Source organism: Ruegeria sp. ABV3_008 (assembly GCF_056161185.1).
In genome coordinates this window covers 282786-340103 of sequence record NZ_JBSWYP010000003.1, presented here as the reverse complement: position 1 = coordinate 340103, position 57318 = coordinate 282786, and the positions used below count along the sequence as shown (strand labels likewise).

Here is a 57318-nt window from a genome sequence, read left to right as displayed (position 1 = left end):
ACAAATCGTCCGTCGGCGTTCTGCAAAGCAGCAGCAATCGCCTCCGACCCTTGCTTAACGGTGTCAATTGACACCAACCCGACCAGTTCTTTGGTTTGATGCTGCAACCATCGCCTGATGTTGGCATCCGTCATCGGAGTAAGTGGGTGGTTTTCCATCCCGGACTCGTTCAACGGCTTGCCGAACACAAAAAGATGTCCGTGATAAACTGTGCGACCCGTGGTCGGAAAGGCCGGGCAGAAAATCACTTTTTGCGCGCCCAGTTCGTTGGCCAGCGCTTCCGCAACGGGACCGATATTTCCCTCCGTCGCGGAATCAAAGGTCGAGCAATATTTGAAGATGAACTGCTGGCATCCTTGTTCTCTAAGCCACCGCAGGGCCCGCAGACTGTCCGCAACAGCTTCTTCGACAGGTGCGGTGCGGCTTTTGAGCGAGACGACACCCGCTTCGATCTCCTCGTCGGCTGGGGTATTCGGGATACCCGGGAACTGAGCCGTTCGTAATCCACCTTCCGGCTCAACACCCTTTGCCAAGGTGTTCGCAATATCACTCGCACCTGTAAAATCGTCCGCTATGACGCCGATCTTCATAACTTGATGTCCCTGGTTGGCCCAGGATCCAGCCTATGAATATGCGGTGCTGCTCCGACTGGAAAGATCTCACGCACAAGTGGATCATGGCCGGGCACGATAAGTCGAGGATGCGAGGCCAATCTCTCTAGCGTCTCAAAACCAACCATCATGTCTTGCAGGTCGACGACGATGGGAAAGGCTTTGCGTGCCATGAAATTCTCGTAGTAATGCGAGGCATCAGAGGCGAGTACCATCCACCCGGCTCCCGTTCTTACGCGAACGCATTGCAATCCGCGCGAGTGTCCACCGATGCAGTGCACCGTGACCCCATCTGCAATCTCGGCTTCCCCATCGTAGAACACGACTTTGCCGGAATAGAGACGCTTTACCACCTCGCAGACATGGCCAGCCGTGAAAGGCGCACGCAGGTGGTCATGGCACATGCAGGGACCTGTGGCGAAGGCCATTTCCGCCGACTGCATGTGCAACTTTGCGTTAGGAAACATGTGCAGCCCGCCCGCGTGGTCATAGTGAAGATGGGTCACGATGACCTCGGTCACCGCTTCCGGCGAAATGCCTAGGGGCCGCAAGGCCTCGCGAGGGTCCATCGCGATGGGACGACCACGCGCGGCAGCCTCATCGGAGTCGTAGCCAGTATCGACCAGAATGACTTTGTTGCCGCGTTTGAGCACCCAAACAAAATAATCCATCGCATGAGGCGCGTCGTGATTATCATCAATGATGAAACTATCAGCGCGCGTCCGGGCATTTCGATCCGCGTATTTCACGGCGTGGATTTCCCAACCGTTCATCGGATGACCTCGGGATACTGGTGAACTACTTTGGTGGCGACCATATTAGCCACTGCCGTATCGAAGGACTGAAAATGCGCGCTTTCTAGGTGGTCAGAGAACGCCACGCTGTCATCATAAACCTCATAGAGAAAAACTGTCTCGGGATCGTCGCCGAGGCAAACATCAAACTGCTGGCATCCGGGTTCTTCACGCAAAGACGTTGAAGCGTTTTCTACCATCAGCGCCAAAAAGGTGTCTCTTGAACCGGGCTTGAGAGTGAAGGTGACAGTGACCACAAACATCAGACAGAAAGTCCTTTCAGACGTGAGAAAGCGCGCTTTGCGACGGGCAGTTGGCTGAGGATCAGACCAGTGTTGAGCACCAGCAGAATGGCCGCACCGGGCCGTGAAAAGAAGACCGAAAGATCCCCATCCGACAGGAACAATGACCGGCGGAAGGTTTCATCAAACAGGCCGCCTAGGATAACCCCGATAACCAACGGCGCGATTGGGTACTTCATGAGGCTCATGAAGTAGGCAACGGCACCGACACCGAGCATCAGGTAAAGATCATTGATGCCTCCACCAACGCTGAATGACCCAATTGTTGTTAGAACCATCACGACGGGCAAGAAGATGGTCTGCGGGATGGCGAGTATCTTGATAAAGACCCGAGCCGTGAAAAGCCCCATCAGGAACATGGTCAGGGATGCCAGCACCAGGATCGCAACCACGCGCAGAATGATCTCGGGATCAATCGTCGGGCCTGGGATCACGTTGTTGATCTTGAAGGCCCCCATCAAAGCGGCGGCGGGTGGTGAACCGGGAATGCCCAACACCAAAAGCGGTATCAGCGCGCCGCCAATACAAGCGTTGTTTGCAGTCTCAGAGCACAACAGACCTTCCAAGGAACCTTTGCCGTACTTGTCGCCTTCGGCGGACACGGTCTTGCCCACACCGTAGCTGACCCAACCAGCTACGTCTTCGCCTACTCCGGGAAGTGCCCCTACCCCTGTCCCGATCACGCCTGACCGGCCAATGGTGGGCAGGTAGCGTCGAATAGACCGAATGTTCGGCAGGATACGACCTTTCAGGGCCAGAACCTTCCCGACCTCAACGTGTCTCAAACCTTCGATGATTTGGGGAATAGCAAATGCCCCCATCAAAACTGGCACAACCTGAAATCCGCTCATCAGGTAAGACCAGCCGAAGGTATAGCGCGGCTCAGACAACAGGGGGTCGAGGCCCACCATGGACATCGCAAGCCCGATCAGACCGGCGATCCATCCCTTAATCACCAGGTCTTCGCTCATCAAAGTGCCAGAAAGCAGAATGCCGAAAAGGGCCAATAGTGCTTTCTCCGGGCTTGCGATGTTCTTTGAAACCAAAAGCAGCGCCCAGACAAAAATCAAAAGCGTGATGGTCCCGATAACTGTGCCAATGAAACTAGCTGTCGTGGTCAGCCCGAGTGCTTCGCCCCCTCGACCTGCTCTGGCTAGAGGGTAGCCATCCATGGCCGTGGCCGCGCTGGCTGCCGTGCCCGGTATATTCAATAGAATTGAGGGGTAAGAGCCGCCGTAAATCGCGCCAACATAGGCGCCGAGCAACGCGATGAGCGAATAGTCCAGCGGGATTTTGTTGCCGAAGAAACCTGTCAGGATCGTCACCGCCAGGGTTGCCGTAAGGCCGGGCAATGCACCGAACGTGATGCCCAGGAATACGGATGCGATCAAATACAGATAGGTCAGCGGGTCCACTGCCAGGCCCACGAAGGCGGTCCCAAACCCAGCCAGTTGCGAAAGGATAAAGTCCATCCGGTCAGTCTTTCCAAAGCGGACGAAGCGTCACGTAGTAGTGGTATTCGATTTGCTTGAAGATCAGCCCGCCGCGCGCGGGCACGTTCTGCCGGAAAACAAAGGCCATCGCGCAAACAAGGATGAGCGGGGCGAGTATTGCCACCAAGGGAACGTACCGCAAAACGGGCTCAGAGGCCGCTTTGGTCAACACTACAAATGTGAGCGAGACCCATAGGGCCAGCGTAAACCAATCATCACCGTGTGCGTTCCAGTCCGCCTGCGCGGGAAAAACAGCAAACGCAAATAATCCTGCAGAGACAACCGCGATACAGGCAACCAAAGCACGCCTAGCATGGCCGCCATAGTAGCCGTAAGTCAAAGCTGTAATCAGCAACCCAGAACACAGAATGAAGTCCACTCTGGGAACGAGCCCGACGACATATGCAAGAAGGATCAAGCCTATTGTTGAAGCTCGATAGGCTTCCGACTTGTCCCACCCGATCCCCACCGCACTGAGCGCGTTTTCTGCCCCACCAGAGCGGATCGAAATAGCCAGCAAAACGAAGGACAACGCAAGCAACCCTCCGAAGATGAACAGCGGTACAATTGCAGCCGAGTTGTACCAATCCGAACCACTTACACCTGCGCGGTTTTCACCCCAAAGGGGGATGTCCAACGTCTTCCAAAGAAAGAAGACGGACGCCGTTATAAGAACAATTGCGGCCCAAAAGTCACGAGTCCGCATGACCAGTGTTTCGTCAGGTTTGTCCATTGCCTGCCTCCTTAGGGAAAGGGCGCGATCCAGCGCGCCCTTTCAAAAGTGATCGGATTAGGGCTTCTCAATACCCAGCGAGGCCGGATCGACGGTCGCGGCGCCTAGATCTTGCAAGGTGTAGGCAAAGGTAGCTTCGAGGTTCGCAAACAGTTCTTGAGCCTCTTCGCCGTGCTGACCACCGACGTCGTAGTTGTTTGCCGCAGCCCATTCGGCGACGGTGTCGGAAGCAATAGCTTGCTCGAACGCATCGCCTAAGGCAGCCTTAACGTCATCCCCGGCCGAGCTGTGAACCGCAAACCCGATCGCCTGTTTGAGCGGCAAATACTGGTCGAGACCGTCATAGATGCCAAAGGCAGACGGCACGGTTGCCCCTGCGATCTGCGCGTCCTCGGGCGTCAACATAGCAAGCGGTTTAAGCTGACCGCCTTCGATCAACGGTGCCTGTTCAGCCAGTGAAGTCACAACCAACGCAACTTCACCCGCTATCGCTGCCTCCTGCCCGGGCGCGGAGCCTTTGTATGGCACAAACTTGAATTCTGCACCGGACCCTTTTTCGATCGCCAGAAGGTTCAAGTGGTGGATCGAACCTGCGCCGGAAGCCGCGGCGGGAATAGTGCCCGGAGCAGCTTTCGCGGCGTCGACCAGTTCTTCCAGAGTATTGTAAGGGCTGTCCGCCGGAACCGAGATCAGATCAGGTGATCCGCCAACAATGAATGGATACCAAAAGTCAAATTTCTTATCCCAACCACCCTGCACAGCAGCGGTGACATTCGATTCAGACAGACCAACCAGTGTGTAGCCATCGTCTGGTTGGTTCATGACGTAGACCATACCGTTGGAGCCTGCGACCCCACCTGTTTGATTGATCACATTGATCGAGACCGGAAGGTGTTTTTCCATCTCGGCCATGATCATACGGTTGATCGTGTCCGTACCGCCACCGGCCCCCCAGACCACAGCTGTGGTGATATCACGATAGGGGTAATCCTGCGCAGCAGCTGCGCCTGCAATACTGGTCGCCATCACAGCTGCGGCCGCCAACCGCCCTAGCATTAGTTTCATTTCCAAGTCCTCCCAAACAACTTCGCGTTTATTATTGCATTTATTTGCGTATACATTAAAGAATGCGTTGTCAACGGACTGTAGTGAAAGCTGCGATCGCGCTATGAATGCGAAACAGGAAGGAAGCGGGGCAAAATGAAAAAGACTTACGATATTGCAGTGTTCCACGGGGACGGGATTGGCCCAGAAATTATGGGCCCCACGCTTGAAATCCTGCGCCAGCTCTCGCTCAGCAATCCTGCCTACGACCTGGCGTTTACAGACGCGCCGGCAGGCGCAGGCCACTACGCCAAAACTGGAGAATCGTTTCCGGCTGGATCACTCGAGACTGCGCGCAATGCTGACGCGATTCTGCTGTCGGCAATGGGTTTGCCCGATGTTCGATACCCGGACGGAACCGAGATTTCACCGCAGATCGATCTGCGAAAGCAACTGGGACTTTTCGCTGGTGTACGACCGGTAAAGGTAAGCAGCGGACAAATGAGCCCATTGGCTCTGCCGCCCGGCAAAGAGATCGACTTTGTCTTGATACGCGAAAGCACAGAAGGGCTGTTCTTCACCCAAGGCGCTGGCGAAGTCACCGAACATGAAGCACGTGAGACCTTGCTGATCACGCGAGAAGTGTCCGAAAAGCTATTCCGGTTTGCGTTTGACATAGCCAAAAACCGGAAAATATCTGGGCGCGGGCCAGGACGGGTTACATGTGTCGACAAGGCCAATGTATTCCGCGCCTTTGCGTTTTTCAGATCAATGTTTGATGCGGAAGCCGCCCACCATCCCGAATTGCAGGCAGACCATGCCTATGTTGATGCTACCGCTCTGTGGATGGTTCAAAAACCTTGGGAATTTGATGTTTTGGTCACTGAGAACATGTTCGGAGACATCCTCTCTGACCTTGGTGCCGGGCTAATGGGTGGTCTTGGGCTGGCTCCCTCAGCGGATATCGGATTGAACCACGCTGTTTTTCAACCCTGCCATGGCTCCGCTCCGGACATTGCAGGACAGGGTGTTGCCAACCCTTTTGCGATGATCCTGTCCGCAGCAATGATGCTTGAATGGTTGGGGCTGACCCATGACAACCCAGCCCTATCCAAAGACGGCGAACGATTGCGTGAAGCTGTGGAAAAGGCGACTGCGAATGGACAGAACCTGACGCGTGACCTCGGTGGAACGGCCGGAACTCAAGATGCAGCCGCATCGGTATTGGAAGCATTGCGGGCATGAATACTCGACAAACCATCAGGGTCGCTTGTGTGGGCGCGGGATATTTCAGCAGGTTCCACTACGAAAGCTGGTCCCGAATGCCCGGAGCGGTTCCGATTGCATCCTGCAACCGTGATATCAACAAGGCGAAAGAAACAGGACTGGCCGCTTACGATGATCTGTCAAAAATGCTGGAGGCGGAAAAACCAGATCTTGTGGACATCATCCTTCCACCAGTGGCGCAGGCCGATGCCATCCGAACGGCACTGCGCACTGGCATCAAGTGGCTGATCTGCCAAAAACCTTTCTGCATGTCTTTGGATGAAGCGGAGAAGATCGTCATCGAGGCTGAAGCGGTAGGCGCAACTATTGTCGTGCATGAGAATTTTCGCTTTCAGCCCTGGTATCGTGCGATCAAGGTGGCAATGACCGAGGGTCGAATTGGCACACCTCTTCAAGCGACTTTCAGGCTTCGGCCAGGCGACGGACAGGGACCACGAGCCTACCTTGACCGGCAGCCGTACTTTCAGGAAATGCCGCGTTTCCTGGTGCATGAAACAGCGGTTCACTGGGTAGACACATTCCGATTTTTGTTCGATGCGCCCAGCGCAGTTTATGCGGACTTGCGCCAAGTTAACCCAGTTATCGCAGGCGAGGATGCAGGTTTCATCCTGTTTGATCACCCCAACGGTTTGAAAGCCCTGTTCGATGGCAACAGGTGCCTTGACCACAGTGCAGAAAACCTGCGTCAAACCATGGGTGAGGCTCTCATCGAAGGAACCGAAGGATCACTGGTTCTTTACGGCGACGGTTCAGTTGAACTCCGCGCTTTTGGAAAACAGGAGCGACAGCAGATTTTACCTCCGAGCGATCATGATGGGTTTGGAGGAGACTGCGTACACGCCTTGCAAAGTCACGTCGTTTCAGGCCTTGTAGAGGGCACGCCGCTGGAAAACACGGCCCGAGACTATTTGGACGTGATCCGCATCGAAGAGAACATCTATCTCTCGGCTGCGGAGGGACGAAAGATCAACCTGGAGACGCCGTGAAGGGTCAGGACGCAAAAACTCTTTCCAATACCCAACGCGCTGTTAGGGATTTGCGACAGATGATCCTGTCTGGCGAACTAGCAGCCGGAACTGACCATCTGGAATCGGAACTCGCCGAGACCCTTGGCATGTCCCGCACCCCGATTCGGGAAGCTGCGCTGATGTTGGAGAGTAAGGGCTTGCTTGAAATGCGGCCCCGTAGGGGCGTGCGGATACTGCCTGTTTCATCAGATGATATGCGTGAAATCTACGACATCCTGACGGAACTCGAGAGTCTCGCAGCACAGCGCGCTGCCGAAGCGGGTTATTCAGAAGATGAACTGGCGGTCCTTGCTGGATCAATTGCCAAGATGGACCAAGCCATCGAAGCTGAAGACCTTGAAGCCTGGGCCGAGGCTGACGAGTTGTTTCATCAGGAGCTCGTTCGGTTGGGCGGCAACAAACGGGTCGAAGCGATTGTCGCCATGATGAGCGACCAGGTGCGCCGCGCACGCGCAACGACGTTGTTCATCAGGCCCCTGCCCGTCAAATCCAACGAAGATCACCGGGTTGTTTTTCAAGCGATTAGTGAAGGTCGACCGGATGTTGCCCGTGAACGTCATCGAGAACACAGGCTGCAAGCACAGGCTATGCTTTGCGGGATACTCGAAAAGCATCGACTCAACAGCCTCTGATCTTCTCGTATCCGGTCGTTAATCAACTAAAACAACTGCTTTTTTGGCGACATAAAAGGCGCTCCGAGTACTTGTCGATAGCGGCAGTCCGCGGTTGCGTCCGACTGTTCTGCTTTCCTTTTTTCAAATCACTTAACCAATCACTGCATCGATTGGGGTTGAATTAGTACGATTTCGTATTATTTGGTTCGATATCGTACTATTGGAGACTCAAGATGCCAAATCGAAGACGTTTTCTTAAGATTCTAGGCGGAGGCACAATTCTGGCGGCAATGGGCGCGGTTGGGTTCCTCGCTACACGCACGCCGCATGACGCGCTGGCTCCGTGGACGCCAAAACCGTATGACGACCCACGCAAAGCCGCCTTGTCCTACGCAATTCTCGCCCCCAATCCACACAACTTGCAACCTTGGCTGGTCGAGTTGGTTGGGCAAGACACGGTACGTATCCACCGTGATCCTGATCGCGAACTTCCGGAAACCGATCCTTACCACCGCCAGCTCTATATTGGCCTCGGCGCATTTGTTGAGACACTGATCCTGGCGGCAGGTGCACATGGATTTGATGCCGAGGTCGAACTACTGCCAAATGGAGATGACGGACCTATCGCAGAAGCAGTGTTTGTTCATGGCGGAGCGCCCGATCCACTCTCAGATCAAATCCTCAACCGACATTCCAACAAGGAACCGTACACTGAACAGCGCCTCTCAGCCGATCAAGTGTTTGCGCTTAGCGACTATGCAACTTTGATTACTGATGAGGATCTGGTGGTCCGAGTTCGAAACCTCACGAAACGCGCTTTCGAAATCGAAATGCGAACACCCCAGACCCTAAAAGAATCCGTCGACCTCATGCGGATCGGGAAAGCAGAAATCAACGCCAATCCGGACGGGATTGAATTGCGCGATCCCATGCTGGAAACGCTGCGACTTACCGGCCTTTTAGACAATGAGACCCTTATGAATGTTGACCACCCAGGCACTCAGTCTCACATGCGAGGCTACTTCGCTATGCTAGACGCGACGCCGCAATACGCAGTCCTCACGACAGCTACAAATACGCGAAGCGATCAACTCGAAGCCGGACGTCAATTGATGCGTTTCTACCTGAAAACAACTGAAATGGGCTTAGGCGTTCATCCAATCAGTCAAGCCCTTCAGGAATATCCTGAGATGGCTGATGAATACGCTCTTGCGCATGAGCTTCTTGCGTCACCGGGCCACACGGTGCAAATGTTGCTGCGTTTGGGGTATGGACCCGAGCCAATTGCCACACCCCGCTGGCCTCTGGAGACACGAATTCTGAATGAAGCCTGAAGATGAGACCAACGAAGTCTACCGGTTCTTCACCGAGGTCGGGATCATCAACCAGCTGATCTCGACCAAGCTTGAAGCGTTCTTACCTGGCAGAATGACCGCTACCCAATTTGGCATATTGGGCCACCTGGTCCGGCGCCCCGAAGGGGAAACGCCACTACAGCTATCGAACGCGTTTCAAGTACCCAAGACGTCGATGACACACATGCTCTCCAGTCTTGAAAATCACACTCTGATTACCCTTGAAACCAACCCCAATGACAAGCGTTCGAAAATAGCCCGGTCCACGCCGCAAGGTGCGGAGTTTCTGAAAGCTTGTACGAAGCGGATGTCGGAATCCCTGGCTCCAGTTTTGTCCGAACTCGGGTCAGGTCCGTTTCAAAATTCGCTGCCGAATCTAACGCTCATACGCGAAGCTTTGGACAGCGAACGGGACTAGGCAAAAACCGGTTTTAGCCAGAATACAAAGCCAAATTCTCAGAACATCATACAGTCTCCGCCCGGGGGAAGCGGCGGTGATCCTTCAAGCAAGGTGGGCGTGTAATCAAATGTCACAATCGTCGCGCCGCCGTCGAATGCTACAAACAGTTGGTTAGATCCCGGCCTAATGGCGATGCCTTCCGGGTCAGTTCCGAATTCCAAAAGGCTTTGCTGGGCGAGCAATTGGCCATCTGCCGTGAACTCATACAGGCTGTTTGACCCTTCCCAGTCATCAACAATCAACATGTGACCGGTGCGTGGATCAATCGCGATGCCCTGCGCCTCGCTTAAGGGGGGAGAGAGCTTCATTGTATCCAACCTCGCCGCCAACGCACCCTCTGAAGTGAACCAGGACAACCTTTCCGGGTCATCTTCTACGGTCACGATCTGCCCCTTGGCGTTGATCGCGATCCCCTCGGTGTCTGCGAATCCGCCTTCCAGAGTGAAAGGCGCTCCGAGTGGCTCTCCATCTTTGGTGACACGTTGAAGACTGCCGAGACCATCGCCCAACAACAAGTGATCCCCTTCGATAGCAATTGCTTTGATACGGAAGAGATCGCTGGATATGCGGCGCAACTCATCGCCTTGCAATGTAACGAGAATGGCCTCGGGCCCCTCGTTCGCAATCCACAACCCACAAAACGTCGGATCGTAGTCAAGACTTGCGGGTTGATTGAGCTCATACCGCCCTGTTTCGCGAAGCTGCAATGCCGTGGCCGGGGTCGACACAGCAAAAAACAACAAGGCGGTGGTCCTCACAAACACTCAGGATGCTCCTAACTGAGTTAGAAAGGTGGGGCGGTGTCGTGACGGGTCAATACAAAGAACGATTGGTCTCCTTCCAACAGTGTCCACCACATTGCCTGGTCAAAAAGATGCAGAACACCAAGAATCGGCGCAAGGTTGCGTGAGTTTGAAATATCCATCGACGCAAACCAAGTCGAAGAACTGGAGTAGTTTCTTGCATCGCAGCGGGAGCGGAGGTCCCCTACCACGCAATAACTATAGACGAGTCTGTCGCGTCACCACTCTCGGTGCCAAGTGCTACTTGGCTTTGGTGCTACCAATTTCAGAATTCGATCTGATTTAACCAAATTCACAGACAATTTGGTGTCGAACCCCGAAACGCTTAAGCTTCGGCGATCAATGTGCCCCAACTGGAAAAGCCACCGTCTGTCTCGCAGATGATCGTCTCCATCCCGGTTACCGCATCGTTCCCAAAATAGCAGTCCGCAAACGCACCGGTGCCAACAAATGATAGGGTCAGGGCAACAAGGCCCAAAGCTGCAATCCTCTTCATGATACTCACTCCTTTAGATGAGCTTCATTTGGGAGTTGTCTTTTGCTGAATGTATTTTGCTTTGATTAAGTTTTTTTAACTGAAGACTGTCTGTGGAGTCGTCTCTTCGGAACGCAGCACGCTCTGAATGTTCGCTCAGAAAAGACAGGTTCAGCATCTAAAATGAAGAAACAGCGCATCCGCGTTCAGGCATCGGCACAACTCGATCTCAACCGGTGTCAAGTAGGCCTATCTGAATATCACAGCCCTTTCTTAAGAGGCCTTCAGTAGAAACCAATCTCACTGACATCTACGCGGGCCTCGTGATCGCGCCCGAAGGCTACAACTCCAATTGAAGTGATTTTATCAGCAACGGGAATAGCGCGTAATATGGTGCCAGAAGCCTTGAAACCTGACAGAGGCAAATAGACTTCGGCCCAGTCTTTAGAAGTTGCGAACGCGGCCTGATAGTATTGCCACGGAAGCACCGTGCCGCGTGTTCTGAGGTGAACGAAATATTGCTCACCGTTCCCCCGTACCAATAATCTGACGCCTGATACACCCTCATCTGGCCGATCAGACAACTTGCGCCGGAACTGGATGAAGCCGCCGTTGTTTTCCGTACTGACCGTTCCGGTCAGCCGCGCGAATGCAACATCACCTTCCGAACGAAACTGCACTTGTCCTGAGGAAACTCCTCCCATGACGGTGTCGGCAACGTAGTCCCAACGCGTCTCCGGAGACTTGGAAAAGTCTTCAGTCAGTTTTTCATCAGCCTGAGCCATTGTGCATCCAATGATAACAAGACCTGAAACAAGCCCAATGAAGTTGGCACGCATATCGATCCTTCTCAATTCAGTGCCGCAATGGAGAGGTTCAGCGCCGTGGCAAATGCGACCCACGCGAAATACGGCAGGAAGGCCAGTGCCGAAACCCGATCTGAATTCCAGACCCGAGCGATGAACATGACGATGACAGCCAACAACGCGACAATGACCGCAAGGGCAAACCACGGCAGTTGCAGGACGAAAAAGGTTGGGGACCACAAAAAGTTCAGACCCATCTGCGCCCACCACAGCTTCATGGCCGTCGAGCTTCGGTCTGTCTCGAACTGACGCCAACCCGCCATGGCGATCAAGACATAAAGCGCCGTCCAAACCGGTCCAAAAATCCAATTTGGTGGGTTGAAAGCCGGTTTAGAAAGCTGAGCATACCATTCGCCAGGTGCAGTCAGTGTCCCGATAAGGATGCCGCCTCCCACCATGAGCACAAGGAATGCTATGCGGATCAACCAGTTCGACATTGTGGGAGAGCTTTCAGCAGTCCTTGGTCGCCACGTTCACAAGTGCTTCGGAAGAGAAGGTCGCAGTACTGGTCTCATCCGCATCGGTAAATGACACCGTGGCGCCTTCGATCTCCGACCCCGCTACGGTGATTTCGCGTTGCCCGATTGTGTCATCTACATCAATGGTAAAGGCCAGTTTGTCCCCGGCTGCGAGGGAGGCGATCTCAAGTTCAATTGTATCTTGCCCATCCACGACCGCTGGGATTTGCCGCAGAGCGTCCGCACCCTCAACGAATTCGATAGGTTGGAAGACCTCTACACCCGCGCCTTTGTCGGTAACGTCGAAAATCAGGCGTCCCGCAGATTTCGACAAGTCGATTTTGAGGGTCGAGGCTTCTACTTCGCAAGCTCCGACATTTGTCAAAACAAAACGGTCCTTGGGTGCGCCTTCTATAAAGCGAATTTGTACACCAGCTTGAAGCGAAGTAGCTGAAAATAACCCAAGGGCCGCCGTAAGAATACTCTTCGAGAACATATTTATCTCCTAACTAAACGGTTCTTGATAGATACGCCTCGGCGGGTTTCCTGGATCAGACTTATACCCTTTGACTATCGTGGTTTAGCTGACAAGGGCTTTCGAAGTTCCATGCTCCGCAGTCAGAACAGCGAAGTCAAAACATGCCACTGTCATTCTCGCTGTTTGCTGGAACTTCCTGAAGAACGTCCCAGTGTTCGACAACCTTGCCATCTGCATCCAGGCGAAAAATATCGATCCCGGCGTACTCGAGACCATCGGGCCAGATTTGATGGCAATGCAGAACAACGTGATCGTTTTCAGCAAAGGCTCGTTTGATATCCACACGCTTTCCCGGGTATTCGGCGGCCATGCGCTCAAAATAGTCAACAAAGGCTTGCTTACCGTCACCAACATGTGGGTTGTGCTGCGTATAGGTTTCCCCAACAAAGGTTGCGATAGCCTCGGCAGGTCGACACGTGTTGAACATCATTTCGTAAAAAGCGATGACGTTTTTCTTGTTTGTTTCGAGGTCCGGCATGCTGATCTCCAAATCGACGTTTGTACCGCCCAAAATGTTGGTCCACGTAGTTCTTGGAAGCAACCCAATAAGGATCTCAATCATTAATCGGCAAGAGGTTACGCGCTTGATTTTGCGTTCCAACTATTTCGAGGGCTAGCCACTTACTCGTTTTCTTTGAAGTCTATATGAATATGATTTCCATCAGGATCGGCCACATGGATTTGGACCATTCGGGCGCCCGGGACGTCAGTTTTGCGGTACTTGATCTGACTCGAGTTCAGTTTTTCTTCGAACGCGCTCAACCCCGTGGCTGAGAGCGCAAAATGCTCGAGCTTGAGCTTCACTTCGGAACCGACATTTGGCGTTCCTTCGTGCCCCACAAGGTGAACCACGGCGTCATCACCCGCATACAACCAAGCTCCGGGAAACGGAAAATCAGGGCGGGCCCCAGGTTTCAAACCCAGGACCTCTTCATACCAAGTAACCATCTCAGGCAACCTGTTCGTCACGATATTCACATGATCCAGCCGCTCAATTCTCATCTAAAAACCCTCAAGCACAAGCTTCCCTTTGGCCTTGCCGCTTTCGAGGATAGCATGGGCTTTCATTAAGTTTGTAGCATTGATCCTACCGAGCGTATCAGTCGCTGTGGATCTGATCTTTCCATCATCTATCAACCCGGCGACCTGATTCAGGATTTCGCTTTGACGACTCATATCTCCAGTCCCAAAAAGCGACCGAGTGTACATGAACTCCCAATGCAATGAGATCGATTTGTGTTTGAGCGGCGCGATGTCGAAGGTCTCAGGATCATCGATCAACCCAAAGCGACCTTGGGGTGTCATCACTTGTCCAGCTTGGGACGCATAGAGCTGGGAATGGTTTGTCGAATAGATGAAATCCACGCTGTCGATACCAAGAGCCTCGAGTTGTGAGCCAAAAGGTTCTGAGTGGTTGATGACATGGTGCGCGCCTAGCTCTCGAACCCAGTCTTGTGTCTCGGGTCGGGACGCAGTGGCAATCACCGTCAAGTCAGTGAGAGCCCGTGCCAATTGAATGGTGATTGACCCGACACCGCCTGCGCCACCAATCACCAGCAACGTATTGGTCCCTCCGGAAACGGCATCTTGGACGCGCATGCGGTCGAACAGCATCTCAAAGGCAGTAATCGTCGTGAGCGGCATCGCCGCAGCCGCTTTCGCCGGTATGGACTTTGGCGCGGCTCCGACAATACGTTCATCCACCAGATGAAACTCGGCATTGGTTCCCGGTCGGTTGATCGCCCCGGCATACCAAATTGTATCGCCCGGACTGAAAGTCTCCACCGTTTCACCAACGGCTTCGACGATCCCTACTGCGTCCCACCCCAGAATAACAGGTGCTGGACCAACAGGAGCACGGTTTTGCCGAATTTTCGTATCGACCGGGTTCACTGACACGGCCTGCACCTTCACTAACAAGTCGCGCCCTTTGGGCGTCGGTTTGTCGGCCTCGAAGTCGATTAAGGCGTCCGCCCGATCAATCGACCCTGTCTCACGGTATCCCACGGCTTTCATAACGTGCTCCTATGTCCGGTTCTGTATCAACCGATGACTGTCATTTCATTCAACGTGAATTCTGCAACGGCGCCCTCTGTTGCTTCCAGATAAGCCGCAAGGTGCTGAGCACCCATGTGGGTTTGCCAAAGCTCTCGGCTTTCCCAATTTTCGTAGAACACGAAATGAGCCGGGTTGTCGTTGTCCTGGTGCAGGTCGTAGTTAATACAACCCTCTTCGGCACGGGTTATGTCGACGAGCTTGATCAGCTCACCCTTTACGAGGTCGATCTTGTCGGGGTTGGCTTTGATGTTGGCGAGGATTGTCAGCTTGGCCATTGGATTAGGTCCCTTGTTTTCCTGAGCGATGCGCCAGATTTACGCCGCAGTACTTTCGGGATAAACAGGTCAGGATCGAACATATAATCCGGAATTTCCGTTTAATGCTTTTAGATAATCTTCGTTTGTTTCTGACCATAGCTGAGAAAGGCAGTCTTGTGGCCGCGGCGCGCGAGACAGGGATGTCGAGCACGACAGTGTCCGAGCGGCTCGCGGCTCTGGAGGCACATTACGGTGTGGTTTTGTTCAACCGCACCACCCGTTCTATTAGCCTGACCGAAGAAGGACGAGTACTAGCCGATGGAGCAAGAAGCGTCCTCAGTGAGGTTGCGGAGCTGGATACACTTGTTCGGCACGGTGCTGAAACTCTGTCTGGTCCAATTCGCATAAGCGCGCCGATTGACTTGGGACGGAGCATTGTTTCCGAGGTTATCGCCGAATTCACCGAAGAGAACCCTGCTGTCTCAATCGAACTGTCCCTCTCAGACGGCTATGTCGATCTTGTCGGCCAGGGTTTCGACCTCGCCGTTCGCTTCGGCAACATCACAGACAGCTCGCTCAGGTTGCGAAATCTAGGAAGCTACCAACGTTTCGTATGTGCATCCCCAAGTTACCTGGCCTCATTCGGAACGCCTGAAAAACCAGAAGATCTACTAAACCACAACTGCTTGGTTATGAGGTTTGGCGACATGATAGACAACGTTTGGGCGTTTGGGTCAGGACCAAATGCCCAGCGAGTATCGGTAAAGGGAAATCGAATAGTCAATGATGGTTCACTGATCCGCGATTGGGCGATCGCAGGCCATGGGGTCGTCTTGAAGTCAGAGCTGGATGTCGGCGACGATGTTCGATCTGGCAGACTTGTTTCTGTCTTGCGCGACTTCCTCCCACCGCCGAAACCTTTGCAAATGATGTTTCCGCCGAGCCGAGCCCAACCACGTCGCATAACGGCCTTGGCCGAGCATTTGCGTCGCAAATTTGGTGTGAGTTGAGGCCATAGGGGAAGACACTAAACTGATAGCCGCTATGTTTGCTCAATGAATTTCAAAATCGCCTGTGCCAGCTCTGTACCAGCATCTTCTTGAATGAAATGCCCCGCTCTAGACAAAACAGTATGATTTTGACCAACTGCGCCGGGGATCGACTTTTGGAACAGTTTGTCTACACCTGCCATGACCCTGTCATCTTCTCCAAAAACAGTCAGAAACGGAGTGTTCAGGGTCTTGAGGGTTTCCCATGCGGCTCGGTTGGCTTCAGAAGCTGGATTATCAGGCGAGTCGGGCACCAACACGGGAAACTCGCGAGCGCCTGCCAGATAGCGCGCATCCGGGAACGGTGCGTTATAGGCTGCAACCTCTTCATCTGAAATCTTGGATGTCGTGCCACCGAATACGATGCGTCCCGAATTAAATTCAGGCACGGATTGCGAGTATTCCCGCCATGAAAGAAATGCATCGCCCAATGGGACGTCACCGGTGGGCAGAGCCGTGTTCGCCACAACCACACGAGAAAAACGCTCGGGCATACTCGCAACCAGCCGCAAGCCAATAAGTCCGCCCCAGTCCTGACACACCAATGTGATGCCCGTCAGGTCAACTTTCCGCAACCACTCGGACATCCAGTCTACATGACGTTGGTAAGTGTAATCGGATCGCTCAGTGGGCTTGTCCGACCGGCCAAACCCAATCAAATCAGGAGCCAGAACTCGATGGCCCGCATCTTTGAATAACGGAATCATGTGCCGATACAGGAAGCACCAGGTTGGCTCTCCGTGCATCAACAACACTGGCGGTGCCTGCGCCGGTCCCTCGTCCAAATAGTGCAGACGGAGAAGACCGCCCTCGGTATCATCCACATCAAGATAGTTCGGGCCAAAGTCGAAATCTGGCAATCCGTCAAACTGGTGGTCCGGTGTACGAAGGAACTTCATCGTGAACTCTCCAAAATTGCCGACGGTCTTGGTCCGACAACAGTGATGGATAAAACTAAAACGGTCCAGTTCCAGCGTATACCGACTTCAGGTTTGGTTGACTTCGACGCATTGCTTCGGTCCCTCGCGGCGGAGGTTCTTTTTTGCAGACGTCTTGAATCTAACGTTCCGACAAAAAAAATTTGGTCTCAAAAACCCTATATTGTGAGTTCATCTGTACGGATCGCCGAGAGGCGGCTCAGAAGAAAATCGCAAGTCCAGTAATTGAGACAACCAAGAAAAGCAGAGTCATGATACCGCCCGAGCGAACAAAGTCGACCACCCGGTAGCCTGCTGGGCCCATGATCAACGCGTTCACCTGGTGTGTTGGGATCAAAAATGAGTTGGACGTTGAAATTGCCACGGTGAGAGCAAATACAGCCGGGTTTCCACCCGCCGATACAGCAATAGAAACTGCTAGCGGCACCAGCAGAACAGTTGCACCTACGTTCGACATGACCAGCGTGAACGCCGTCGCCAAAACGGCTATTCCTGCTTGCAAAGACCAGATCGGCCACCCCTTCAAAAGGGCCAACACATGCGCTGCAATCCAATCCGCAGTGCCGGTGTTCTGAACCGCCTGCCCCAACGGGATCAGTGAAGCGAGTAGAAAAACTGTGCTCCAACTTATCGACTCGTAAGCCTCATCAATCGACAGCACCCGGCTCAAAACCATGCCAACAGCGCCAACTAACAGGCACAATGATAAACGAAGGTCAGAAAACAGAATTAAGCTCAACGCTATTAGGAAGAAGGCGAGCGCCCATCCGACCTTGTGTGGCCGCAACTCTTCCTGGGGAAAGTCCGAGGTGACAACGACGAAATCCCTGTCTGACTTCACTCGTGTCAGACGGTCCCACTGTACATGCACCACACACGTATCACCGGCCTGCAAAGGAACTTGCCCGATATGCGTGGCTGAATGATCCTCGGTCTCAACGTGGCTGAGTGTTTCTTCGCCACGCTGAATGGCCAACAAAGACAAACCATGCGTTTGGCGGAGACGTAAATCAATCGGAGTCTGGCCGATCACTGAAGAACCGGGAGGAATAACAACCTCGGCCACCCCCGATTGGGTCGCGGCGAAATCATCTGCAAAGACATCTAGTTGGGGTAGGATCTCTAATCCGTAAGGCTCAGCAAACTGGTGCTCAACCACCCGACGCAGGCCAAGCACGGCAAGCCGCGCCGGGGCTTCGATCTTGGTATCAGCCATCGGCGCGATGACCTTGTGGCCGCGATACGATGTGCCGAGAATGTACATATTATGGGCGACCATCAGATCCGCAAGTGTTTGCCCGATGATGATCGAGCCTTCAGGGACACGTATCTCAAACATATCGGCCCTAAGCCCGTATGTGTTTTCGACGTAAGCCTGCATGGACCGCGCCGAGCTTGCATCTTCTCCACGCTCCCGCTGCGCTGGGAGGACCCAGCGACCAAAGAGCACAAAGTAAAGCACCCCTGTCAGCACCAGCATCACACCGATAGGCGTGACTGAAAACAACCCAAATGTCTCCATTTGTTGGTCAGCTGGAAGGGATGAGTTTGCCGAAACAATCAGGTCATTCAGCAGGATAAGGGGCGACGACCCAACCAATGTGATCGTACCACCCAGAATCGCGCAAAACCCCATGGGCATTAGCAACCTACTCATCGGGATTTCCGTACGTGCCGAGATGCGGCTCACAACAGGCAGAAAAAGCGCAGCAGCTCCGACGTTCTGCATGAAGGAGCTGATGACACCAACCGTTGTTGATATAATTGGGATGATCCGGGCTTCTGTCGTGCCACCGTTCTTAAGGATCAAGGCCGCAACCTTTGACATAAGTCCGGTCTTATCAAGCCCAGCCCCTATTATCATAACTGCGATGATTGACATCACAGCGTTCGAGGAAAAGCCTTCAAATAGCCTGGAGACATCGGCAAGATTACCTAGCCCCGGTAGATAGCTCAGCGCGCCAAGCAGCACCATCACAAGAATTGCTGCGACGTCGATCCGTATAATCTCGGTAACAAAAAGTAAGACAGTAAAAGCCAGTAGACTCAGTACGGCTATCATTTCGTACGTCAGTGCTGGTAATTCCATATCGTACTCCCAACCTAACGTTACCTGATTAGCAGCAAATGCGAAGGACCAACTCTGCGCCGGAAGTAAGGCCAAAATCCATCAGGCCGGTTCAAGAAGCTCGTTTTTTTGGACATGGTATCTGCTGAAACATGGAATTCGCCAACTCAAAGAGACCCTGATGATAAACTCAAAAGCGTCTCTTAGTCACCGCAATCGGAGGGAAGCAGTCCATTCGCAGACTTGTGATGAATCCACGCGTCCATAATAGATATTGCCTTACTCGAGAAATGAGCGCGTCCAAACCGGCGCGCTCATTCTATTTGCTATTGCCTGTCACCAAGGATTTAAGAGTGAGGCCTCACTCTGCGGCAACCGCTTCCTCTCCCAGTTTCGGGTAGTCGGTGTATCCTTTTTCATTCCCGCCGTAGAGGGTGGATTCATCCAACTCATTCAGCGCGGCGTCTTTCTCCAGCCGACTGACAAGATCCGGGTTGGAAATGAACGGTCGGCCAAAGGCCACCAGGTCGACGGCTCCGATCTCAACCGCTTCAATCGCCATTTCGCGGTCATAAGCGTTGTTGCCCATTTTCGCACCGTCGAACAAATCATAGAGCGCCTTTAGATCGCCACCTTCAGGAATATCGCGCGGGCCGCCGGTCTGTCCTTCTACGAGATGGAGATAGGCCAACCCATAACTATTCAACAATTTGATCGCATACGAGAACGTCGCCTGTGGGTCACTGTCGGAAATGTTGTTGGCGTTCGAGAAGGGGCTGAGGCGGACACCGACATGGTTGGCGCCCCATACATCGACAACAGCGTCCATGACCTCTTTCAGGAACCGTGCTCTGTTCTCGACAGGACCACCATATTCGTCTTCACGCTTGTTGGAATCGTCCCGCAGAAACTGATCAATAAGATATCCGTTGGCTGCATGGACTTCGACACCGTCAAAACCAGCCTCCTTGGCGTTTTCCGCAGCTCTCCGATAGTCGTCAACAATGCCAGCAATTTCTCCGATGGCCAGAGCACGCGGCTCAGATGTTTCAACAAATTGCTCACCATCAAAGGTCTTGGCCTTAGCGCCAATCGCGGATGGCGCAACAGGGGCACCGCCATCCTGCTGCAAGCTGTTGTGCGAAATTCGGCCCACATGCCAAAGCTGGATCACAATCTTTCCACCCTCAGCATGGACGGCTTCAGTCACTTTTTTCCAGCCGTCGATCTGTGCTTCGGAATAAATGCCGGGCGTCCATGCGTAGCCTTTGCCTTGGGGCGAAATTTGCGAAGCTTCCGTGATGATCAGACCAGCACCCGCCCGTTGCGCGTAGTACTTGGCCTGCAATTCATGGACGCTGTCATCCTCGGCTCTTGCCCGGTTGCGGGTCAATGGCGCCATGACAACGCGGTTATTCAGTTCAATTGCGCCAGCTTTGATGCCGGAGAACAGTTTTTCGTCAGCCATTGCTGCTTCCTTCTTTGGTTTACTTCTATCAGACAGTTTTGGACTACTTGGTCCAAAACTAGGGCTGCGGTTACTTCATGTTTTTTGATTTCAAAACATGAAGTTAGGTGGAGCTAAGGTGATATCACCAACCGAGCTTGATTCAGAGTTTGCGATATCTGCTCCGCAGGAACACCCGCCTTGCGCAAAGCTAAAGTACCGATTGCAAGGGAGGCAAAGGCGCGCGCCTTGTCGAGCGCCTGTCCCGGATCCGAAGGCTCAAGCGCTTTCGCAATAATCTCGTCTATACTCTCCAAATGGTGCCGCCCAAGAGCCGCGACTTCCTCATCATGAGGAGCAAGCTCCGTAAGGCAGTTGATCAGCATGCAGCCATCACGACCGTCTTTCGGGTTCGCCAAAGCTTCCATTATTGCACCAACTGGGTCATCTCCGCCCGCGTCAGCGACCTCACGCAGAGTTTTCAAACCACGCCTGGAATAGTGGCTGAGGGCTTTGTGAAACAAAGCTCGCTTGCTGCCGAACGTTCCATAGAAGCTGGACCGGCTCAAACCCATGGCCTTGGTAAGATCATCCACAGATGCGGTCTCATATCCCTTGTGCCAAAAAACGCACAGGGCTTTTTCCAAAGCCTCGGCTTCATCAAAGCCACGAGGCCGACCCGGGCCTACAGGCGAATTGTTGTCGCAAACTATAAGAGTATCTTCGCTCATGCGCTAGATTTGGAATGGACGGTCCAGAAATTCAAGGGACCTGTCGAGGATTCTGGATTAATCAGTCCGAATTGTAGCCAACAACAGGATTTTTAGGTTTGTAGCAATACCGGACCCGCCCGTCGCGCTCGCTATATGGCTGATGTACGCCAAAACTGCCGACGGAGACCTATGCGTTCCGGAATTGATTGGCCACGAAATTGGACAAACCCAATCAAACATGACCGTAGTAGTCGCGAGAAACGACTGCTGAGTAGGCATGGTACAGCAAGGTCCCCCAATCGAAAATCGGCAGGCCAACCTCGCGCTGTGCTGCACGAGAAAACGGTTGCATCCCTGTGCATTCATAAACGATGGCGCCGACGTTTGGATAGCGTGCTACGAGTGCTTTGGTTGCCTCCACCATCTGGCGTTCTGCGGTCTCAAAGTTGCGAGAGGAGCGTCTGGACGTTTTTCCGGATCCCAGAGTTTGTCGAACTCGGTCACTCCCAGCTCGTCCTTGGCACCGCCAATGATAGGGTTGAAATTTGGATAAATTCCTACGGCCTCGAGGTGGCGATCTGTCGGGAAGCGGCGTTGAGCGCACAGGATTGCCACCTTCTTGGTGCTGCCTATAAGGGTCTGGGCAAATGGCACCTGTAGCAGGCTGGACGTGAACACCGGCACGCTAACGGCGTTGGCGACCTTCTGCTGGAAATAGGCAAAGGACCCACATTCCGCGACAATGGCGCGGCACCCGTACCTTTCCAACCACTTTGCGGATGCAATGATCGGCGCGCGAACTGGTGTCTTGTCCTGGTCCCAAACCAAGGTCTTGTTGCTGACGTCCGTGGCGATGTCATACTGGATCGGAAAGGGAAACGCGCTGGGGTTACGCACGTCACTGGGATATCCCGGATAGGCATCGTCCAGTAGCATGACGCCCAGACCTATTCCATAGCCCACATGGTTCTGGCGCACGTGGATATCTTTGATGCCGGGGTCACGGGGGGCAAAAAACATCTTGTTGGACCTTTTCCTGACAAGACGTTTAGGCGGGCCAACATACAGTCGACCCGCCCCAGTCTGATCAGCTGTTGCGTTTGAGGAAGTCGACCAGCAGGGCCGAGATCTTCTCAGGCTGGTCTTCCATCGAAAAGTGGCCGCAGTCCTCGAGCACATGCAGTTCCGAGCCGGGGATGGCGTCGTTCAGCTTGTGGGCCCACGCAACCACCTGCCAGGCGTCATCCGCGCCCCAGATTAATTGGACCGGACGCTCACCGAGCTCGGCATAGCGCGGTGCGACCTTATCGGTGTGCTTGGCGTCGTAGTGCATGACCTGATGCTGAAAGAAACTGCCCTGGCCTACGGGACCACAGATGAAATCGAGGTAGGTTTCCATCGAGGTTTCGGCGAGACGTTTCTTGTTCTGTACTGTCGAATAGAGCCATTCCCGGAAATGCTCACGGTGTTCTGCATCCGGCGCCTTGATCAGCTTTTCAAGACCCGCTTGCATCTGTTCAAGAGTGCGCTTCGAGGGCCAGCTGTCATAGCTCACCACGTCGATCATGGTCAGCGTGCGGACACGTTCAGGGGATTGGATGCAGAACCGCTGGGCGACACCACCGCCGATGTCATGGGCGATGACATGCAGATCATCCAGCCCCCAGACATCGAGCAGCCCTTCAAGGATCGGAACCTGCCCGGTGACCGAGGTGTCGATGTTAGGGTCGCGCGGACGTTCCGACAGACCATACCCGAGCAAGTCGAACACATGCACCTTGTGTCCGGCCTCGACAAGCGAAGGCAGAATGTTGCGCCAGATCCAGGACGAGGACGGAGTGCCATGGATGAGGACCACAGGTTCGCCTTCACCATGAACGCCGTGGGCGATGCGGTTTCCGTTTATCACACAGTGTTGGTCCACAAGTTGGATCATGATTTTTCTCCTGCTTTGGTGGGCTGGTCGGGCAGCTATTCGGGATGATTTCAAGGAAAGGGAGCGCAGGACCGGTCAGACGCTCCAGGCAAAGATGCCGTAGGCGCCGGCGGCGATGTAGAAGCCCTGCATCGTTGTCCAGCCCCACATCCGCTTGCGCACCGCAAGGGTGAAAAGAAGGAGCGCCGACAACAGGAAAAACACGAAGGAAAGTACCTCGTATCCAGTGTTGGAGGCGATGAGCAGGGAATAGGCGATGGACAAAAAGGCTCCACCCCACTCAAGAGATTTGTTTGCATCGGTTGTCATGTTTCAATCCGTTTTATGACTTTCCCCGATTGTAGTTTCAGGGTAATCAATCTACCAAATGAATGATTGTCATGAATCAATAAAATATTCGAATGAGGACATGCCATGGCTGAACGGCTGGAAATAGATGGCCTACGGGCGCTTCTGGCAATCTCGTCTCATGGGGGCGTCACCCGCGCGGCAGAACATCTTGCGCTGTCGCAACCGGCTGTCAGCCACAAGATCAGGCGGCTGGAAAAGGCGCTGGATTGCGATCTTCTGGCGCGCCGTGCAGGCGGGCCGCTGTTCACTGAAGCGGGTGAGCGGTTGCTGGGATATGCACAGCGCATGATGGATCTGCATGACGAAGCGCTGGCGGCGTTGGGCAAGAAACCACTCAAGGGCACGATCCAACTGGGCATGACCGAAGACACAACGGGTGGCGACGTGGCTCGTATTTTAGGTCGCTTCACCCGACTGCACCCGGAAACCCAAGTGCGCACACGGATCAGCCAGAGCCTGACCCTCGCAGGCTGGTTGGAGGCCGGTGAAATCGACGTGGCAGTCATGCAGGTCTTCAGCCGCGATGTGCTCCCTGACGATCTGGTTCTCTTTGAAGACCAGTTGCATTGGATCAAATCGCATGACCTTCCATTGGACCTGTCGGTCCCGGTGCCGTTTCTCGCCTTTGACAGCAACTGTTTCTACAAACACTATGCCAGTGCCGAAGGGGCGCGGGGCGGGCAGCGGTTTGAAACGGTCTTCGAATGCCCTAGTGCGGCGGGTATCCTATCGTCCGTGCGCTCGGGGTTGGGGGTTGCGCTGATGAACGGGCTGCACCTATCGCCTGACCTCGAAGTCGTCGAAGACGTGTTCCCCGAGCCACCTTCCATCGCTTATGTCGCGCGAACTCGCCCCAAGAACCGGAATGATGCAGTCAAGGCTCTCATCCAGGAAATCTCCAGACAGGTCAGAAATGCAATTCCCCTACGCGTTGCTTGATGAACCAGCCTTGGCATCTATCGAAGCACATGCAGCCTAAATTCTCGATGAAATCGGGATGGAGTTGCAGGGCGATCCCGGCAGCCTTGACGCCATGGCGTCGGTCGGTGCGCGGATTGACGGGGAGCGCGTGCGTATCGACGCAGACCGTCTACGCGATCTGATTGCAAACGCGCCGGCATCCTTCATCTGGCAAGGTAAAACCGAAGCGGCTTCGGTCACGGTCGGAGGCGACCGCCCGGTAGTCGTCCCCTTCTATGGCCCGCCGAATGTCCGGCACGCGGACGACACCATCCGCCAGGGCACGCTCGAGGACTACCGCGAACTCGTGCGCCTGTGCGATGCTTCACCGGCAATCGACAGCACCGGCTTTCAGCTTTGCATCGCCCACGACGCGGACGCGCTTGTGCCCTACAAGGATCTCGCCCGCGCCCATCTGGAGCTTTCGGACAAGCCGATGATGGGCACCGTCCTGTCCGAAGACGCCCTGTGCGAGGTGGCCAGCGCGGCTGGGATCAAGGATACGGACGAAGACTGTCGGTTGCTTCATCTGATCAATCTAACGCCCCCTTTGGTCTTTCAGGCCAATCCTTTGAGCTGCCTGCGTGCATCGGCTGAATTGGGTCAGGCCAGCCTTGTTGCCTCTTACATAATGATGGGCGCCACGGCGCCGGTGACCGTTTCCGGGGCGCTGGCTCAGGGGCTTGCGGAAATCATGGTTGGGCTGGTTTTGACGCAAGTCTATCGCCCCGTGGCTCCGGTGGTCGGCGGGATCTTCGCAACCCCGTTTTCGATGCAGATCATGGGTCCGATCTTTGGAACACCAGAATCTCACTTGGCCCAATTGGCCAGTTGCCAGTTGGTGCGCCGACTTGGGGTCCCCTGCCGTGGCGACGTTTTGGTCACGTCGTCCAAGATCAATGACGCTCAGGCCGGATATGAAGGCGACAGCGCCTTCGGAGCATCTTTGAGCGGACGAGCCGACCTGATCCTGCACGCAGCGGGTTGGCTGGATTTTGGGCGAACCGTCGGTGTTGAGAAGTTCGCTTCTGATGAGGCGATCCTGAAGGCGCAGCTCTCAAATCTCCAAAGCTGCCATTCATCAGGATGTTTCCAAACCATGGCTGTAGGCCATTAGTTAAACTTTGCAAAACCTGGTGTCCGCGCGTCACAGACCTTCGCGAGAATCCAAGCAAAAGGCCTCATGGAACCCAAAGTTCATCAGGGAGACCCTTTGCGGGATTGAGCAACACAAAGGGCCACAACCGCAACGACTTCGCCAAAAACTGATTGAATTCATCGCAATGGCAGACAACCGCGCAGCGCAAAGGCTATGGGCAAACTACGCAGACATATGGGTGCGCATAACTTTGCACGATTTGCCCAACGCGTTGCATGAATGGTCATAGCGCATGGATGTCGAACGGATCGGAGAAACCTTTGATCCTAGTGCCGACAAATGTCTCCAGTACATTAACCGTTTCCAACAGATCACAGGTTTCTTGATCAACCAGAATTCGACTTCCAGTTTTCTGCGTTTCTGCTTCCAGGCGAGCAGCAAGGTTTACCGTCGATCCAATACAAGTATACGTCGCCCTGTTGTCTGTGCCGGCATAACCAGCGACGACTTCTCCAGTCGCTATTCCGATACCGATTTTTAGGTCACTTTTCCCTTCTGAGCGCCGTTCGAGATTTAATATCTCAATCATGTTATGCATTTCATGCCCGGCCGCCACTGCGCTTTGCGCGGAGTTGGACAGCGACTGCGGAACTCCGAACAGAGCCATCAAACCGTCTCCCAACATCAGGCTGACAATCCCGCCATTGCTGGTAACAGCCTCGAACATCAGCGTGTAGAAAGTGTTGAGCAGGTCGATTGTTTCCTCGGGAGCGAGATCTTCCGATAGGGTAGTGAAGCCGCGAATGTCACAGAAAAGGACCGAAGCGTTGGCACGTTTGCCTCCTATCGCAAAACCGGATTCTTGCAGGTCTTGTGCAACCTCCGTTGTTGCAAAGCGCTCTAGCAGTCTTTTTTGTTCGTCCCTGAGCCTTTTCTTTTCAAGGCCGCTGGAGACGCGTGCACTGAGGAGTGTCTTATTGACTGGTTTTGGCAGGTAGTCTTCAGCGCCCAATTCAATGCACCGCACGACATTGTCCAGACCCTCAACAGATGACGTCACAATTACCGGCAGATCGCGCAGGTCGGTGTCGGATTTGACGGCCTCCAGAACCTGAAAGCCATCCATTTCCGGCATTTCGATATCCAGTAGAAGCAAGTCAAACGGCTGGTTAGACAGCATCTCCATAGCAACCCGGCCGTTTTCCGCGACCGATGCTTGGTGACCCAATAGCTCTACGCTGCGCGACAAAAGCAAGCGGTTCACCTTGTTGTCGTCGACGATGAGCAAATGTCCGGGAGCTTCAGTCATCAATCAGGCTCCGTAACGCGGCGGCGGCAGTGGTGAGGGCTGTCTCAAGCGCCGTCGCATCTTTTAGGTCTCCAGCCTCGGGCAATTCTCCGAGTTCGACTTTCCTGGCCAGTTCGACAAGAGCCGTCGCACCAAATGTGTTGGCGTTTGACTTGATAGAATGCGCAGCACGCCGGTAACGGTCGGCATCAGCCGCAGCCGCAGCCGCTTTCAATTCGACTATCATACTGGGCGCTTCATCGAGAAAGGTGTTCACAAGCTCAGCAGCAAAGTCTTCGCCTGTGGCGTCTTTTAGCTCCATGAAGATTTCATGGTCTATTGGGCTGTCTGTCATGGATCACCTTCTTATTCTTGGGGAATTTAACAGGGCTTCAATTAGGACAGGTACGCGGATTGGTTTGGTGATATAGTCGTCCATCCCTGCTTCCAGGCACATCTCACGGTCCCCCTGCATTGCGTTCGCGGTCATCGCGATAATGCGAGGACGACTTCCATCCGAATGCGCTTTGTTGATACGGCGAGACGCTTCAAGACCATCCATCTCGGGCATTTGCACATCCATGAAAACGACATCGTATGTTTGCCGGTTGACGCTTTCGACCGCCTCAGCACCGTTGCTGGCCAAATCCGCGCGATAGCCCATCTGCTCGAGCAGTCGGAGTGCAAGTTTCTGGTTCACCAAATTATCCTCAGCCAGCAAAATGCGCAGCGGATGTCGCGTCGCCATATCCGGATCTGTTTGAGGTTTGTCCTGTGTTTTGGACGGCTTTACGCGCACCTTTTCAGTCGCGAACAGTGTGACTAGGGTGTCGAACAAATGGGATTGGCGCAAAGGTTTGGCGAGGTTGGCGGCGAAGAGCCCATCTTCCAGGTCTATATCTCGCGGACCAAGTGAACTGAAAAGGATGAGTGGCAAACCCGGCTTCTTGGCGCGAACCTTTTTCGCAAGCTCTTCTCCATCCATTTCGGGCATATGCATGTCGAGAATGGCCAAATCGAACTCGACGCTTTCTTCTAGTATGCTCAGCGCCTCTGGCGGAGATTCACAGGTCGTGGTCTGCGTGCCCCATTTCTCGGTTTGAAGAGACAGGATTTTACGATTGGTGGCATTGTCGTCCACCATCAAAATTCGCTTCCCTTCGAGTTCAGGCTGAACGCCGACGAGATTGCGTGAAGACGGCTTTACTGGTTTCGCAGGTTTTGCCTGGATCTTGAAAACAAAGGTGGAACCGCTCCCCTCGCCATCGCTTTCAGCCCACATGGTCCCGCCCATGAGTTCCGCAAGACGTTTCGAGATTGCAAGACCCAAACCAGTGCCGCCATATTTCCTAGTCGTTGAACTATCTGCCTGACTGAAAGACTGAAACAATCGACTCATGCCTTTCTTGGACAGGCCAATTCCGGTGTCTCGGACTTTGAACGTCAGTTCGAGCATTCCCTGTACCTTGGCAGATTGTTCAACAGACAGAACCACTTCGCCGCTTTCGGTAAACTTCACTGCGTTGGAAAGAAGGTTTAGTAGAATCTGCCGCAATCTCGTTAGATCGGCGCTAATCGCCAGCGGTAGCGAGTCGTCGAACTCATAGGCCAGATCGAGTTGTTTCTCGGCAGCCTTGCCGCTGATTAAATCGAGCGCGCTTTCTACGCATTCGCGCAGGTCAAACGGATGGTTTTCGATGTCCATTTGTCCGGCCTCAATTTTCGAGAAATCGAGGATCTCGTTGATGATACCTAAAAGCGCATCGCCGCTATCGCGGATCGTATTGGCGTAGTCGCTTTGTTCTGCATCCAACTCCGTGTCCATCAACAGCCCGCTCATCCCGATAACGGCATTCATTGGCGTTCGAATTTCGTGGGACATCGTCGCCAGGAAGGCGCTTTTTGCTTCGTTTGCTTCTTCAGCAACTTTTCGCGCCTCTTCGGCCTCGCGGAATAGACGAACATTCTCGATGGCAATTACCGCCTGGTCTGCAAACGAGTAGGCGAGGTCGATCTCATCTTTGGTAAAGGCGCCAGCTGTTTTCCGAGCGAACACCAACACACCCAGACACGCCTTGCCTTTTATTAGTGGCAGCAACAGGGCCGCGCGAACACCATGACGATCATACGTAATCTGCTCGAACGGCGAGAGTTCGAGCGTATCCCAATCCGGAAGGTGGAGCATCTTCTTCTCATGAAGAACCTGAGCGGGAAAACTGGACATCGGATCCGGGTCGATAGGGAAACTCTGGTTTCCTTCAAGGGTGGCAACACCGTCTGCACTCACCCGCGCGAGCACCTCGAACGTGTTACCTTGAGCGGTCATGACCGCAACCATATCTGAGGAAACCAACCGCACACCGGCTTCTGCGATTGCCTCGAAGACTGGCTTGATGTCGTCAGGAGATTGGCTGATCACCCGCAGAATGTCCGCACTCGCAGTCTGACGTGCCAGGGAAGATTGCGTTTCATTAAACAGGCGAACGTTTTCCAGCGCGATGATGGCCTGATCGGCGAAGGACTCGGCAATGGCGACCTCATCTTCGCTGAAAACTTTGGCAGTTTTTCGGATGAATACCAAGGCACCGAAACATTCTGTCCCGCGCATCAGAGGCACCGTCAGCGAAGACTTGAACCCTTTCCTGCGTATGATCTCCTGATCGCGTGGGGGTAGCTCATCGTATCGCCATTCGGGCAAATGCAAGGTCTTGCCGTTCTTGATTGCCTTGGACGGCAAATTGTCTTCGGGATCAATTGGCAGGCGCTCGGTCCATGTGATTTCTTCGACGCCATCGGGTGTCGCGGCGGCGATTTGCCAAAGTTCAGTCTTGTTCGCCTGAATGGCAATCGACAGGTCGCAATCAATGAGGGTTGTCGCTAGTCCGACAATCTTTTCAAAAACCGGCTTGGTATCTGTTGGGGATTCAGAGATTACTCTTAAGACGTCCGCGCTTGCGGTTTGGCGCGCGAGTGCGGTCTGCGTTTCGTTGAAGAGTTGCGAGTTCTGAATTGCGATTATTGCCTGAGACGCGAAGGTCTCCATTTGCTTGATTTGTTTTTCGTCAAAAGCGGCCGCTGTTCGGCTCCCCATGCTGATAACACCAATTGTGTCACCATCACGGATCAGTGGCACGGAAAGAACAGATCGATAGCCTTCGAGATTGGACTTGAGCAGCGGATCATAATTGGTGTCAGCTTGCGTATCTTCAACATAGTCAGCCCTTCCATGCAAAAGCGCACGTGCTGTGGCTGATGTTTCCCCGGGTTCAAACGGATGCACCTTTAGAAAATCCGCGAATTTGGCCGATACATTGTGTCCGGCAAAATAATGGTACTTTCCATCTTCGGGTGTCTTAAGCGCCACGAAGGCATCCTGTAGGCGGCAAATGCGGGACGAAACGGCCAGCAATGCTTCCAGTACAGGCTCTAGCGCGTCAGGAGACCGGGAAATAACTTCGAGCACTTCGTTTGTGGCTTTTTGATACTCTAACGATTCCTCAACTTCCGCCGTTCGGGCTGTCACCTCGTCGAATAGATGCGCATTTCCAAGTGCAATGACCGCTTGCGAGGCGAATGTTTCAACCAAGGCTATCTGCTTGTCTGAGAACGCCCCAATTTTCGAATGAGCAAGTGAAATCACGCCGAGGGTAACCCCATCCTTTACGAGCGGAACCCCCAAAGATGAACGAAATCCGGCACCCAGTGCTTCTTCTTTCCAAGCATAATCCGGGTCGTGCTCAAAATCTTCAATGTACACCGTTTTGCCTGTTAGCGCGACGCGTCCCGTGGTTGTGCCCTTGTCTGGAACGAACACCTGACGGTTTATGATGTCGTTGTGAGCTGCGGCGGAATTATGGGTCGCAGCAACGTCATAAATTCCGGTTTCTTCGTTTAGAAGTGCGACGTAAGACGCTTCGGGTTTGCAGATGCGAACCGCCACTTGCAAAATAGCTTTGAGAACTGGATCAAGTTCATTTGGCGAGCGTGAGATCACTCCCAGTACTTCTGACGTCGCCGTTTGATAGTCGAGCGCTTCTTCAACTTCCGCGGTGCGTGCCTGCACTTCTTTGAACAACCGGGTGTTGTTTATGGCTATCACAGCCTGGGATGCGAATGTCTCTAACAGGTTGACCTGTTCTTCACTAAACGCCCCGGGCTTCCGGTGGGCCATGACAATAACTCCAACTGTCACGCCGTCACTGACTAAAGGGACGCCGAGGGTGGTGAGGTAATCACCGATCTCCGCCGCCACCTTCCATGTGTAAGTTGGATCCTTACTCGTATCTTTTATGTAAACAGTCTTGCCGTGAAGAGCCGTGCGGCCGATGCACGAGCCTTCCTCTGGAGCAATGGGGTTGTCTGACAAATAGTTAAGAAACGCATCGCTCACGTTGTGGGACATGGCCACACGGTACAACCCATCGTCAGCATCCCGCATTGCGAAGAATGCATACTCTGGGTCGCAGATACGTGAGGAAACTTCCAGGATTGCATCCAGCACACGTGGAAGATCGTTGGGCGAGCGAGAGATGACATCTAAAACCTCTGACGTGGCAGTCTGGTATTCTAGTGACTGCACGACTTCGGCAGTGCGTTCCTCCACTTCCCGGAACAGGTTGGCATTCGTAATGGCGATAGTGGCTTGGTCGGCAAAGGTTTCTAATAACTGAATCTGTTTGGTGGAAAATCCCGAAACCTCGATTGATCCGACCGAAATCACACCTACGACCTCGCCATTCTTAACCAATGGGACCCCGAGCACGGACCGATATTCCCCGACGCCGCTGTCTTTTATCCAAGTATAAGAGGTCTCGGTTTCAATATCTTCGATATAGACAGTGCGTTTCGACAGAATGGCTCGCCCGCTTACACCGCTTTCATCAGGCGAAATAGGATGCGCTCTGACATAATCGGCAAAGGTCGTGTCCTGCGTGAGTATCGCATGAACATGAAAAAGCTGATCGTCGGGGTTCAGCATCGCAACATAGGCATCCTGCAATTCGCAGATGCGAGAAGCTTCTTTGAGGATAGCGTCGAGAACAGGGGCCAACTCATTTGGTGACGCCGAAATCACCCGCAGCACTTCAGATGTAGAGGTCTGGTATTCCAACGCCTGCGTCACTTCCGCCGTGCGATCCTGGACTTCGCGGAACTGGCGGACGTTCTCCATTGCGATCACGGCTTGAGCCGCGAAGGTTTGAACCAGTGCCACGTCGTCGTCTGAGAAAGGTGCAACTTCACGGCGGTATAGGACAATTACACCGAGACCCACGCCATCCTTCATCAACGGAACTGCCAGAACCGAGCGGGCTCCTTCAATCTCAACCATCTGAACCCGTTTCGGGTCACGATCCCGGAAGTACAGGGGATCGTCCGCGATATCGTCCTGGCGAATGACCTCGCCATCGATCATTGGTTTGATCGCAATTAATTCCGTGCGTGTCAGCGGCTCGACAAAGTTTTTGAGCGCTTCGTCAAAGTCGGTTCTTGCGCCGATATTGGCCGGGATCGTTGCGAGCCCGCGTTCATTATCAGCGACACATAAAAACGCGAGCGGGGCTTTGCACAAACGGCTGGAGTTTTCGAGAATGCTTTGGAACACAGGTCTTTCGTCGTCGCGGCTACGGCTGATGACCTCGAGGATTTCTCGCGATGCTTTTTCACGCTCCAGTCGTTCCTGAACCTCTCGAAACTGGCGCGTGTTTTCTATCGCTATGACTGCGTGTTTGGCGAACTCTTCGATGAATTGCACGTCGGGATCAGAAAACGGGCGCACTTCGCGCCGGCTAACCGCAATAGCACCTATCGCCTGTTCCCCCTGCATCAGGGGCACAACGACCCGTGACCTGATGCCTTCGACCTCGACCATTGTAACAGCAGTAGGATCACCCGAGCGGTAGAACTCTGTGTCGGCGATGTCCTCGACGCGTACAACCTTGCAATTTCGTATCGCAGCCGCCGCCGTGACCGACCCATCAAGAGGCCACTCTTCCCCCAATTCGACGTCGGTCCTATCATGCCCCCATGCACCGGCCAATTGAATGTGGGTTCCCGCAGCGTTGACCAAAACCAGCGCCGCCTGATCTGCGTCACAGATTTCAGTGGCCTGCTGAAGCACGGCTTCAAAGACTCGTGCGTCATTGTCCCGGCTTTTGCTGATAACACTTAGAACCTCCTGCGTCGCCGCTTGGCGTTCTAGCTGAGTGTGCAGCTCTTTCATTTGACGTGTGTTATCGAGGGCAATGACGGCTTGCGCGGCAAAGCTCTCGACCAAAGAAATCTCGTCATCGGAAAAGGGTCGCACTTCGCGCCGGTAGATCCCGATGACACCTACGGGGTCACCATTTGCTGACATCAAAGGAACCGTTAGAAACGAACGAACACCTTCCTCATCAACCAGTTGCCGGCGCCAGGGATCCCCGTTGATGTAGTGTTCTGTCTCGCGCAAATCGACGTTGTGAATGACGCGCGCTTCCCGCACGGACTCGGCAATTTGTAAATTTGAGTCCAGAGACCAGCGATCCACGCCGACCTTATATGTCGCCAATTGATCACCAAAATGGGCGGCGTATTCCAAATGCGTTCCTGCCTCATTTAGCAGGCTCAACGTGGCTACATCTGTTTCGCAAAGCCGGGCCGTGTTTTCCAAGATCGTCTTAAATACCGGCGCTTCATCATCCCGAGACCGACTGATCGTCTCCAGAACATCACGCGTGGCACCTTCACGCGCCAGACGCACCTGCAACTCACTAAACTGGCGAACATTTTCAATTGCGATGACCGCTTGCGCGGCGAAAGTTTCAACCAGCTGGACCTGATCGTCGGAATAAGGTCGCACCTCATCCCGTGCCAACATCAGGCATCCGATTGCACTGCCACCCACTTTCAATGGAACAAAGAGATTGCTCCGGCACCCATGCGTGTCGACAATGAGCTTAAAGCGCTCATCGCCCGATTTGTGATAATCGGTGTCGCCCATATCGACAACACGTTTTGTCTTACCGCTGAGAATAGTGTCAGTCACAATGGAGTTGCCTGGCTCCATCGTGTATTTGCCATCGCGCCAGAGCTGCTGAATATCCGGGTGTAAATTGACACTTGCAACCAGTTGCTGACGAGCATCCCCTTCTTGCCCGAGCACCAGACCGGCAAAGAAGGCATCACAGAGATCTTTTGCCAGCGTTACAATCAGGTCGCATACTGGCTGGATGTCGTCCTTGGTCTCAGAGATCGCTTGCATAACCCGCGCGGTGGCTTCGAACCGAGCCTGCTGATCATCCGCGCTGAGCCCAGAGCTTTGCGAAGATGACGACGCTGAGTCAGCAGTCTTTGTTGATGCCTTCTTTCCACCCACCTGCGTTCGTGCCCCCACGCAAACTAATGAAACACACAAGACCGGAGTTTAGAGGGCATACAATAGAAGTCACAGAGTTTCTTTCTGGATCGTATCCGCGACTAAGCAGCCTCTTCTGACTGGTGCATTTTTCTATCCAGTTAAGATAGCTACGATAAAGTGAGCGAAAGATACCAATAGATGGAATAATTTAGTACCCGAGGGGCAGCCGCGGTCCTTTGATTCAAGGCCATTTGCGTTGCCTACTATTTTGGTCGCATCGGAATCGGGTGCGGCTACAGCAAACCTCCTCTGTTATTGAATATCAATTTTTGCAGGCCTTAAGATTCGGGTATCGGCGTTGGTTTATCGACGCCTGAGGGCTCTATTTAGGATCTCCAAAAAGGTAGGAAGGCTTAGGTATGAAGCGGGTCGCCTCGGTATTGGTTGCATTTTTGTTGGCGGGATGCGTTTCAACCGCGCCTCCGCCATCGGCACCCATCCCAAATCCCGGTCTCACAAGTGCCCAGGTCAATTCACAACAGGCACAAGCTAGATTTCAGCAGGTTGCTTCTCGAATTGAGCCCGTTGCTGAAAACGAGTGTCGCCGCCAAACTCGGGGCGTGAATTGCGATTTTTTGATCCGAATTGATCCAAACAAAAATGCGCCCTCAAACGCGTATCAGAGTTTAAGCAAGTCAGGACGCCCTGTCATAACAATGACCCAAGCACTGACGCGAGATGTGAACAATGCCGATGAGCTTGCATTTGTTATGGCGCATGAAGCCGCTCACCACATTCAAGGGCATTTGGCCCAACAGGCCCAAAATGCAGCGGCTGGTGCGGTACTTTTGGCAGGTCTGGCAACAATTGCGGGGACTGGGCCGAATGACATTGCTGCAGCACAAGATCTCGGAGCCTTTGTGGGCAGTCGCAGCTATTCAAAAAACTTTGAATTGGAAGCTGATCGACTAGGCACGGTAATAGCCTACAAAGCTGGCTATGATCCACTCAACGGTGCGCTTTACTTTGCGCGCGTTCCTGATCCCGGTGATCGTTTTCTGGGGACACATCCTCCTAACGCACAAAGATACTATGCGGTGCAGGATACAATGGCTCAGATCAGTCGCTAAACATTTTGAGTTCCGGTCTTCACGGGGCCGCAAAGCCTGATCGCGGCTAAAGAGAGCTTCGAACCCGAGTTAATTCGACGTTCTCTAGGTCGCCCCGCTGACACTCGCTTTGATGCGGCGATGGCCGTGATGCGATCGCGTACAAATGCTGCGCCAGCAATATAAAATCGTGCATTAAAGCGGCTTTTTGCACAAACCGGTCACTCTTGGAACGTCGGGATTTCCCCGCCGAACCCAATTCACTTGGGTTACTGAATAGGCAAATGTCCCCTTTCTTCGTTAGAGCGTCGCATCTTGACTGATCAAGTTGCAGGTATTTATTTAAGTATTTATACGATGTATAATTTAAGGAGAAAAAGAGAACGCCATGCCAAGCGGACACATCATGATGGCCATGAGCCTCGACGGTTTCGTTGCAAGAAAAGACCATTCGCTCGATTGGCTGAATAAACAGCCCGCTGATAACGAAGATCACGGGTTCATCGAGTTTATGAACAGCGTAGATGCTCTTGTTATGGGGACCGGATCACTGCGAACCGTCCTTGGATTTGGTCAATGGCCATATGAGAAACCCGTCGTGGTACTCAGCCGCTCCATGACGAAACAGGACGTACCTGAAAATCTACACGACAAAATTGAGTTCTCCACTGCCAGCCCCGAAGAGATATGGGGAATCTTTCGCGAGCGCGGTTACAACCGCGTATATGTCGATGGCGGTGCGATCATTCGGTCGTTCCTTAAGGCCGGATTTGTACAAGACATGAAGATTACTTTGGTTCCTATTCTACTAGGTGATGGCATTCGCATTTTCGGTGCAACGGATGGCGATATTGATCTTGAACTGATCTCTGCCACACACTTTCCATCGGGTATGGTCGATCTGGTTTACGAAGTGAAAAGCATATGACCAAAGCACCAACTGTCGGGCGACCAAAAAAGTCCAAGGAACGTCTGTCGAAACAGCTTATCCTGCAGACAGCCCTGCCAATTGTTCAAAAGCAGGGAGCCGATGCGCTTTCGTTTCGGTTGCTTGCGGATAAGCTAAAGGTTACGCCGATGGCGGTAACTTACCATTCTGGCAGCAAGCGAAAGCTGCTGGCTGACCTGGTTGAACTGGCCTTTGTAAACACGCTTCAGGCCACTGTTGAAGAAGGAGCCAGCGCAAAAGCGCGTAGCATACTGAGTGCCTACTATCTTCGAGCTTTGCCGAATGCCAACCTACTGCGTGCAGTTCTGGAAGACGTCACGCTCATCAGCAAAGATCTCTTGGACGTCACAGATAAGCTGCGGGCATGCACGCGGGAAATTGACGATGGTGACGAAAACGATGTGCTTTTGCATCTTCTTATCGACTACACACATGGTTTTGTCCTCTCTGCGTCAAGCGGCAAAAACAACCCGTTAACAATCGATGACTTTTTTCGAGGTATTGATTGGGTACTGGCGCGCGCGATCGGCGGTGCGCACGGCCGTTCAAAATGAGGCATTCAATTCTTTGTGATTTTGACCGGTCTCGCTTGAACGCCTACGTTCGCCAAACGTTTGAGGCAGAGCGCCTCGCACAAAGGAGATTTGTGAAAGAGACCCGGGTCTAACACCTGTTCTTGGCGATCCAAATTCAGGAACACCAACATTGACGAGCACAGTCACGCGCGATGCTGAGTGTCCTTTCTGTTTTGCTTTCGTACAATCGAGACTTCCCAATGAATGTCTCAATGCACGAGCAACGTATTTTGCACGAATTCGCCCTTGTCGGGTCCATCCATTCCAAGCCCTTAGAAAACGGAAAAATGGAAGCCGTCATTGTCGACAAGGTTGTACACGCCGTTAGCGACAGTCGTAAAGTCGAAGCCACGCTGCGCCATCTTAGGTGAAACCGCGAGAATGCCGGCGTCGTTGTAGAACCGGCGGGCGATGTCGACGGCGGAAAGCTGCCGCGCGAGTTCGTGGCTGTCAGACGGGTTCCTGCACAAGCGGTCAGCGGGACGTCTATACAGACGCTGCCGAGGTGCTGACCGGTTTTGAGAGCCCAGTTTCAGTCGCTTTGCGGGCACCCGACAAAGGTGCTCAGATGACAGAACCGAGCCAAAAGCGACCCATCCGACATCCGATCTCAAAAGGAGGCTGAAACAAGACTATTTCTGATAATCTTGCAGCCTAAGGTTTCTGATCAACGGCCAGTTCAAGGCAACGAAATGAGGGCCATCATCTAAAAATCTCAGCTATTCGCGCTAGAGAGAAGTACCAGAGCCACTTGCCAAGTCACGACCAAGGCGAGCAAATAAACTATCATTTCAGAAAGCGGCTGGACAACGCTCAGTCCTGTAGGGAGCCTACAATGAAAAAGGGTATGCATCATCAAGATCCTTCATCAGGTTTCTTGGGACTCACGTTCTGGTATCAGTTGGTCGTCCTTGTGTTCTTGACCATAGCGTCGCTAGTCCTCGCCTCCTCTGTGCTGGTTCCCCTGTCTTTTGCCGCTCTCCTGTTCGTTCTTCTCACCGCGACTGCGGATCGCATTGGCAGATTCAATATATTTGGCGGCACCGTCCCGAAGTGGCTTGCCCATTTAGCCGCAATTTCAATCGTGTTGATAGGACTCTCGCTTGTGTTGTCGATACTATCCAGTCAAGCCGGCGAGGTTTCGGAAGCGTTTCCGCGCTATGAGGAACGGTTTTCTAGCATAGTCGCAAAGCTGGTATCACTGGTTGGGCAAGACAACTATGCAGCCGCGATCAAAGCCTTGGAGCAGATCAACCTGGCTGGACTCGCGACAGGAGTGATCGGCTCTGCAGGGGCATTCCTAAGCGCTTTTTTCCCGGTGCTGCTCTACGTGCCATTCATGTTGGTCGAACGTGTTCCAATGCGCGCCAAAATCAAGCTCGCAATCAAAGACAGGGAAGCCGCTGAAAAAGTTCGCCGCGTTCTTGAGAGCACGTCGGACAGCATTCAAAGATATGTTGGCATCAAAACGTTGGTGAGTGCACTAACTGGCTTGGGCAGTTATGCAGTGATGGCATCCGTCGGCCTGGACTTCTCTGAAACCTGGGCGGTTCTTGCGTTTTTGTTGAACTTTATCCCGACAGTCGGTTCCATCGTGGGCGTCGCGCTTCCTTCAATTGTCGCACTGGTACAGTTTGAAGAAGTCGTGCCATTTCTTGTGGTTCTAATTGGTTGTGGCGCTGTTCAATTCTCTGTCGGCAATATCCTGGAGCCAATGCTACTTGGGAAAAGCCTGAATTTGTCGCCATTCATGGTCATTTTGGCGCTCACGTTTTGGACTGCGATCTGGGGCATTGCCGGAGCGTTGATGAGCGTCCCGATCACCGTTTGCATCATGATTGTGCTTTCGAATATCCCATCTACGCAGCCAATCGCGATACTGATGTCCGGTGATGGGAAGATAAACAACACTGACGCAGTGAACAGCTAAGCGCGAGAGACGCTCGCCAAACTGGATGGCGGCTTTTTACCTGACTCTACCGTCGAATGTATGAGACAGCCCCGCACATAGTTCGAAACACCGTGCGAAGTTTGAGTTCAAAGAGAAACCCGAGCTACTTAACGCTTGGGAAAACGAAGTTCAGCGCATTTGGTTTAATTGAAACCTCAAAGCGTTGATCGATCATCGGCTCTCCGTCCAAATTCATATGAAACGGCTGGGACGTTTCCAAAACCATAGACCTCAGACGAGAGCGCTGCACAACACCATCTTTGGGATCAGAGATATCCGGCAGCCTGCCAAAGGGCAGATTTTCTGGCATTAAACGTTCTGCGGAAAGCACGCTTAAATCGAGCAACCCGTCGGACACTTCCGCTTCAGGCGCCACGTCAAAACCGCCACCTGCATAGCGGCTGTTCGCAATCGCGATAGCGGAAATGGAAACGTCGTACGGGTCTTCATCATCAATTGAGATTTTTGCGGGAACGGATTTTGCATCAGATAAACGAGCAAGCCCAAACAGCGTGTACGCGAGTCCCCCCAGTCTTTTCTTCATTTCCTTGGGAGTTGTTGCGGTGATCATCGCTCCAAAACCGCCGCTTGCAACATTCACAAACGGACTGCCGTTTATGTATCCGACATCGATAGGTCGCGCGTCTCCTGATGCAGCAACTCGAACAGATGTTGCCAAGTCCAAACCCTTATCACCATACGACCTTGCGAAATCATTTGCTGTCCCCAAGGGAACAAGACCTAGCGAGACAGGCGACTTTGTTTTCAACTTCAAAACAGCACTCGCGACCGAGTTCAAAGTGCCGTCACCACCGCCCGCGATCACCCTGGTTACCCCATCGCCTACGGCTTCTCGAAGGGTCTTCCTCAAGTCTTTTCCTGACCAAGGAATACACACCCTAATGCCAAGCTCTCTTTCCAATGGGCGGACAGCAGAACGCAGATCGGGTCTTGCTGCGGACTTCCTATTGAGAATTAGCAGGGTACGTTTGGCCATGGTTCCAGCATAAAGCTCTCGCATGTTGGAGCAACTTCTTTAAAATTCTAAAAGCAGAGGCACTCAGGCAATTGAAACCTTATTTGTGCTGGCCAACCCCTAAGTGACGATAGTCAGCTTTCTCCGCATCTCGGAGTATATGAAGCTTAATAGTGAAGATCCTCTTCGGGCAGTGAATAGCTATCCGAAGATCTTCCCTGATACTACGAGCATGCCGCTAACGCGTTCACATCGCCTCTCAAAATCATTGAGAAATTTTGCGTGTAGCAGCCCAAAGAAATTCGCGCCGATTGCCCGAAACAATTCGCGATTCAATCTCGCTCGTGAACTCCCAAGGGAGAAAACAGAGTCATTTTGCGAGATTCACAAACGAACCCATTTCCCTAGTTTTCCATCCGAACAGCCTGAACATAGAAAGATGATTTTGCGCATTTTCTCGAGGCTTCGGGGATCCCAAATGCCTATACAGTGCCGTCATCCCTAGCATCTGAACTCTCGAGCCCAAAAGCTACGCACCCTCAGTTTCCGTGCGCGCATGTAACACCAAACAGTGCCCTGCTCAGAAGGAACACGCGTTTCAAGCGAGGCATGGGAGAATGGATATGTTTGGGAGAACTACTGGAAGCGGCGCTTGAGGCGCATTTGAAGCTTGAGAAGAGGGTGCCGCCAGAGCAGCCGACGACGCAACCTCTGTTCGAGTCCCGGCTTTTTCTCAAAGAACTCCTTCATCATCTCATCAGCTGTCTCGACAACAGAGTAGTATGGATTCACTGATGCAGGAAACGCCTGAGGTCGCGAACCTTGAATCGACGTCTTTGGGTTGCAACCAACAGCGTTGCTACAAGGCCCTGCCGTTTAGGGATAGCTTGGCGAAACTCCATCCTTCTCCATCTTTCTTCATTTACAAATTAAAACATTCATTTTATTGATTGTGTATGGGCGGAAATTCATTTTCTCGACGTACTTTCTTACACAACGCCGCATGTATCGCGGCACTTGGTGTTCAGTCCAAAATCGCTTGGGCAGAGCTACAACTCGGTTCTTCGGCTCGGATTGCAACTATGTCAGACGGGTACCTGTCATTGCCTTCGGAAATGGTCTTCGGCGCCATGCCGAAGGAAGAACTCAGGCAGCTTCTGGACAGCTACAAAGTGGACGCGACCAAGTACGAGCCAGAGTGCAATGTCGCACTTTATCGAGATGGTCAAAACACGGTGCTGTTCGATGTGGGAGCCGGGCCCGATTTCATGTCAACATCTGGCAAGCTTCTGGAATCTCTTGAAACTATCAACCTGTCGCCCGAAGACATATCGCACGTGATCTTCACCCATGCGCACCCGGATCACATCTGGGGCGTTTTGGATGATTTCGATGACCTTCTTTTCCCCAACGCCACGCATCACTTTGGCCGCGATGAGTGGGATTATTGGTGGAACCCCTCAACGGTGGATACCATTGGAGAAGATCGCGCTGCGTTCGCTGTAGGCGCGAAGCGGCGTATGGCGGCAATTGAGGATCAGGTCGCGTTTTTTGACGACGGACAAGAGATTCTTCCCGGTGTTGCAGCACGCGCAACCTTTGGACACACGCCCGGCCACATGGCGTTTGAAATTCGCAGCGGTGGTGAATCCGTGATGGTTGTCGGCGACGCGTTGGGAAATCCACACGTAGCTTTTGAACGCCCCGACTGGCACAGCGGCACGGATCAGGATCCACAGGCGGCCGCAGCAGCTCGGAACTCACTGCTGGATCAGATTTCCCACGAGCAAATGAAAATGATTGGGTTCCACCTGCCAAATGGTGGGATCGGCCGGGTCGAGAAGACTGGCTCTGCTTATAAGTTCATTGGAGAACCATGATGATGCGATCGCTGGCGATTGTCTTGACCCTGGCCACACCAGCTTGGGCAAGTGAGGATATTGCAGACCAATATCCGAAAAGTGTGCTGTATTCCAAACCGGTCGAGTACATCCCCGGCGTCTATTCCGCCATAGGCGCAACCGCACCGCCGACCTACGAAAACTCTGGTCACAACAACAACCTCAGCTTCATAGTTACCGGGGAGGGCGTGGTCGTCATAAACGGCGGCGCGGCTTACGTGCTTGCCGAAGCGCTTCACCAGGAAATTCAGGCGATCACGGATCAGCCGGTTAAGCTTGTCTTCAACGAGAATGGTCAGGGGCATGCGATGCTTGGCAACGCCTACTGGTCAGACCTCGGCGTTCCAATCATCGCCCATTCGGATGCTGCGGCTGAATTCGAGGAATACGGCCCTCAGATACTTGAAGGGATGCAACGGTACAATCAGGACAAGGCAGAAAGAACCTTCCTGGCTGGCCCAACCGAGACATTCGAGGATGAATACATGGTTGAAATGGGTGATTTCAGGATTGAGGCCAAATATCTCGGGCCGGCCCATAGTCCCGGCGATATCTCGATTTGGCTGCCGAACCAAAGCCTTGTCATCGCGGGTGACATGGCGTTTCACGAGCGCATGCTGCCGATCTTTCAAGAGACCTACACGGCGGATTGGCTTGAGACTTGGGACAACGAGTTCGAAGCTTTGGGAGCCACATATGTCATCCCCGGCCACGGTCATCCGACAAACATGGATCAGGTGCGCCGCTATACACGCGACTACCTGATCTATCTGCGCGGCAAGATCCAAGAGCATATGGATGCTGGCGGCGATCTGGCTGAGGCTTACTATGTCGATCAGTCACCATATGCCCATTTGGACACGTTTGAGGAACTGGCGACAAAAAATGCCGGGCGCGTATTTGAGCAGATGGAATTCGAATGACTCAGGACGTTTGAGGAACTGGCGTTCGCCTCAATAACCTATGCGTGCCGATCGCTCCAACCCACATGAAGAAAACGGCAAGCCATGCCGTCAATGACAGGGCGGACCCTCCGGAAAGCCCTGCTCCCACGGCGCAACCTCCGGCCAGCATCGCTCCAAACCCCATGAGGACAGCTCCAGCAAGGTAGCGCTCCATCGGAGTATCAGGGCCAAAACGTTCGATCTTCCACTCCCCTGCAGTTAAGGCCGCGCCTGCGGCACCAATTGCTACGCCTGGAACGAGGCCGATACCGAAGGACAATACGACGTTTTGCTTCGCGACCAACGCCATCAGTGTATCCGTGGCCGGTCCGGTAAATGTTATGGACGACACGGGCACGACGTCAAAAGATGCTTGCGCGATCGCAAAGGTCATCATCCAGCCAAGCGCCACAGCCACGCCAACGCCTGCGGCTGTTATGATTCTGACAGGCACGACTCTCCGGTGGAATGCGAATGCAATTGCCGACACCAATCCCAACGCTGCAACGGCTGTATAAGCCACTGGCGAATAACCAAGTATTTCCGAAAGATCTCTCGAGGCGCCTCCTGAGACAGTCCAGATCCCGGAAAGCAATTCGCGGGCGGGACTAAGAACGCCCGTGTAAGCAGCCTGAGCCACCAAGGTTAAAACCAATCCTGTAATCAGCGCGCGCAGATTACCGCAGGAGGCCAATACCAATAGGCGAGATGCACACCCACGCGCAAGAACCATGCCAACGCCGAACATCGCCCCGCCAATTATTGCGCCGCTAAGGCTGCCCGTCGACGCGATCGCGCGTGTCTCAGAAAGGTTTAACCACTCAAACGCGACAAACGCCTGTACTAAGGTGAGCGCAGCGGTGAAGGCGATCAGCCAAACCGCCAGGCGGGGACCAAGCTCGCCTTCGGCGACTTCGATGGTCGACGCTCGCAAACAAAAGTGAGACTTCTGAGCTGTCACGCCGAACAAGATACCGACAATCGCACCGGCAAATGCCAAAGCGCCAGGGTCTCCCAACAAATCGATGAGCCTTTCCATCAAAAGAAACTCTCACTTCGTTGCTTGCGCGTCCATGTCCTCGGTCAAGTTGTCATTGTCACTGCGCAGCCATTGGCCTGCGCGCCAATTGGCATTGAGTCCACAACTCACCCAAGGCAGATACCAGTCGATCCACGTCTTCCGTGGAATGCACTGGCGAAGGTGTAATCCGTAGACGTTCCGTTCCCTTGGGGACGGTTGGATAGTTGATCGGCTGGATGTAAATTCCATATTCACGCATCAGTACGTCAGAGATGAAGCGACACTTGACCGGATCGCCGACCATCACAGGAATAATGTGACTTGGGTTCTGTGTATGCGGAATGCCCAAATCGTCCAGCCTGTCTCGCACCTCGCGCACGCGCTGCTGGTGTAGATGTCGTTCCGAATTGCTTTGCTTCAGGTGCCGAACCGAAGCGGCAGCTCCTGCGGCCACGGCGGGAGGCAACGCAGTGGTGAAGATAAACCCACTGGCAAACGACCGGACAAAATCGACAAGCTCTTTCGACGCCGCGATGTATCCACCAACTACGCCGAACGCTTTGCCCAATGTCCCCTCGATGACGGTTATCCTATCCATCAGGCCTTCGCGTTCAGCTATGCCGCCTCCGCGCGGGCCATAAAGCCCTACGGCGTGAACCTCATCCAAATAGGTCATCGCGCCGTAGCGATCGGCCAGATCACAGATCTCGGCAATTGGTGCAATATCGCCATCCATGGAATAGACGCTCTCAAACGCAATGAGCTTCGGTGCGTTGGCAGGCAGTTCAGCAAGGTGCCTTTCAAGGTCCGCCACGTCGTTGTGTTTCCAGATACGCTTCTGACACCGACTGTGGCGAATGCCCTCGATCATCGAGGCATGGTTCAACTCATCAGACAAGACTGTGATGCCAGGTATGCGAGACGCCAAGGTTCCCAAGGCAGCCCAGTTCGAGACGTACCCGGAGGTAAACAGGAGCGCAGCGTCCTTGCCGTGCAAGTCAGCAAGTTCTCGTTCCAGCAAAACATGCTGGTGGGTGGTTCCAGAGATATTCCGCGTTCCTCCCGCCCCGGCACCAACCTCATCGATCACCTTGTGCATTGCTGCAATAACACCGGGGTGCTGACCCATCCCTAGATAATCATTTGAGCACCACACAGTGACTTTCTCGGGACCATTTTCCGCGTAGCTACGCGCTGTTGGGAACGCGCCACGCTGCCTTTCGAGATCCGGAAAGACCCGGTAGTTCCCTTCCTCCTGAAGCTGGTCGAGTTGATTTCGAAAAAACTGCTGATAGTTCATTTCAGTTCCCAACGGCTTCTTCGACGATTCCTGACAACAGAGACTGGACCTTTTGCATTGGCCCGTCAGGGTAGCTTCGGTACCCAACCATCACGCCACTGTCGTCTTCAGCCACAAATATCCCGTAAGGGCAAAAGCCAATATTCATTGGGTCGGCTTCCATGACCTCACGCGAAATTTTTGCCGAGCAGAAAATGAAGATATCTGCGGCCGCAAATATCTGCTTGTCGCTGCCAACATCTGCGCCTGTTCGATTCAGCATTTCCCCAACATGGCTCACATAGTCGATGACCAGCCCCTGTCCCACAATCGCGGACTCGACGGCGAACGTTGCATCATCAAAACTGCCGTCGAAGGGGATAGTGATGATCTCTTCTGCAAGCCCTTGGCTCGCCAGAACAGTGGAAAACGCGGCTGCGGCGATAAAGTGTTTCATGGTTTTAGTCCTCCTCCTGAACCGCATTTTCTCAGATTGATCATCAGGGTCTTTGACACCGGTCAAAGCCCCCGAATGCCTCAACCGAACATGTCCGAAGTGATACCGGCGTACCAACCAAGAGACTCTTCGTAAGTCGCTTTCCTCAGGTCGGCATCTTCACCGGTCTGGCTGATAAAGCCGTCGACTTTCGCGATCTTTTCAGGCGTCGCCTCATAGGTCGCACCCACCTTCACGCCATCATCGGTATCGATCAGCGACCAGCATGTATTCGAGAACTTGGCCGGGAATACTTTAGACCCGGTCAACGCACCTCTTACTGCGTTCGCACATACTTTCGCCTGGCTGTTTGCCGAAAAACCGGATTTCGGCATGTCACCCTGCTGGCTGGCATCACCAAGAACATAGATATCCGGATCGGCTTTGGAGGACATGTCCGCAGCGTTTACTGGTGCCCAGTTGCCATCGGTCACTCCCGCCATTTCCGCAATGCGACCGGCTTTCATCGCCGGTATCACATTGCAAACATCGACCTTTGTCTCTTCGCCGTCGATGGTCACCGTCATTGCTTCCGGATTCACGGATACATTTCCGCCGCCGAAGTCTTCGCCGATCCAGTCAACCATTCCTTCATAGTTGTTTCCCCAGCCTTCTTGGAACAATGCCATTTTCGAGAATTTCGGCTTCGGATCAGCTACAATGATCTTTGCTGTTGGGTTGTTTGCCTTCAGCACGTGCGCCACCATCGAAACCCTTTCATACGGCCCGGGCGGGCAACGGTACGGGTTGGGAGGAGCGACCATCGCGAAGGTACCACCTTCGGGCATCGCCATGATCTGCGCTTTCAAAAGCTCAGTCTGAGAACCAGCCTTGTACGCATGTGGCATCTTGTTTTGGGCCGAGAGGTCCCAGCCTTCGACCGCGCCATCAACAAAGTCGATACCGGGGCTGAGGATCAGCTTGTCATAAGGAACTGACCCGCCACCTGCCAAGGACACCGTCTTTGCGTCGCGGTCGACCCCAGTGGCCCAATCATGCACGACGTTGATACCGTAGTTCGCGGCAAGCGTGCCGTAGCTGTGGGCGATGTCCGAAAGCTCCTGAAAACCTCCCAGATAGAGGTTTGAAAAGAAACAGGTGTAGTAGGTCCGAGACGGCTCTATCAGCGTCACGTCAATCTCACCTTTGCTGTCCTTTGCGATGTAACGCGCGGCGGTCGCACCGCCCGCACCACCGCCAACAACCACCACGCGGGGCTTGCCTTGAGCCAGCACCATCGGAGCAGATAGTCCGGCGGCCACTACCCCGGCGGCTCCAAGAAATACTCGTCTATTGAGTGTCATCGCGTTTCCTCCCCTTAGGCACTTTCATTCTGGATTATTGAAGTAGGCGGCCAATGCTGCGATCTCGTCATTGCTCAGCCGTCCGGCAATCATTTGCATGACCGGATGTGGCCGCTGTTTGTCCTTGTAAGCGTGCATGGCGACCACGAAGTCTTCGTCAGGCCAATACACAATCGAAGGAATGCCCTCATCGCCCCCTTCGATCTGGTGACACGTTGTGCATTCGCTGCTGAGATATGCGCCGTACTCAGGATCTCCTTGTATCGCCAGGATCGCGGGATCGATCGAATGATCCGTGCCTTTCGCGGTTGGGTCCGCTTCCGGGATGTCCTGAGGATTGTCAGAAAACGCCCGCAAATAGGCGATCACGTTGGCGCGGTCTTCCGGGTTTTTCAAACCGGGAAAACTCATCCGCGTGCCTGACGCAAATGCGCGTGGGTTTTCGATGTAGGCGGACAGAGTATCAGCGTGCCATTCCAGACCCGAGTTGCCCGCACGCTCTAGGCTCTTTGAGTAATTGAAACCATCCAGACCTGCGGCTTTCCGACCAAAAACACCGTTCAGATGCGGCCCGATTTTGTTTTCGGCTCCTTCGCCCACCTGATGGCAGCCTTTGCATTTGGCGAACACTTCTTTCCCGGCTTCGGCGTCGCCGAGGTCTTCTGTTGCGTGGGTCGATGGAGCAACAGCAACCATAACCGCCGCGCAGGTCAAAAAAATGTTCAACCACCGCATGATCAGCTTCCGAACGACTTGAGGTAAACGATCACGGCTTCAATATCGTCTGGTTTCTTAAGCCCAGCAAAGGACATGCGTGTGCCCTTCATGTAGTCCTTTGGTTTTGCCAGGAAGGCCGCCATTTCTTCTTCGGTCCAAACAAGACCAGCCTCGGCAGCTGTTTTCATAGCTTTGGAGTATTTGAACCCTTCAACCGAACCTGCGTTGGCTCCGATAACTCCGTTCAACGCGGGACCCGTACTGTCCTTTGCACCGTCACCAACCTGATGGCAGGATTTGCACTTCTTGAAGACCTTCTCACCGGCTGCGAATAGTTCCGTAGTCTGGGCAGCCTCGTCGATTTCCTGAACAGCCGGTGTTGCGGCGGCTTCTTCCTCAGGCTTTGGCGCTGCGGCCGGAATGAACGAGGGCCCTTCCACCGTAAACGTCGGTAACCCGTCCGCGCTGGCTTCATTCATGACCGAATTCGAACCGCCTTCTGGTGGCGTCTCAACCAGAAAGACAGAACGCATAGTAACCGCTGCCTCTGTCTTGCAGTTCTCCATGCAAGGTTCCTCTCGCCATTCCGCGTATTCCGTCTCGGGTCGAACATCGACGACAAAACCGTCCATATTGTACATCTCGAATTCGGCGAAGTTTTCGTTATTAAGAACGAAGTCGTCATCCACCAGATCATTGGAATAAAGGATGTAGGCGACGATTGCGTAGGTCTCATCCGCCGTAAGAGTGCCCGCTTCACCAAACGGCATTGAGCGGGAAATGTAATCCCAAGCAGTCGACAAATGCGGCCAATAAGACCCAACAGTTTTCACAGGATCTTCGTCGGCAAGTGTGTCGAAACCGCCGGCCAGAACAGGCCAATTGTCGGCGCCTTCGGCAAACTCTCCGTGACAGGACGCACAGCGATCGACAAACACTTCTTCTCCGGTCCAGACATCGCCTGATCCAACCGGCAAACCGCGCCCATCGGGCAATACGTCAACGTCCCAGGCTGCGATCTCTTGCTCCAGCGCGGGGCGCCCAAGCCCGTATGTGCCCTCGCTGCTGGGCGCAGGCGCGGTCAGGTTCATCCCGTTTGCGATCCGTTCGGCCGCTGCGGTCTGGATTTCTTCGACCTTGGCCGCCAGTTCGGCTGCCCGGCTGGCCTCTGCTTGCGCGTTTTCCTGGGCTGTAGCTGCATGCGCCTCAACCTGACTGATCCGGGTTTCCAAGGTTTCTATCTGCGATTGGCCGTAATTCCGGTTCGCAATAGCCACTGCCGCCGCAAGCACCAACGCCGTGCCGCCGAATACAGGCAGGAAAACATGACTAAGAGACTTCGACATTCTCGGCGATCCCTTCTGCGCTCACGTACCAAGTCTGGATACAATTGTTGTGGTAGACAGAGTTTTCTCCGCGCTTATCGCGCAGTTGGTCTTTGGTCGGCTGCACATAGCCGGTCTCATCTATTGCCCGGGCCTGCAAAAGCATTGGTGCTCCGTCCCAGTTCGTGTCGAGATAGAAGCGCGTCAAAGCCTTGCTGTCGCCCTGCTTGCCAAGGCGCGCCGTCTCCCAGGTGATCCCACCGTCCTTGGACACATCGACCCGCGTAATTTGTCCGTGGCCTGACCAGGCAAGCCCGGAAATGACCAAGGGTCCCGGTCCGTGTTTGATCGGCATTTGCGGGCTGGGTGAGGTGATGACGGATTTTGCATCCATCACCCACGTCCATTTCTGGGCTGTGCCATCGGCGTAGACATCAGTGTATTTTGATGTTTCTTCACGGCTTTCGACCGCCATATCGACAACTTCGATGCGGCGCAGCCACTTGACCCACATGTTGCCTTCCCAGCCAGGAACAACTAGCCGCACGGGGTAACCGTGTTCCATGCGCAGTGCTTCACCATTTGCCTTGAAAGCCACCAACACGTCATCCAGTGCTTTTTCCATCGGGATAGAGCGGCCATTGGATGACGCATCTGCGCCCTCAACATAGACCCATTTGTCAGGTGAGATATCGGCGCCTGCTTCCTGCAACAGCGTACGCAGCGGAACACCGGTGTATTCCATGTTGTGAATCATGCCGTGCGTAAATTGGACGCCGTTGAGTTGCGCACCCGCCCACTCCATACCGGTATTTGCCGCACATTCGCAGAAATACACATGGTTTTCGCGCGGGAACCGCTCAATGTCGTCGTAAGTAAATACAAGCGGGCGATCGACCAGCCCGTTGATCATCAGGCGATAATCCTCTTTGCGCAGCTCTATCGCGCCGGAATGGTGACGCTCAAAAGCGCATCCTTGCGGAGTGATCGTACCATCAAGCGCGTGGATCGGTGTGAAGTTGATCGACGAAATCGGAGAGGCGGTCAGCCATTCCACGTTGCGCCGAACGACATGAGATTCGAAACTGATCGGCAGGCCATAAGGTGACTCATCGACACCGGCACCCGTATAAGACGCCCAATCCTGAAGCTCTGTTATCAGTGGATCGGGCGTGTCTGCCGCTGCTGCCCCTGCAACGGACCCTGCGGCGACCGCGGCGCTGCCTTTCAGGAAGGCCCGGCGGGACGGTTTGAACGCGTCATCCATATCTCTTAGGTCTCCATCTGTTTCTTAAGCGCCGACAACATCGACACTGCTGTTCTCTTGGACCGTGACGGTGCCAAGGTTGCGAATGTGGTTTTCGACGACATCCCAGATCGGCGGGCCCTCGGTGCCTTCGTTGACACTGGCCCAACCAGCCACGACGTAGGTCTTCGATGGATCAATCGCTTCACCCGTTTTGAGCAGGGTCATTTCGCTGATCCGCTGCCCTTGTGGTTTGGTCACATCGATGCGGTAGCCAAGCCCACCAACGCGGACCATATCGCCGCCCTGCTGGTAGTAAGGGTCGGGATTGAAAAGGTTGTCACCGACATCCTCGAGGATTACATGGATGAATTCGCCATTCATTTCCGTGCGATAGGCATTGGGATACGACATCGATGTGACGTTCCAGATGTCCTCGCGCGTGATATCTTGCCCCGGCAGGATCGAGGGCCCCCAACGGACGCCAGGCGACATCGCGATGTCCGCCTCACGCTCATTGATCAGGGCATCGCAAATCAGGTCATCCCACGTGCCGTTAAAATTGCCGCGGCGGTAGAGCAACGAATCCGTTTTGCCAATCACCTCGCTCAGCGCAGCCTCGTACGGCGCGCGCTGATCATTTATCATAGCGGTGATCGCAGGATCAGGAGCGATGACGTCTGAGAAGATCGGGATCAGCTTGTGCTTCAGCCCCATCATCTGCCCGTCCCTCACGTCGAGATCGACGCGGCTGACGAATTTTCCGTTCGAGCCAGACGCGATGATATGCGTTTGTCCGACCAGGACCGGCTCGGGAAGTGCGTCATGGGTGTGACCGCTGAGGATCACGTCGATCCCTTGCACCCGACCTGCCATCTTCTTGTCCACGTCAAAGCCGTTGTGGCTGAGGACAACAACGACATCGGCACCGGCATCGCGAACCTCGTCGACCATGGCCTGCATGTTTTCATCCCGGATACCAAATGAATATTCTGGGAACATCCAGCCTGGGTTCGCGATTGGCATGTAAGGAAACGCTTGCCCGATGACAGCAACCTTTGCACCGCCCCGATCAAAGAACTTATAGGGTTGGAACAATTCTGCAGGTTCATCCCATTCGGCATCAAAGATGTTTTGACCCAAGGCTGCAAAGGGCAAACCTTCAACGATTTCGTTAACCCTGTCGCTGCCCAACGTGAACTCCCAATGGAAGGTCATAGCATCGGGTTTCAGCGCGTTCATGACGTTGACCATGTCCTGACCGGCAGTCTGATAGCAGGTGTAGGAACCGTGCCAGGTATCGCCCCCGTCCAGTAGAAGGGCATCAGGACGGTCAGCACGAATGGCGTTGATGACAGTTGAGACGCGGTCCAATCCACCAACCCGACCGTAGGTCTTGGCCAGCGCGGAGAAATCATTGTAGGTCAGCGCATAGGCCGACGGGCTCCCATCTTCGATCCCATAGGCCTTGCGGAAAGCCGCCCCTGTGACATGCGGCATCTGCCCTCGCGCATCGCCAATACCAAGGTTTATCTCAGGTTCGCGGAAATAGATCGGTTTGAGTTGCGCGTGAATATCGGTGACATGGATCAAGCTGATATTGCCGAAGGTCTCGAACTCCAGCAATTGATCCTGCGTTAGGCTTTGCTGCGCGGCAAGCCTGGCCCAGTTGCCAAACCCGGATGCCCCGTAGAGAGCCGAGGCTGCCATTGAAACCTGCAAGAAGTCACGTCGAGAAATCATCTATCAGCTTTCCTATATCACATATAAATGTGTGAATGTTATTTGCACGAAAAACCCGCGCAGGACAACGCCCGCGCGGCTCGTTCGTTATTGACGTACAGCAGGAGTCTCGACTGAAAGCCCGTTGCCACGAGAGGCCACATACAGCTCAAGCGCGCGAAACTCGTCCGAACCTTCGGCAAAAGTTTCCGCCCGCGTATCGCGAATACAGCCGCGGAAACGATTGTGGCGCGAGATCAGCTTGGCCTGTTTCAAACGATAAGTCGGGAACCCGTTGATCATACCTTGGCTCAGGTGGTCAGCACGGATCATGTTGCCCCAGTTGTCTTCATGACAATTGGCACAGCTCAACTCCAGCTGACCATAGCGGGTATAATACATCTCCTTGCCTTGCTCCCAGTACGGGGCGGCATCGCCATCAATCGCGACATTCATTGGCAATCCACGTGATTGCAGACCAATCAAAGCGACCATGCCTTGCATATCGCCCCCGGACCATTTCCAGGCATCCGCTTCCATGCGGTCCGTACGACACTTGTTGATCAGATCTTCCATGACGACCAGCTTGCCGGTTTCGGCATCCACCTTCGGCATGGACGCCTGCAATCCCTTGAAGCTTTCCACCCCATCGTGGCATGAAGCACAGCTCTCGCCAGCGGCGCCATCAACGGTCTCAAAAAGATCGGCGGCTTGATCGACGAAGATCATTGCAGGATTGTCGAAGTCATCAATTTGAAGCGCTTGCGTTTCATCCGTGCGAAAATGCCAACCCGAATAGATTGTGTCCAAATTTTCCAGATGTGCCGGAGCTTCAGTGACCGAGGTCATGTCCAGCTCATCATTGATCGTGAGATTGTCTTCGTCCGGTCCAGCCATCGCTGCAGCCGGGAAAACCAGAATTGCCGCGATCGCCGTAATTGCCTTGGTATTCATTGCGTTCCTCCCTTGGTGGATCAGCGCCAATTCCTCGGACCCGCGCTGATCTGCCTTAGTCGTCGAGCCGTCAGGCGATCTCGATCGTTTTCTTCTCATCGTAGACAGAGCCGTCATCATCGTACCAGGTGAAGACAAACTCACCGGCCTCGGGTACAGTCGCTTCGAACTGAAAGTACGGGTTGGTCGAAATCGCCGGCTCCATCGTCACATCAACCACCATTTCTCCGTTAAACTCGCAGGTGAAACGGTTAATGATCGAACGCGGGATGACGTTGCCTTCTTTGTCCTTGCGCTGGCCGCTTTCCATCTTGTGGCTGATCAATGTCTTGATCGTAACGGTTTCTCCAGCAGCGGCTGTCTTTGGAACCTTGACGCGGGGTTTAACACCGGATGCCATTGGTTAGTCTCCTGTTCTTCAGGGCGCGTGGCGATCAGCCGCCGCAGCCGCCGATTGTCACTTTTACGGTCGCGGACGCTTTGGCAAAGCTGCCATCTGCCATCTTCGCCACGGCAATGACATCCTGCGTTCCGGCAAGACGAATACGGGTTGATGCGGCTTGTTCAGCAGCCAACGGACCGAAATTGAAAGTTGCAACGCCCGGTTCGGGGTTACCTGCAGCCACGATAAGAATTGCAGCTGCGCCCGGAGCACTGACTTCGATTGGTACGGTATTGCCGTTTTCTGCGATTTCCGGTGCGGTCAATGTAACACCGCCGTCAGCCACATCTGCACCGCCTGTAAATGCCGCGATGGCATCTTCAGCAGCTGCATTTGCGCGTAGCGGCACAATTGTCAGGAACGCGGCGCCCAGCCCAAGGGCCAGTGTCTCGCGGCGAGAGAGTTCCATTTTCAATCTCCTTTGAAACTTCGAAAATTCACGCATAAATGCGCGACTATTCCTCTTTCAGGGTCGCAAGAAACGCGACCACGTCCTCGATTTCCTGCGCTGTCAGGATCGACGTCAAAGGCGCGGTTGGAGCTTTTCCGGTATAGGCGTCACCCGGGCGGATATAGCCGTCATCCTTGTAGAAAGCTGGCATCACCGTGCCTTCAAATGTCATCTTTGCGTTTGCGACCAACCCTCGAAGCTCTGCTTCGGTCCAACGATCACCGGCACCATCCAGCATCGGGCCGACTTCACCGTGGAACGGGATGTCTGCCAAAACCGTGACCGCGTGGCACGCGACGCAGTTGCCTTTTGACTTGTCACCAACGATGAGCGCGCCATTAGCCGCGTCGCCAGCAGCACCGGTCAACGAAGCCTCAATAGCACCATAGTCGTCATAGGTTACGTCCTGCGGATCTGTATCTGCCGCATATGCAGCAACGCCCGTCAATGCGCAGACCAATGTTAAGAGTCTCAGCTTCATGATCCCTCCCATTTGCTAACGCGCCGACGGCGCCTTGCGACCCAAAGCCTTTGTGTACCGTAGTCGACGAGTACTGCTTATCGCAACATTAAATTCATAATAATGAATTTTTTTATTTATAACGGCAGCGCTCAATCTTGAGAAATATTGTTTCGCTCTTGAATGCGCCGCGCATGATACCGTTGGAAATCTTCACCGTTATCAAGCTCATATCGCTTTTCATCGACCCAGGTGAAAAGGTCTAAGGTTGTTCCCTTTGAGAACGCTCCGGGCATAACAGCGACCGCAGCATCGATGGCTGTCGCGCCCTCCGGCACCTCTTCCGGCAGAAAAACAAGCGTCGGGGTAAACAGAATCCCCCATTTTCGCATCAGCGCTCTTTGCTCATTTTCTTCCCCGTCAAAGTCGGTAGCGGTGGTGCTGCCATGCAAATCCAGTTGGACGACAAAGAAGTTCTCTTCGATAAACGCTGCAAGGTCAGGCTGGGGGAACACCTCTTCATGCATCTTTTTGCAGTAGATGCAGCCTTGTTGTTCAATGAATAACACAAGCCTTTTGTCCTCGCTTGAGGCCTCTTCTAGATCCTCTCGGAGGTCTTTGAACGTGTCGCGCATCCACGGCGTTTTATGCAAACCGTCGTCGCCCAGTTCAGCGGCGGAAACTGCCCCGCCAATCAGACACGCGATCAATACTGACAAAACTCGTTTCATGTCTTCCTCCCGGATTATCCAATGGCTGCGAGCCAAGGCATATGGTCGAGCATCCATTGTGCGATGTAGTTGATGGAATTGGTTGCGATGAGGATGCCGAAGAGCACCAGAAAGCCACCCATGGCCTTTTCGATGAGGGGCAAGTGCTTTCTGAACTGCGCCATCCATTGCATGAAAGGGCGGACCAGAAAGGCCGCCAGAACAAACGGTGCGGTCATTCCAACCCCGTAGACGAATAGAAGCACCGCTCCACGCCAAGCCGTCTCGGTTCCGGCCGCTGTAAACAGGATCGCAGCGAGCACAGGCCCAACACAGGGTGTCCAGCCAAAAGCAAATGCCAATCCAAGAACATATGCCCCAACAAGGCTTACGCTTGATGTTTCACCGACGTCCGCACGAAATTGGCGATACAGGAACCCGATGCGAATGACCCCCAGGAAATGCAGCCCCATCGCAATGATGATGGCCGCTGCAATCCAGCGCAGGATGTCGAAATACTCTCGGACCAGCTGCCCGAAGATCGAAGCTGTCGCCCCCAGTGCCATGAAGATCGTTATGATCCCAGCTGCAAACGCTATTGCAGAAAGCGTTGCCCTGCGACGAACGCCGGCGGAAAGTGTTGACCCCGCAGATATCTGATCAATCCCGACGCCGGCCAGATAGCTAAGATAAAACGGCACGATAGGTAGGATGCAGGGTGACAGGAAAGACAGCAGTCCTGCGACCAAAGCTCCTGCAAATGTAATGTCGAGCATGGTCAAACCTGTCCTGGCACGCTATCATTCACATATTCAAAATAGTAAAGATATGCCACTGCGGTCAATCGGAGCTTAAGATGCGCCACCTACTTCTGCTTTTGCTTACAATCACGATGCTTGTTTCTCCGGTGATAACACGGGCAGAAATGACGCTTCTGATGGCCGAAGAAGATGGGTGTATGTGGTGCGCACGTTGGGACACTGAAGTCTCGGAGATATATCCCAAGACACCCGAAGGACATGCCGCGCCACTTCAACGCATCGATATCCACGCAGCTATGCCTAAAGGCATCGCGTTGGAGCGGCCTCTCTACTACACGCCAACCTTTGTTCTGCTGGACAATGGCCAAGAGGTTGGACGGATCGAAGGCTATCCCGGCGAAGATTTTTTCTGGGGGTTGCTGGGCGTTTTGCTGCGTGACGCTGGGGTGCCGATTGAGACCTCTGGATAAAATGTGGCGGATTAAATAAACTGTTTCGAATGCGTGAAGCCATGAAAGCGAGGCGATCTTGTTGGACAAATCTTCGAAACTGCCTGTGTTCTCCAAGGACATGTGCGCCGAAGACCTGGACAGAATGATGGAAAATGCTCAGACGGCGTCAAATTTCCTCAAGGCAATCAGCCATGAAGGGCGCTTGATGATCCTGTGCTACCTGTCTTCGGGTGAAAAATCTGTCACGCAGATGGAAGAAATGCTCTCGGCACGCCAGGCCGCCGTGTCTCAGCAACTATCTCGCCTGCGCTTCGAGGGCTTGGTCAAAACACGACGCGAGGGGAAAACGATCTACTACAGATTGGCGGATGATCGATCGACACAGATTCTGGAAGTCGTCTACGATCTATTCTGCAGAGAAAAGTAGAAGCCGCCAAAAATACCCGCCAGCTTTGGGAGGAGACTGGCAATGTTTGAAGCATTGGGAGACGCCAACACCGTCGCCCTGATCGGTTTGATCGGTGGCATTGTGTTGGGCTTGGCCGCACGCATTGGCCGTTTTTGCACGCTGGGTGCAATCGAAGACTACCTTTACGCAGATGACGACCGGCGGCTGCGCATGTGGGCAATTGCGATCGGCGTAGCAATTGTCGGCAGCCACTTGGCTATGGCTTTCGGGTGGCTGGACCCTGTTGGAACAAGGTATCTTGCACAGACCTGGAACCCAATTGGGTCGATCGTAGGTGGCCTCATGTTCGGTTACGGAATGGCCATCAGCGGAAACTGCGGCTATGGCGCGCTGGCAAGGCTTGGGGGCGGCGACCTTCGATCATTCGTCATAGTATTGATCATGGGTCTATCTGCTTACGTTGTCATGTCCGGGCCCTTGGCCTATTTGCGCGTTTGGGTCTTCCCCGAGGAGATGGGTCTTAGTGGCCCCCAAAGCATCAGCTTCCTTGCCGAACAACTGACCTCTATCCCAGCTTGGCTCATTGGCTCCGTTATTGGCGTTGCATTGGTGATTTTCGCCTTGGCAAACCAGCGTTTCCGCCGAACTCCCGCACAGGTGTTCTGGGGATCTGTAGTTGGACTGGCGATCGTATCTGGGTGGCTCGGTACGAATTGGGTGGCGACGCACGGTTTCGACGGTGAGCCAGTTCAAACCCATACCTTCGCTGCGCCTCTTGGTGACACAATATTCTACCTAATGAC

Annotated in this window: 57 protein-coding genes (2 of these 57 running past the window's edge); 17 read left to right on the top strand and 40 right to left on the bottom strand. The window is 53.8% G+C overall.

The window, feature by feature from the left end:
• The 6 genes in view from otnK to ACXAH8_RS08235 are tightly spaced (at most 57 nt apart) and all read right to left on the bottom strand, a layout consistent with a single transcriptional unit that may run on beyond the window.
• Window positions 1–590: the beginning of a 3-oxo-tetronate kinase gene (gene otnK, locus ACXAH8_RS08260; RefSeq protein ID WP_475217483.1), read on the bottom strand. Its footprint begins 688 nt before the window's first position; only the first 590 of its 1278 coding nucleotides appear in the window; it begins with the start codon at window positions 588–590; its stop codon lies off the left edge, out of view.
• The gene (locus tag ACXAH8_RS08255; protein WP_475217481.1) at window positions 587–1384 is read right to left on the bottom strand and encodes an N-acyl homoserine lactonase family protein; all 798 of its coding nucleotides are present in this window, start codon (window positions 1382–1384) and stop codon (window positions 587–589) included. Before ACXAH8_RS08255 ends, otnK begins: the two co-directional genes overlap by 4 nt.
• Window positions 1381–1668, bottom strand: coding sequence for a putative quinol monooxygenase (locus tag ACXAH8_RS08250; RefSeq protein ID WP_475217479.1), 288 nt, complete (start codon window positions 1666–1668; stop codon window positions 1381–1383). Before ACXAH8_RS08250 ends, ACXAH8_RS08255 begins: the two co-directional genes overlap by 4 nt.
• The gene (locus ACXAH8_RS08245) at window positions 1668–3179 is read right to left on the bottom strand and encodes a tripartite tricarboxylate transporter permease (RefSeq protein ID WP_475217477.1); all 1512 of its coding nucleotides are present in this window, start codon (window positions 3177–3179) and stop codon (window positions 1668–1670) included. Before ACXAH8_RS08245 ends, ACXAH8_RS08250 begins: the two co-directional genes overlap by 1 nt.
• A gap of 4 nt (window positions 3180–3183) precedes the next feature.
• Window positions 3184–3933 (bottom strand): hypothetical protein, encoded by a 750-nt coding sequence (locus ACXAH8_RS08240; protein WP_475217475.1) that lies wholly within the window; start codon window positions 3931–3933, stop codon window positions 3184–3186.
• Window positions 3934–3990: 57 nt separating this feature from the next.
• Window positions 3991–4998: a tripartite tricarboxylate transporter substrate binding protein gene (locus tag ACXAH8_RS08235; RefSeq protein WP_170380087.1), complete on the bottom strand. Its 1008-nt coding sequence runs from the start codon at window positions 4996–4998 to the stop codon at window positions 3991–3993.
• A gap of 135 nt (window positions 4999–5133) precedes the next feature.
• Here ACXAH8_RS08235 and ACXAH8_RS08230 point away from each other — a divergent pair, with 135 nt between their 5' ends.
• From ACXAH8_RS08230 to ACXAH8_RS08210, 5 genes are all read left to right on the top strand, one after another.
• Complete coding sequence (locus tag ACXAH8_RS08230) at window positions 5134–6222, top strand: isocitrate/isopropylmalate dehydrogenase family protein (protein ID WP_475217473.1); 1089 nt, start codon at window positions 5134–5136, stop codon at window positions 6220–6222.
• Window positions 6219–7250, top strand: coding sequence for a Gfo/Idh/MocA family protein (locus tag ACXAH8_RS08225; RefSeq protein WP_475217471.1), 1032 nt, complete (start codon window positions 6219–6221; stop codon window positions 7248–7250). Before ACXAH8_RS08230 ends, ACXAH8_RS08225 begins: the two co-directional genes overlap by 4 nt.
• On the top strand, window positions 7247–7924 hold the full coding sequence (locus ACXAH8_RS08220) for a GntR family transcriptional regulator (RefSeq protein WP_475217469.1): 678 nt from the start codon (window positions 7247–7249) through the stop codon (window positions 7922–7924). Before ACXAH8_RS08225 ends, ACXAH8_RS08220 begins: the two co-directional genes overlap by 4 nt.
• Window positions 7925–8139: 215 nt before the next feature.
• The gene (locus ACXAH8_RS08215) at window positions 8140–9240 is read left to right on the top strand and encodes an Acg family FMN-binding oxidoreductase (protein ID WP_475217467.1); all 1101 of its coding nucleotides are present in this window, start codon (window positions 8140–8142) and stop codon (window positions 9238–9240) included.
• Window positions 9230–9679 carry a MarR family winged helix-turn-helix transcriptional regulator gene (locus tag ACXAH8_RS08210; protein ID WP_475217466.1) on the top strand — a complete coding sequence of 150 codons (450 nt, stop codon included), beginning with the start codon at window positions 9230–9232 and terminating at the stop codon, window positions 9677–9679. Before ACXAH8_RS08215 ends, ACXAH8_RS08210 begins: the two co-directional genes overlap by 11 nt.
• 38 nt (window positions 9680–9717) lie before the next feature.
• Here the strand turns inward: ACXAH8_RS08210 and ACXAH8_RS08205 are convergent, their stop codons facing one another.
• The 9 genes from ACXAH8_RS08205 to ACXAH8_RS08165 form a co-directional block, all read right to left on the bottom strand.
• The gene (locus ACXAH8_RS08205) at window positions 9718–10485 is read right to left on the bottom strand and encodes a hypothetical protein (protein WP_475217464.1); all 768 of its coding nucleotides are present in this window, start codon (window positions 10483–10485) and stop codon (window positions 9718–9720) included.
• A 364-nt stretch (window positions 10486–10849) separates the two neighbouring features.
• Window positions 10850–11020: a hypothetical protein gene (locus ACXAH8_RS08200; protein ID WP_170380082.1), complete on the bottom strand. Its 171-nt coding sequence runs from the start codon at window positions 11018–11020 to the stop codon at window positions 10850–10852.
• A gap of 263 nt (window positions 11021–11283) precedes the next feature.
• Window positions 11284–11838, bottom strand: a complete 555-nt coding sequence (locus ACXAH8_RS08195; protein ID WP_475217463.1) for a CIA30 family protein — start codon at window positions 11836–11838, stop codon at window positions 11284–11286.
• Window positions 11839–11849: 11 nt separating this feature from the next.
• Window positions 11850–12302 carry a TspO/MBR family protein gene (locus tag ACXAH8_RS08190; protein ID WP_475217461.1) on the bottom strand — a complete coding sequence of 151 codons (453 nt, stop codon included), beginning with the start codon at window positions 12300–12302 and terminating at the stop codon, window positions 11850–11852.
• 13 nt (window positions 12303–12315) lie between these two features.
• Window positions 12316–12819: an aggregation factor core gene (locus ACXAH8_RS08185; RefSeq protein WP_475217460.1), complete on the bottom strand. Its 504-nt coding sequence runs from the start codon at window positions 12817–12819 to the stop codon at window positions 12316–12318.
• Between the two features lie 136 nt (window positions 12820–12955).
• Window positions 12956–13462, bottom strand: a complete 507-nt coding sequence (locus ACXAH8_RS08180; protein WP_475217458.1) for a nuclear transport factor 2 family protein — start codon at window positions 13460–13462, stop codon at window positions 12956–12958.
• Between the two features lie 20 nt (window positions 13463–13482).
• A complete protein-coding gene (locus ACXAH8_RS08175; protein ID WP_475217457.1) occupies window positions 13483–13863 on the bottom strand; it encodes a VOC family protein in 381 nt (126 codons plus the stop codon).
• Window positions 13864–14877 (bottom strand): zinc-binding alcohol dehydrogenase family protein, encoded by a 1014-nt coding sequence (locus ACXAH8_RS08170; RefSeq protein WP_475217455.1) that lies wholly within the window; start codon window positions 14875–14877, stop codon window positions 13864–13866.
• Between the two features lie 26 nt (window positions 14878–14903).
• Window positions 14904–15194, bottom strand: a complete 291-nt coding sequence (locus ACXAH8_RS08165) for a putative quinol monooxygenase (RefSeq protein WP_475217452.1) — start codon at window positions 15192–15194, stop codon at window positions 14904–14906.
• A gap of 104 nt (window positions 15195–15298) precedes the next feature.
• Here ACXAH8_RS08165 and ACXAH8_RS08160 point away from each other — a divergent pair, with 104 nt between their 5' ends.
• Window positions 15299–16186, top strand: coding sequence for a LysR family transcriptional regulator (locus tag ACXAH8_RS08160; RefSeq protein WP_475217450.1), 888 nt, complete (start codon window positions 15299–15301; stop codon window positions 16184–16186).
• A gap of 32 nt (window positions 16187–16218) precedes the next feature.
• Here ACXAH8_RS08160 and ACXAH8_RS08155 read toward each other — a convergent pair whose 3' ends face one another.
• The 7 genes from ACXAH8_RS08155 to ACXAH8_RS08125 form a co-directional block, all read right to left on the bottom strand.
• Window positions 16219–17124 (bottom strand): haloalkane dehalogenase, encoded by a 906-nt coding sequence (locus ACXAH8_RS08155; protein WP_475217448.1) that lies wholly within the window; start codon window positions 17122–17124, stop codon window positions 16219–16221.
• A gap of 238 nt (window positions 17125–17362) precedes the next feature.
• Complete coding sequence (locus ACXAH8_RS08150) at window positions 17363–19252, bottom strand: SLC13 family permease (RefSeq protein ID WP_475217447.1); 1890 nt, start codon at window positions 19250–19252, stop codon at window positions 17363–17365.
• Window positions 19253–19592: 340 nt separating this feature from the next.
• Window positions 19593–20699, bottom strand: a complete 1107-nt coding sequence (locus ACXAH8_RS08145; RefSeq protein ID WP_475217445.1) for an alkene reductase — start codon at window positions 20697–20699, stop codon at window positions 19593–19595.
• A 113-nt stretch (window positions 20700–20812) separates the two neighbouring features.
• Window positions 20813–21409, bottom strand: a complete 597-nt coding sequence (locus ACXAH8_RS08140; protein ID WP_475217444.1) for a TetR/AcrR family transcriptional regulator — start codon at window positions 21407–21409, stop codon at window positions 20813–20815.
• Window positions 21410–21787: 378 nt separating this feature from the next.
• The gene (locus ACXAH8_RS08135) at window positions 21788–22411 is read right to left on the bottom strand and encodes an aspartate/glutamate racemase family protein (protein ID WP_475217443.1); all 624 of its coding nucleotides are present in this window, start codon (window positions 22409–22411) and stop codon (window positions 21788–21790) included.
• A 67-nt stretch (window positions 22412–22478) separates the two neighbouring features.
• Window positions 22479–23327 (bottom strand): alpha/beta fold hydrolase, encoded by an 849-nt coding sequence (locus ACXAH8_RS08130; protein WP_475217441.1) that lies wholly within the window; start codon window positions 23325–23327, stop codon window positions 22479–22481.
• 75 nt (window positions 23328–23402) lie between these two features.
• Window positions 23403–23636, bottom strand: a complete 234-nt coding sequence (locus tag ACXAH8_RS08125) for a hypothetical protein (protein WP_170380068.1) — start codon at window positions 23634–23636, stop codon at window positions 23403–23405.
• 105 nt (window positions 23637–23741) lie between these two features.
• Here ACXAH8_RS08125 and ACXAH8_RS08120 point away from each other — a divergent pair, with 105 nt between their 5' ends.
• Window positions 23742–24617 carry a LysR family transcriptional regulator gene (locus ACXAH8_RS08120; RefSeq protein WP_475217439.1) on the top strand — a complete coding sequence of 292 codons (876 nt, stop codon included), beginning with the start codon at window positions 23742–23744 and terminating at the stop codon, window positions 24615–24617.
• A gap of 40 nt (window positions 24618–24657) precedes the next feature.
• Window positions 24658–25755, top strand: coding sequence for a trimethylamine methyltransferase family protein (locus tag ACXAH8_RS08115; protein WP_475217573.1), 1098 nt, complete (start codon window positions 24658–24660; stop codon window positions 25753–25755).
• Window positions 25756–26020: 265 nt separating this feature from the next.
• Here ACXAH8_RS08115 and ACXAH8_RS08110 read toward each other — a convergent pair whose 3' ends face one another.
• From ACXAH8_RS08110 to ACXAH8_RS08100, 3 genes are read right to left on the bottom strand one after another with little or no spacing between them, the layout of a single operon-like run.
• Window positions 26021–27046: an adenylate/guanylate cyclase domain-containing protein gene (locus tag ACXAH8_RS08110; protein ID WP_475217437.1), complete on the bottom strand. Its 1026-nt coding sequence runs from the start codon at window positions 27044–27046 to the stop codon at window positions 26021–26023.
• On the bottom strand, window positions 27039–27380 hold the full coding sequence (locus ACXAH8_RS08105; RefSeq protein WP_475217435.1) for an Hpt domain-containing protein: 342 nt from the start codon (window positions 27378–27380) through the stop codon (window positions 27039–27041). Before ACXAH8_RS08105 ends, ACXAH8_RS08110 begins: the two co-directional genes overlap by 8 nt.
• Before the next feature lie 3 nt (window positions 27381–27383).
• Window positions 27384–34265, bottom strand: coding sequence for a GAF domain-containing protein (locus ACXAH8_RS08100; protein ID WP_475217434.1), 6882 nt, complete (start codon window positions 34263–34265; stop codon window positions 27384–27386).
• 515 nt (window positions 34266–34780) lie between these two features.
• On the opposite strand from ACXAH8_RS08100, the gene ACXAH8_RS08095 reads away from it, so the two are divergent.
• The 4 genes from ACXAH8_RS08095 to ACXAH8_RS08080 all read left to right on the top strand — a co-directional run bounded on the left by ACXAH8_RS08095 (window position 34781) and on the right by ACXAH8_RS08080 (window position 38924).
• Window positions 34781–35491, top strand: coding sequence for a M48 family metalloprotease (locus tag ACXAH8_RS08095; RefSeq protein ID WP_475217432.1), 711 nt, complete (start codon window positions 34781–34783; stop codon window positions 35489–35491).
• Window positions 35492–35858: 367 nt separating this feature from the next.
• Window positions 35859–36398, top strand: a complete 540-nt coding sequence (locus tag ACXAH8_RS08090; RefSeq protein ID WP_475217430.1) for a dihydrofolate reductase family protein — start codon at window positions 35859–35861, stop codon at window positions 36396–36398.
• Window positions 36395–36973 carry a TetR/AcrR family transcriptional regulator gene (locus ACXAH8_RS08085; protein ID WP_475217427.1) on the top strand — a complete coding sequence of 193 codons (579 nt, stop codon included), beginning with the start codon at window positions 36395–36397 and terminating at the stop codon, window positions 36971–36973. Before ACXAH8_RS08090 ends, ACXAH8_RS08085 begins: the two co-directional genes overlap by 4 nt.
• 856 nt (window positions 36974–37829) lie before the next feature.
• Complete coding sequence (locus tag ACXAH8_RS08080; protein WP_475217425.1) at window positions 37830–38924, top strand: AI-2E family transporter; 1095 nt, start codon at window positions 37830–37832, stop codon at window positions 38922–38924.
• Window positions 38925–39048: 124 nt separating this feature from the next.
• Here ACXAH8_RS08080 and ACXAH8_RS08075 read toward each other — a convergent pair whose 3' ends face one another.
• Window positions 39049–39942 (bottom strand): YegS/Rv2252/BmrU family lipid kinase, encoded by an 894-nt coding sequence (locus ACXAH8_RS08075; RefSeq protein ID WP_475217423.1) that lies wholly within the window; start codon window positions 39940–39942, stop codon window positions 39049–39051.
• 1061 nt (window positions 39943–41003) lie between these two features.
• Between ACXAH8_RS08075 and ACXAH8_RS08070 the strand changes: the two genes are divergently transcribed.
• Together ACXAH8_RS08070 and ACXAH8_RS08065 are read left to right on the top strand one after the other, a co-directional pair.
• The gene (locus ACXAH8_RS08070; RefSeq protein WP_475217421.1) at window positions 41004–41801 is read left to right on the top strand and encodes an MBL fold metallo-hydrolase; all 798 of its coding nucleotides are present in this window, start codon (window positions 41004–41006) and stop codon (window positions 41799–41801) included.
• The gene (locus ACXAH8_RS08065; protein ID WP_475217419.1) at window positions 41801–42745 is read left to right on the top strand and encodes an MBL fold metallo-hydrolase; all 945 of its coding nucleotides are present in this window, start codon (window positions 41801–41803) and stop codon (window positions 42743–42745) included. Before ACXAH8_RS08070 ends, ACXAH8_RS08065 begins: the two co-directional genes overlap by 1 nt.
• A 1-nt stretch (window position 42746) precedes the next feature.
• Here ACXAH8_RS08065 and ACXAH8_RS08060 read toward each other — a convergent pair whose 3' ends face one another.
• From ACXAH8_RS08060 to ACXAH8_RS07995, 14 genes are all read right to left on the bottom strand, one after another.
• Window positions 42747–43805, bottom strand: coding sequence for a YeeE/YedE family protein (locus ACXAH8_RS08060; RefSeq protein ID WP_475217417.1), 1059 nt, complete (start codon window positions 43803–43805; stop codon window positions 42747–42749).
• A gap of 58 nt (window positions 43806–43863) precedes the next feature.
• Entirely contained in the window at window positions 43864–45087 is a 1224-nt protein-coding gene (gene hemA / locus ACXAH8_RS08055) for a 5-aminolevulinate synthase (RefSeq protein WP_475217415.1), read from the bottom strand.
• Between the two features lies 1 nt (window position 45088).
• Window positions 45089–45523, bottom strand: coding sequence for a DUF302 domain-containing protein (locus ACXAH8_RS08050; RefSeq protein ID WP_425085469.1), 435 nt, complete (start codon window positions 45521–45523; stop codon window positions 45089–45091).
• 80 nt (window positions 45524–45603) lie between these two features.
• Window positions 45604–46866, bottom strand: a complete 1263-nt coding sequence (locus ACXAH8_RS08045; RefSeq protein WP_170471074.1) for an NAD(P)/FAD-dependent oxidoreductase — start codon at window positions 46864–46866, stop codon at window positions 45604–45606.
• A gap of 24 nt (window positions 46867–46890) precedes the next feature.
• Entirely contained in the window at window positions 46891–47562 is a 672-nt protein-coding gene (locus tag ACXAH8_RS08040) for a c-type cytochrome (protein ID WP_475217571.1), read from the bottom strand.
• A 41-nt stretch (window positions 47563–47603) separates the two neighbouring features.
• Window positions 47604–48929, bottom strand: coding sequence for a c-type cytochrome (locus ACXAH8_RS08035; RefSeq protein ID WP_475217413.1), 1326 nt, complete (start codon window positions 48927–48929; stop codon window positions 47604–47606).
• Window positions 48913–50175, bottom strand: coding sequence for a sulfite dehydrogenase (gene soxC, locus ACXAH8_RS08030; protein WP_475217411.1), 1263 nt, complete (start codon window positions 50173–50175; stop codon window positions 48913–48915). The genes ACXAH8_RS08035 and soxC overlap by 17 nt, the downstream gene beginning before the upstream one ends.
• A 24-nt stretch (window positions 50176–50199) precedes the next feature.
• A complete protein-coding gene (gene soxB / locus ACXAH8_RS08025; protein ID WP_475217409.1) occupies window positions 50200–51897 on the bottom strand; it encodes a thiosulfohydrolase SoxB in 1698 nt (565 codons plus the stop codon).
• 87 nt (window positions 51898–51984) lie between these two features.
• Window positions 51985–52830 carry a sulfur oxidation c-type cytochrome SoxA gene (gene soxA / locus ACXAH8_RS08020; protein WP_170471064.1) on the bottom strand — a complete coding sequence of 282 codons (846 nt, stop codon included), beginning with the start codon at window positions 52828–52830 and terminating at the stop codon, window positions 51985–51987.
• 70 nt (window positions 52831–52900) lie between these two features.
• The gene (gene soxZ, locus ACXAH8_RS08015) at window positions 52901–53230 is read right to left on the bottom strand and encodes a thiosulfate oxidation carrier complex protein SoxZ (RefSeq protein ID WP_170380046.1); all 330 of its coding nucleotides are present in this window, start codon (window positions 53228–53230) and stop codon (window positions 52901–52903) included.
• Window positions 53231–53264: 34 nt separating this feature from the next.
• Window positions 53265–53681 (bottom strand): thiosulfate oxidation carrier protein SoxY, encoded by a 417-nt coding sequence (gene soxY / locus ACXAH8_RS08010; RefSeq protein ID WP_475217405.1) that lies wholly within the window; start codon window positions 53679–53681, stop codon window positions 53265–53267.
• A gap of 46 nt (window positions 53682–53727) precedes the next feature.
• Window positions 53728–54204 carry a sulfur oxidation c-type cytochrome SoxX gene (gene soxX, locus ACXAH8_RS08005; RefSeq protein WP_475217403.1) on the bottom strand — a complete coding sequence of 159 codons (477 nt, stop codon included), beginning with the start codon at window positions 54202–54204 and terminating at the stop codon, window positions 53728–53730.
• Window positions 54205–54335: 131 nt separating this feature from the next.
• Complete coding sequence (locus ACXAH8_RS08000; RefSeq protein ID WP_475217401.1) at window positions 54336–54914, bottom strand: thioredoxin family protein; 579 nt, start codon at window positions 54912–54914, stop codon at window positions 54336–54338.
• A gap of 14 nt (window positions 54915–54928) precedes the next feature.
• Complete coding sequence (locus ACXAH8_RS07995; protein WP_475217398.1) at window positions 54929–55669, bottom strand: cytochrome c biogenesis CcdA family protein; 741 nt, start codon at window positions 55667–55669, stop codon at window positions 54929–54931.
• 80 nt (window positions 55670–55749) lie between these two features.
• Between ACXAH8_RS07995 and ACXAH8_RS07990 the strand changes: the two genes are divergently transcribed.
• The 3 genes from ACXAH8_RS07990 to ACXAH8_RS07980 all read left to right on the top strand — a co-directional run.
• Complete coding sequence (locus ACXAH8_RS07990; RefSeq protein ID WP_475217396.1) at window positions 55750–56124, top strand: hypothetical protein; 375 nt, start codon at window positions 55750–55752, stop codon at window positions 56122–56124.
• Between the two features lie 100 nt (window positions 56125–56224).
• Complete coding sequence (locus ACXAH8_RS07985) at window positions 56225–56533, top strand: ArsR/SmtB family transcription factor (protein ID WP_170380040.1); 309 nt, start codon at window positions 56225–56227, stop codon at window positions 56531–56533.
• A gap of 42 nt (window positions 56534–56575) precedes the next feature.
• Window positions 56576–57318: the 5' portion of a YeeE/YedE family protein gene (locus tag ACXAH8_RS07980; protein ID WP_475217394.1), read on the top strand. 319 nt of this gene lie beyond the right edge of the window; 743 of the gene's 1062 nt are visible here — the first part of the coding sequence; it begins with the start codon at window positions 56576–56578; its stop codon lies off the right edge, out of view.

Coding starts and splice junctions, on each gene's coding strand:
- ACXAH8_RS08255 (WP_475217481.1), bottom strand. CDS start 1,384: ATGAACGGTTGGGAAATCCACGCCGTGAAATACGCGGATCGAAATGCC.
- ACXAH8_RS08250 (WP_475217479.1), bottom strand. CDS start 1,668: ATGTTTGTGGTCACTGTCACCTTCACTCTCAAGCCCGGTTCAAGAGAC.
- ACXAH8_RS08245 (WP_475217477.1), bottom strand. CDS start 3,179: ATGGACTTTATCCTTTCGCAACTGGCTGGGTTTGGGACCGCCTTCGTG.
- ACXAH8_RS08240 (WP_475217475.1), bottom strand. CDS start 3,933: ATGGACAAACCTGACGAAACACTGGTCATGCGGACTCGTGACTTTTGG.
- ACXAH8_RS08235 (WP_170380087.1), bottom strand. CDS start 4,998: ATGAAACTAATGCTAGGGCGGTTGGCGGCCGCAGCTGTGATGGCGACC.
- ACXAH8_RS08230 (WP_475217473.1), top strand. CDS start 5,134: ATGAAAAAGACTTACGATATTGCAGTGTTCCACGGGGACGGGATTGGC.
- ACXAH8_RS08225 (WP_475217471.1), top strand. CDS start 6,219: ATGAATACTCGACAAACCATCAGGGTCGCTTGTGTGGGCGCGGGATAT.
- ACXAH8_RS08215 (WP_475217467.1), top strand. CDS start 8,140: ATGCCAAATCGAAGACGTTTTCTTAAGATTCTAGGCGGAGGCACAATT.
- ACXAH8_RS08210 (WP_475217466.1), top strand. CDS start 9,230: ATGAAGCCTGAAGATGAGACCAACGAAGTCTACCGGTTCTTCACCGAG.
- ACXAH8_RS08200 (WP_170380082.1), bottom strand. CDS start 11,020: ATGAAGAGGATTGCAGCTTTGGGCCTTGTTGCCCTGACCCTATCATTT.
- ACXAH8_RS08195 (WP_475217463.1), bottom strand. CDS start 11,838: ATGCGTGCCAACTTCATTGGGCTTGTTTCAGGTCTTGTTATCATTGGA.
- ACXAH8_RS08190 (WP_475217461.1), bottom strand. CDS start 12,302: ATGTCGAACTGGTTGATCCGCATAGCATTCCTTGTGCTCATGGTGGGA.
- ACXAH8_RS08185 (WP_475217460.1), bottom strand. CDS start 12,819: ATGTTCTCGAAGAGTATTCTTACGGCGGCCCTTGGGTTATTTTCAGCT.
- ACXAH8_RS08175 (WP_475217457.1), bottom strand. CDS start 13,863: ATGAGAATTGAGCGGCTGGATCATGTGAATATCGTGACGAACAGGTTG.
- ACXAH8_RS08170 (WP_475217455.1), bottom strand. CDS start 14,877: ATGAAAGCCGTGGGATACCGTGAGACAGGGTCGATTGATCGGGCGGAC.
- ACXAH8_RS08165 (WP_475217452.1), bottom strand. CDS start 15,194: ATGGCCAAGCTGACAATCCTCGCCAACATCAAAGCCAACCCCGACAAG.
- ACXAH8_RS08160 (WP_475217450.1), top strand. CDS start 15,299: ATGCTTTTAGATAATCTTCGTTTGTTTCTGACCATAGCTGAGAAAGGC.
- ACXAH8_RS08155 (WP_475217448.1), bottom strand. CDS start 17,124: ATGAAGTTCCTTCGTACACCGGACCACCAGTTTGACGGATTGCCAGAT.
- ACXAH8_RS08150 (WP_475217447.1), bottom strand. CDS start 19,252: ATGGAATTACCAGCACTGACGTACGAAATGATAGCCGTACTGAGTCTA.
- ACXAH8_RS08145 (WP_475217445.1), bottom strand. CDS start 20,699: ATGGCTGACGAAAAACTGTTCTCCGGCATCAAAGCTGGCGCAATTGAA.
- ACXAH8_RS08140 (WP_475217444.1), bottom strand. CDS start 21,409: ATGAGCGAAGATACTCTTATAGTTTGCGACAACAATTCGCCTGTAGGC.
- ACXAH8_RS08135 (WP_475217443.1), bottom strand. CDS start 22,411: ATGTTTTTTGCCCCCCGTGACCCCGGCATCAAAGATATCCACGTGCGC.
- ACXAH8_RS08130 (WP_475217441.1), bottom strand. CDS start 23,327: ATGATCCAACTTGTGGACCAACACTGTGTGATAAACGGAAACCGCATC.
- ACXAH8_RS08125 (WP_170380068.1), bottom strand. CDS start 23,636: ATGACAACCGATGCAAACAAATCTCTTGAGTGGGGTGGAGCCTTTTTG.
- ACXAH8_RS08120 (WP_475217439.1), top strand. CDS start 23,742: ATGGCTGAACGGCTGGAAATAGATGGCCTACGGGCGCTTCTGGCAATC.
- ACXAH8_RS08110 (WP_475217437.1), bottom strand. CDS start 27,046: ATGACTGAAGCTCCCGGACATTTGCTCATCGTCGACGACAACAAGGTG.
- ACXAH8_RS08105 (WP_475217435.1), bottom strand. CDS start 27,380: ATGACAGACAGCCCAATAGACCATGAAATCTTCATGGAGCTAAAAGAC.
- ACXAH8_RS08100 (WP_475217434.1), bottom strand. CDS start 34,265: ATGCAAGCGATCTCTGAGACCAAGGACGACATCCAGCCAGTATGCGAC.
- ACXAH8_RS08095 (WP_475217432.1), top strand. CDS start 34,781: ATGAAGCGGGTCGCCTCGGTATTGGTTGCATTTTTGTTGGCGGGATGC.
- ACXAH8_RS08090 (WP_475217430.1), top strand. CDS start 35,859: ATGCCAAGCGGACACATCATGATGGCCATGAGCCTCGACGGTTTCGTT.
- ACXAH8_RS08085 (WP_475217427.1), top strand. CDS start 36,395: ATGACCAAAGCACCAACTGTCGGGCGACCAAAAAAGTCCAAGGAACGT.
- ACXAH8_RS08080 (WP_475217425.1), top strand. CDS start 37,830: ATGAAAAAGGGTATGCATCATCAAGATCCTTCATCAGGTTTCTTGGGA.
- ACXAH8_RS08075 (WP_475217423.1), bottom strand. CDS start 39,942: ATGGCCAAACGTACCCTGCTAATTCTCAATAGGAAGTCCGCAGCAAGA.
- ACXAH8_RS08070 (WP_475217421.1), top strand. CDS start 41,004: ATGTCAGACGGGTACCTGTCATTGCCTTCGGAAATGGTCTTCGGCGCC.
- ACXAH8_RS08065 (WP_475217419.1), top strand. CDS start 41,801: ATGATGCGATCGCTGGCGATTGTCTTGACCCTGGCCACACCAGCTTGG.
- ACXAH8_RS08060 (WP_475217417.1), bottom strand. CDS start 43,805: ATGGAAAGGCTCATCGATTTGTTGGGAGACCCTGGCGCTTTGGCATTT.
- hemA (WP_475217415.1), bottom strand. CDS start 45,087: ATGAACTATCAGCAGTTTTTTCGAAATCAACTCGACCAGCTTCAGGAG.
- ACXAH8_RS08050 (WP_425085469.1), bottom strand. CDS start 45,523: ATGAAACACTTTATCGCCGCAGCCGCGTTTTCCACTGTTCTGGCGAGC.
- ACXAH8_RS08045 (WP_170471074.1), bottom strand. CDS start 46,866: ATGACACTCAATAGACGAGTATTTCTTGGAGCCGCCGGGGTAGTGGCC.
- ACXAH8_RS08040 (WP_475217571.1), bottom strand. CDS start 47,562: ATGGTTGCTGTTGCTCCATCGACCCACGCAACAGAAGACCTCGGCGAC.
- ACXAH8_RS08035 (WP_475217413.1), bottom strand. CDS start 48,929: ATGTCGAAGTCTCTTAGTCATGTTTTCCTGCCTGTATTCGGCGGCACG.
- soxC (WP_475217411.1), bottom strand. CDS start 50,175: ATGGATGACGCGTTCAAACCGTCCCGCCGGGCCTTCCTGAAAGGCAGC.
- soxB (WP_475217409.1), bottom strand. CDS start 51,897: ATGATTTCTCGACGTGACTTCTTGCAGGTTTCAATGGCAGCCTCGGCT.
- soxA (WP_170471064.1), bottom strand. CDS start 52,830: ATGAATACCAAGGCAATTACGGCGATCGCGGCAATTCTGGTTTTCCCG.
- soxZ (WP_170380046.1), bottom strand. CDS start 53,230: ATGGCATCCGGTGTTAAACCCCGCGTCAAGGTTCCAAAGACAGCCGCT.
- soxY (WP_475217405.1), bottom strand. CDS start 53,681: ATGGAACTCTCTCGCCGCGAGACACTGGCCCTTGGGCTGGGCGCCGCG.
- soxX (WP_475217403.1), bottom strand. CDS start 54,204: ATGAAGCTGAGACTCTTAACATTGGTCTGCGCATTGACGGGCGTTGCT.
- ACXAH8_RS08000 (WP_475217401.1), bottom strand. CDS start 54,914: ATGAAACGAGTTTTGTCAGTATTGATCGCGTGTCTGATTGGCGGGGCA.
- ACXAH8_RS07995 (WP_475217398.1), bottom strand. CDS start 55,669: ATGCTCGACATTACATTTGCAGGAGCTTTGGTCGCAGGACTGCTGTCT.
- ACXAH8_RS07990 (WP_475217396.1), top strand. CDS start 55,750: ATGCGCCACCTACTTCTGCTTTTGCTTACAATCACGATGCTTGTTTCT.
- ACXAH8_RS07985 (WP_170380040.1), top strand. CDS start 56,225: ATGTGCGCCGAAGACCTGGACAGAATGATGGAAAATGCTCAGACGGCG.